We start from the raw sequence: 50,061 nt of genomic DNA, 5'->3' as shown, positions 1-50,061 counted from the left end.
GGCGTCGATGATGAGTGCGGCGATCATGCCGTAGGCGATGTACTTCATCATCACCAGATCGGAGAACGCGAATGCTCCGGTGACGACGATGAGGATCAAGGCTGCGGCGGTGATGATGCGTCCGGTGTGCGAGGTGCCGATCCGGATGGCTTCGCTTGTGCTGGCACCCTTTTCGCGTGCCTCCACCATTCTGGAGAGTAGGAATACCTCGTAGTCCGTGGACAGTCCGAACACGATGGAGATGATCAGCACCAAGACCGGGGCCATGATGGGCCCCGGTGTGAAGTTCATCAGCCCCGCGCCGTTTCCGTCGATGAATATCCACGTCAGGATGCCCATGGTGGCACCGAGGCCGAGGACGGTCATGAGCACCGCCTTGATCGGCAGCACCAACGATCCGAACGTCAAGAACATCAGCAGCGTCACGATGAACACCACCAGCACGGCCATCAGTGGCAGTTTGTCGATGAGCGCACTGATGGAGTCCTGCTCGATGGCAGGGGTGCCGCCCACGAGAACCGTCGCCCCGTCCGGAACGTCGATGCTGCGGAGGTAGTCGATCGCCGGCTTCGAGTCGTTGCGATCGACCAGTCCGGCTTTGAACACGATGACGCCGTCTTTGCTGGCACCGACAGGTGTGAACTTCTCGACCAGGCCCGGAGCGTTGTCGGCTTGGTTCGTGATCTGGGCCAGGTTGGCACCCTGCGCGTTGCTGATCACCAGTTTGATGGGCTCGGTGCGCTGGCCTGGGAAGAGGGAATCGAACTCGCCCTGCGCGACGCGGGTGACGTTATCCGGAGGCAGGTAGGTCTCGTTGATGCCGCCGAATTTGATGTTGCCGACGGGCAGCGTCAGGAGCACCAGACCGAGCACGATGGGCACGGTGACCTTGACGGGGTTGCGCATCACCCAGCGGGTGAGTCGGCCCCACATGCCGTTCTCGATTTCCTCGCTCGACTTGGTCTTGCGCATGAACTTCAGGCCGAGCGCATCGACGCGCGGGCCGAGGATGGCGAGGATCGCGGGCAGAATCGTGATGGCGGTCAGTGCCGCGAGTGCGACGGTGGCGATGGAGCCGTAGGCCACCGACTTGAGGAAGCCCTGCGGGAACAGCAGCAGGCCGCCGAGGGACGCGACGATCATCGTTGCGGAGAACACGACCGTGCGACCGGCCGTCATGACGGTGCGGCGGACGGCCTGTCGCGTCGTATATCCGTCGCCGAGTTCTTCTCGGAACCTCGACACGATGAACAGCCCGTAGTCGATCGCGAGGCCGAGGCCGACGAGCGAGACCACGGGCGCGACGAACGAGTTGACCTCGGTGAAGTTGGTGAACACCTTCACGATGCCGTTGGCTCCGACGACCGTCAGGCCGCCGATGATCAGCGGCAGCGCGGCAGCGACGACGCCACCGAAGATGAAGAACAGCAGCACCGCGACGGCAGGGATGGCGAGCAATTCCATCCGGTGGATGTCGCCTGCCATCGTCGACTGCAGCGCGCCTGCCACGGCCTGTAGGCCGGTCACCTGCACATTGACGCCGTCGATGTAGAAGGCGTCCTTGACGGCCTGGAAGTTGTTCGTCAGTTCGGTGTCGTTGTCGCCTTTGATGGCGATGCTGGCAATTGCATGTTGCTTGTCGGACGTACCGAGAACAGGGAGGCTGGGCGCGACCGCCGTCTTGAAGTAGCTGGCGTTGACTTTGTCGATCTGATCGGGATGGTCGGCCGTGAGCGAATCGAGGTTGGCGATGATCTTGGACTGGAACGTCGGATCGTCGATGGTCGAGCCCTCGGGCGCGGTGTAGAGGACGATGACGTCACCCTGCTTGTCGCGGCCGAACGTCGTATCTGCCAGACGGGCAGCCTGAGCCGATTCCGACGTGGGATCGTCCCAGCCGCTCTGACTGAGATGGCTGTTGAGATCGAGACCGTAGGCAGCGAAGCCCAACAGTGCAGCCACCATGACACCGATGACGGTGTACCGCAGGCGGTAGACGATGTCTCCCCATCTGGCGAACACTTAAGAAACTCCTTGGCGCCCGACGAGCAGGGCGGACAGCGGTCGGAAGGGCTGCAGCCACGCGCCCTCGTCGGGGAGCGAATCGAGACTCACCCGAGGCAGTGGTTCACGGAAGACCCCCGGAATGTCCTCCAGATCGAGGAACTCCAGAATGTCGGACGTGACAGCCCAGCTTGCGTGCTCCCGAAAGCCCAGTACCTGCACGGGCACCCCGGTCGCTGCGATGGCCTCCAAGGGGCCCTTGAACGCTTGACCGTCGGCCGACGCGACCATGACCCCGGCGAGGCCGCCGTCACGGTTGCGGAAGTCGATATGGTCGAGCATGTCTTCGTCGACATCGCTGTCTTCGTCGACCTTGGGCTTGGCGAACACCGCGAACCCCACGTTACGCAATGCTTCGACCCAGGGCCGGACGACATCGGCGCTGCCGGGAGCGATGTTGGTGAATACCGTCGCCTCGGGCTCGAGGGTCATGGTGCTCGAGGCGGAGAGTTCGGCGGTGCGGCTGAGCAGCCATCGGCCCAGCGCATCGAACCGGGGGCGGTAGGCGGCCGTTGGTCTACCGCCCAGAATCGCGCCGAGGCCCATGTCCAGGTTGGGAGCATCCCAGACCAGCAGGACTCGCTTGGTGTGTCGCGAGTCACCGATCGCACCGAGCTCGGAGGGGTCGATCACGGTGTCGGGCATGTCGGTACTGACGCTCATGATGTCTTCTTTCCCCAGATCAATTCCGTCACCGAGCTACCGATCTGCTGCGCCTTGCCCTCGAACTTGGTCACCGGCCGCTCGTGCGTCATGGGTGATTCCCAATCGAGAACGGTCAAACCGGGCTCGGCGTTCCCGGCCTCGGCAATCCACTCAGCGTATTCGGAGTGATCGGTGGCCACGTGCAGAACGCCACCCGGTTTCAGCCGATCCGCGATCATCGCGAACGTCGGCCCCTGAAGCAGGCGACGTTTGTGGTGGCGAGCCTTGGGCCATGGATCGGGAAAGAAGACCCGAACGCCGGTCAACGACTCCGTGCCCAGCATGTTCTCCAGTACATCCATCGCGTCACCGCGCAACAGTCGGATGTTCTCGATGCCTTCTCGCTCTATCTGTTGCAGCGTCTGTGCCAGACCCGGGCGGTACACCTCGACCGCCATGAGGTTGACGTGCGGCTCGGCCGCAGCCATTGCGGTCGTGGCGGTGCCGGTGCCGGATCCGATCTCGAGGATCGCCGGGCCGCTGCGGCCGAACCAGGAGTCGATGTCGATCTGCTCGTCAGCGACGTCGCGGCCGATTCGCGGCCACAGGTTGTCCCAGGTGCTCTGCTGAGCCTCGGTCAGTGCTCCGCGCCGAGAGCGAAAGCTCGTCACTCGTGGGTACAGCCGAGAGCCCCGTTCGTGGGTCTGCACGGCGTCGTCCTCGGTGTCGACAGAGGTGTCCTGGGGCTCGTTCACCGGTCCATTGTCGCGCATCCACGGAGTGTGTGACAGGTGGGTCTCGAGTTGAAGTTGAGACTTGCGTTCCCGCCGCTGATCAGGGGCCGAACGCCGACGACGAATTACAACGATGCAATTCTCGCGAACCGGCTTCACCGCGTCCCGATGTGTCAGAATCGGTGCCGCAGCAGGGGGCTGTGCGCCGGGTACGGGTGGACGGCGGGTCGTTCTGGGGGGATCGATGACGAACGTCGCCGAGACGAGTTTGAACCGTCTACGTGACCGCACCGCAGCGGGCCCGAGCGAAACCGACGGATCGACGTCGGACGCAGCGGCCCGGGAGGCGATCGCTACCGCCGTGCACCGCCGACTCCGGCCACTCCTCGTCCGGGTCGCAGGTCGACCGGGAGTGGGGAAGTCCGCCGTCCGCGCCGTGCTCGAGTCGGCCGATCTGGACGCCGACGGGCTCGACGTCCGAGTGCACGAGAGCAACGAAGCGGGCAACGGTGTAACAACGCAGAGCACCGAGAGTGCAGACGTAGACAGATCGGTTGGCGATGTACTGGTGTACGTCTTCGCCGGCGCGGTCTCGCCGGACGACAGCGCCGCTCTGAAATCTCCGTCACGTGGCGCGCACAACGGAACTGTCGTGGTGTTGACCAAAGCCGACACCCTCGACGACCCGGCAGCGGCGGCCGCGGCCGCATCGGAACAGCTCGGTCTGACCGTCCTTCCGGTGATGGGGACGATGGCCGCGGGACTTCGCGGCTCGGGGCGCTCCGGTACGCCCCTCGTCATGGACGACGTACGGACCGTTGCCGCCGCCGATCTCGGGCCTGCCGATCTGCTGACGGTCGAACGGTTTCAGGCCGCCGATATCGCGCTGTCGGGCCGCCGCCGGGAAGATCTGGTCGACTGCATCGAACTGCGTGGCCTTGCCCTGCTCGTCAGTGCACTGCGCCGGCCGACTCCCGTACCTTCTGGTCGTTCCGCAGGCTCCACTCCCGTATCTTCCGACGACGATCTCGTGCAGATACTGGTCGAAGCGTCAGGTCTGGACGCCCTGGTCGAGGCGGTCTCGGCGGCCGTATCGACAGCTGCGGCCACCCGTGACGCGGATCTGCACCGAAGCTTGCGGCAGATCGCGGCTGGGCATCGGCACGTCCGCGGCGCCGTCGAGTCGTATCTGGCCTCGGACGAGGCGGTGGCCGCTGAGATGCGCTGCGCAGCTCTGCATCTGGGGGTTCCGATCGAGACCGGTTCGGAGTGGGAGACGGTGCAGCAAGCGGCCCTGTGGAAGCAGCGCGCAGCGACCGCGAAGGACTCGGACGTGCGTCGATCGGCACTGGCGCTGTGCCGAGGCCACGTCCGATTGCTGGGTCGATGATCGCGCTGTCGGAGGACATGAAAAGCGTTCTACGACGGTGGAATTCGGACGCGCTCGACGCCATCGGAGCGGCTCGGCACAGTCGGCCCAGCGGTGTCTTCCTCACGGGCACGGCTGGATCGGGCAAGTCGGAACTACGCGACGAGCTGACCGGGCTCACCGGTTTCGCATTCGCGGACTCGGTGGCCGAGGCCGCCGTCGTCGTGATCGTCGTCGACGCGTCGGCACCGGTCGGACGCATCGAGCTGGAGCAGTGGCGAGTGGCCCTCGAATCGACGCCGACGGTGTTCGTGGTGAACAAGATCGACGTGCATCGACACTGGCGGGATGTGGTGGCCGCCGACAGCGACCTCGTGGCCGAGTGCGTCCCGCGGGCGGTGGAGTGCTCGTTTCATCCGATCTCGGTTCGGTTGGCTCGGATGGGGCGGGACAGCGGCGACGCGGTGATGTCGGGCCAATCGGGTCTGGAGGAGGTAGCGGACCGACTCGGTGCACTGCTGGTGCAGGCTCCAACGCTCGGGGCACAGCGCAAATACGCAGCGGCAGTAATGCACAGCGCAGCCGAAGCACGGGCGTCGATCGTGGCCAAGGCGCGGACGGTGACCGGGGGAGGTGACGCTACCCCTCTCCGAGCGCGACGCGCAGCACTTCTGGCCGAGCGGCAGAGCCTCGGCGGCGATCGACGTGCACTGCTGCATAATCGAATTCAGCGAGTTCGGGTGGATTCCGTCCACGCCGCTGCCGAGGATCTACGGGGGCTCGGCATCGAGTTCAGGCAGACAATCGATACGGCCCGCCGCGCTGAACTCGAGCACTTACCCGCCCATATCGCCGAGTCCGCGCGCGATGCACAAGGGCGAGCCGACGCCGCGTTGACGGCCGGATTGCGAGCAGTGGAGACCGAGCTGGGTCTCGACAATCGGCCGGCGCAGCCGGAAGCGACGGGCGAGCCGATCGATGTCGTCGCTCCATCGCGGCGTCGCGGGATCGAGGACGCCATCATGATCGTGGTCGGTGCCTCCGCCGGGGTGGGGATCGGGCGGTTGGTTCTCTCCCCGATGGCACTGGTGCCGGCGTGGGCGGTGGCAAACACCGCGATCACCCTCGTGCTCGGCGGTGTGCTGGCCTGGTGGTTGACGCGTTCGCGGGCACTGGTGGCCGACAGGGCGCACTTGCGGGGCTGGACGCAGGAATGCCTGGCCGGAGTGAAGTCTGCAGTGGAGCAGCGGTTGCTCTCCCGCATTCTCGACGCGGAGTCGGTGCTTGCGATCGCCCTCGCGGCGGCGGACCGGGAGGCGGCGGCCCGTATCGACGTCGCGCTCGCGGAGGTGGACGCCGAACTCAGAGCGCTCGCCGACCGTCGATCGGCATTGCTGTCGGCGTGCGATCGCGACCTGTCTGCGCTCGAGCGCGGGATGGAGCGATTCCGCGGGCCCGACAGCGCCGTCGTATCCCGCGAATCCGCCCAGAAGGTGCAGGCGGCCACGGAACCGTTCGAGCAGCCGGTGCGTCGAAGTCGGTAGAGCGCGGTGTGAGTAGAGCTCAATCTGAGTAGACCGCAGTGTCGGTACAGCGAGGTGAGGCGTCGATGAACGTGGTGGATGGCTTCGGGCCCGGTGATCTTTCCCCGGGCGACATGGCGGATCACGATCTCGGCAGCGGGGTTGAGCAGGCGGTCTCGGCAGACCTGTTCGATCTCGATGGCGACGGTCACTACGAGACCACCGTGCGGACGACCGACGCCGGAATCACGGTGGCGACCGATGTCGACGGAGACGGTGTGACAGACACGTTCACCGCCTTCGGACGTGATGGGCAATACCGAACTTGGGAAATATTTCGAGAAGCGAACGGTATCGGCCGGAGCGAAATGACCGAATCCGGCGAGCTGTAGGACGATTGCCGCCTCCGATATCGCCGCTGGTAGAGGCCTTCTTGCGCCGATCTTTCCCTATCTGAATCGGTCCTGTGACTAATCGGACAACACCCTGTTTCTGGATTTACGTCGCTCGGCGTTAACCTGGTGAACAGGACATCCGGCGCTCGGCTCTAGGCTTGCCGTACCCAGTAAGATGGTGTATTGCAGCACGAACGGTCGAGCAGCGCCCCGCCGAGAGGGGAAAATCGAGATCTGCTCGCGCATGCTTGCCAACAGCAGTCGTGCGAGTTCGTCCCGGTTCCGGCTAACCCCAGGAGAGTTAGATGACCTCAGCGACCATTCCCGGTTTGAGCGGCACCGACAACGTGCCGACTCGACACAAAGAACTGCTTGCCTGGGTTGCTCAGGTAGCCGAACTGACCGAACCGGACGCAGTGGTGTTCGCTGACGGGTCCGACGCCGAATGGGAGCGCCTGACCGGCAAGCTGGTCGAGGCAGGCACCTTCACTCGTCTCAACGACGAGAAGAAGCCCAACTCGTTCCTCGGCAACTCCGATCCCTCGGATGTCGCCCGCGTGGAGTCGCGCACGTACATCTGCTCCAAAGAGGAAATCGACGCCGGTCCCACCAACAACTGGATAGATCCCGCCGAGATGAGGACGTTGATGTCCGATCTCTACCGCGGTTGCATGCGTGGACGGACCATGTACGTCGTTCCGTTCTGCATGGGCCCGCTCGATGCGGCCGACCCGAAGCTGGGCGTCGAGCTCACCGACTCCGAGTACGTCGTCGTCTCGATGCGCGTGATGACCCGCATGGGTCAGGCAGCGCTCGACAAGATCGGCGAGGACGGCTTCTACGTCAAGGCGCTGCACTCGCTCGGCGCACCGCTCGCCGAGGGCCAGGCCGACGTGCCGTGGCCGTGCAACGACACCAAATACATCACGCATTTCCCCGAGGACCGCGAGATCTGGAGCTTCGGTTCCGGTTACGGCGGCAACGCACTGCTGGGCAAGAAGTGCTACTCGCTGCGTATCGCCTCGGCGATGGCCCACGACGAGGGCTGGCTCGCCGAGCACATGCTGATCCTCAAGCTGATCTCGCCCGAGGACAAGGCGTACTACATCGCGGCGGCGTTCCCGTCCGCGTGCGGCAAGACCAACCTCGCGATGATTCAGCCGACCATCCCGGGCTGGCGTGCCGAGACCATCGGTGACGACATCGCGTGGATGCGTTTCGGTGAGGACGGTCGTCTCTACGCCGTCAACCCGGAGTTCGGTTTCTTCGGCGTCGCGCCCGGCACCAACTGGGATTCCAACCCGAACGCGATGAAGACCATCGATCAGGGCAACTCGGTGTTCACCAACGTCGGTATGACCGACGACGGTGACGTGTGGTGGGAAGGCCTCGAGGGCAAGCCCGATCACCTGATCGACTGGAAGGGCAACGACTGGACGCCCGAGTCCGGGACCGATGCAGCACATCCGAACTCGCGCTACTGCGTGCCGATGGCTCAGTGCCCGTCGATGGCACCCGAGTGGGACGACCCGCAGGGTGTGCCGATCTCGGCGATCCTGTTCGGTGGACGTCGCAAGACCACCGTCCCGCTGGTGACCGAGGCCCGCGACTGGCAGCACGGAGTGTTCATGGGAGCCACCGTCGGCTCCGAGCAGACCGCCGCTGCCGAGGGCACCGTCGGTACCGTTCGACGCGATCCGATGGCGATGCTGCCGTTCCTCGGCTACAACGTGGGCGACTACTTCCAGCACTGGATCGACCTCGGTAAGAACGCCGACGACTCGAAGCTGCCGAAGGTGTTCTACGTCAACTGGTTCCGTCGCGGCGAGGACAAGCGCTTCCTGTGGCCCGGATTCGGTGAGAACTCGCGCGTGCTCAAGTGGATCGTCGAGCGCATCGAGCACAAGGCCGCGGGCGTCGAGACCCCGATCGGTGTCGTCCCCACGGCCGAGGCTCTGGACATCGACGGCCTCGACACCACCGTCGACGACGTGGCCGAGGCACTCGCGGTGAACACCGAGGAGTGGAAGGCCGAGATCCCGCTGATCCAGGAGTGGTTCGACTTCGTCGGCGAGAAACTGCCCACCGGAATTCAGGACGAATTCGACGCCCTCAAGCAGCGTCTGGGCGCGTAGTATTCAGCACACGGAACGGGGCTCACCGAGGGGTGGGCCCCGTTCTGGCTGTGCGGGTACCTGTCAGCCGGTGAGGGCAGCCGCGCCGTACACGGTTCCGAGCCCACCCAAGGCTGCCGGTACCACCTGTAGGCCGTCGAGGAACTTCAGGCGAGCGTGCAGCCCTATCGACTCCCGAATCGGATCCCACAGCGGCGGGCCTGCCTGAGCGAACCCACCGCCGATCACCACCATGCGCACATCCACCAGGGCGACGGCCGACGCGATCGCCTGACCCAGTGCCACTCCAGCGCGCTGCAACGACGTGATCGCGACCGGCTCTCCGGAGGTGGCGGCTGCAGCGAGTTCGGTCCCGGTGCTGCCGGTCCAACCCTGCTCGCGCGCCCACCGCACCGCAGACGGCCCGCTCGAGACGGTTTCGACGCATCCGATGCCACCGCACGCGCAGGCCGTCGTCGATCCTGGAACGACGATGTGACCGATGTGGCCCGCATTGCCGCTGGCACCTCCGACGATCTGGCCGCCGAGCACCAATCCGCCGCCGATGCCGGTCGAGACGACCAGGCTCAACACGTCCGGCACCCCCACGGCGGCCCCGAACCGGTGTTCGCCCAGAGCGGCTGCGCTGCCGTCCATCGCCAGGCGGACGTCGACGTCGGGAAAGATCTCGGTGATGCGGCCCGCCAGCGCGAAGCCGTTCTTCCACTCCGCGATGTTGATCGGCGCGACCGATCCGGTGTCCAGACTCACCGGACCGGAGCAGGCGACACCGATGCGGTCGATGTGCTGTCCGGGAGCGATCTTCCGAAGCAACGACGCGCAGGCCGACCACACTCCGGACGCGGGCGTCGGCACCGTGACCGGCTTCTCCGGACGCCCGTCGCGGCCGACGAGTGCCGCTGTCATCTTGGAGCCGCCGATGTCGAGAGCCAGTGCCGTCATGGGTCCAGACTAGGCGGGAGTGGAGCCTGCGGAATGACCCTTCGAGGGTGGGAGTGGAGCCTGCGGAATGACCCTTCGCTAGGCGGGAGTGGGGCCTGCGGAATGACCCTTCTTTAGGCGGGAGTGGAGCCTGCGGAATGACCCTTCGAAGGGGGGTTCGGTGTCAGTACGAGGACGAGGTTGCTGCCGAAAAACTCTCGGAGCAGCGGAACACGCATCATCCACCATGCCCATCGCGGGTGGTATCGAGGGAATGCGGCCAGCAGTGTCGCGTTGGGAGTGCTTTTCGCCCAACGTAATCCGTCTGCAGCGCTGATGTCGAACAATGATTCGCCAAATCGGTTCTTCGGTTCGTGGCCGGTGGTGCGGGTGTAGCGCCGGGCGGCGTATTCGCCGCCGAGATAGTGCCAGGGCCTGGTCTCGTGGCCACCGAAAGGACCGAACCAGATCGTGTAAGACAGCACGGTCAACCCGCCGGGCTTGGTGACACGCAGCATTTCCTCGGCCATCGTCCACGGCTCACGTACGTGTTCGGCGACATTCGAGGAGAAACAGATGTCGACGCTGTCGCTGCGGAACGGCAGTGCCATTCCGGACCCTCGTACCGATCCGGGGATCTGCAGTCCGGCTGCGTGCATCTCCGACGCATCGGGTTCGACGGGAAGGTAGCGCTCGCAGGTCTCCCCGAAGACCTCGGCGAAGTATCCCGGGCCGCCGCCCACGTCGAGTACCGTTGCCGCGGACATGTCGGTGCCGGTCAGGCCTCGGTACAGGTCGCCGATCAGTTCCACGGAATCGCGGGCCAGGGCTCCGTAGAAGATGTCCGGTGCACTCTGCTCGTGGCCGAAGTCCTTCAACAGACTCACCGAGCGGCGCAGTGTCGCGCGGGAGGCGAACAGGCGTGTCACGGCGGAAGTCACGAAAACGAACCCTAGCGGTTAGTGTGGCAGCGGTGATCGACGGCGGTCGAGACGAGCATGGGGAAATTGGGTGAAGCAAGCTGTGCGCGAGGTTCTGTTGCTGTGCTGGCGCGATACCGGGCACCCGCAGGGCGGCGGCAGCGAGCGTTATCTCGAGCAGGTGGGCGCGGGTCTGGCTCGACGCGGCGTCCGCGTCACCCTCAGAACGGCGTCGTACCCCGGTGCTCCTGCCGAGGAGATCGTCGACGGGATTCGGATCAGTCGCGGTGGTGGGCGGCTGTCGGTGTACCCCCGAGCGCTTGCCGCGATCGCTGCCGGGCGGCTCGGATTCGGACCGCTCAAAGGCATTGCTCCCGATGCGGTGATCGATACCCAGAACGGAATCCCCTTCTTCTCACGCGTCGCGTTCGGCGTGCCGGTCACGCTGCTGGTGCACCATTGCCACCGTGAGCAGTGGCCTGTCGCAGGCCCCCTGATGGCCAAGCTGGGCTGGTGGTTGGAATCGACGGTGTCCCCGCGAGTGCACCGCCGCAACCAGTATCTGACGGTGTCGTTGCCGTCCGCAGACGAACTGATCGCCCTCGGCGTGGACCGCGAGCGCATCGCTGTGGTGCGAAACGGTGCAGACGAGATCCCGTTGTCGGTGCGAGAGGGCGACGAGAGCACCCGCACCGCGCATCCTTCGCTCAGCGTGCTGTCCAGGCTGGTTCCGCACAAGCAGATCGAGGACGCACTCGATATCGTGGCGGCGCTACGCGGACGGATTCCCGATATCCACCTCGACGTCATCGGCGGCGGCTGGTGGGAGCAGAACCTGCGCGACTACGTGAGCGAGCTGGGCATCGAGCACTACGTCACCTTTCACGGGCACGTCGAGGAGGCGCGCAAACACGAGCTGCTCGGTCGGAGCTGGGTGCACGTCCTGCCCTCACGCAAGGAGGGCTGGGGCCTCGCGGTGGTCGAAGCGGCCCAGCACGGGGTGCCGACAGTGGGCTACCGAAGCTCCAAGGGCCTGACCGATTCGATCATCGACGGGGTCACCGGCGTCCTGGTGGGCGGACAGTCCGTAGAAGACAGAGACGTCGCCGGCCTGACAATGGCGGTGTCGGAACTGCTGCTCGATGCCGAAGCACGAACTCGGCTGGGAGAGAAGGCGCGAGTGCGCGCAGGAGAGTTCTCCTGGGAGCAGTGCGCCCAGGGTGTGTACTCCGTGCTCGACGCCACGACGCGGGGCAGTTGGTCGTCAGGGCTGGTCGGATCGGCCGGCGTTGTGCCGCAATCCGATTCGGCGCAGGACTCCTACCGCTAGACCGCCGAGAAGCAGCAGTGCCCAGGCCAGGTGGGCCACCACGACGGCTGCGGTGGGACGGTGCTGGGCGATCAGCGGATCCGGCACCCGGTAGAGCGTGAGCTGTGCGTCGGAATAGGCAATATCGAGTGGTTTCAGTGTCTGCTCGGATTCGCCGAGTTCGCCGGGGGTCGTGTTCTCCACCAGCACCCAGCCGACGCCCAGTTCAGCGAGTGCGTCGGCAGATTCGCCTGCAAGCAAAGCGTTCTGGACGTCGGTGGCGCGTGCCCCCTCGCCGCGTACCGTGCCGCCTGCCACGATGAGTTCGCCGGTCTGCAGCACGTCCAGTGGCAGCATGCGCGGGGCTGGATCGAGGACCGGAGCATCGCCGCTGTACGGGAAGCGGCGAAACATACCGGCAGGAAGTACCGCGACATCACCTGTGCTGCCGTCCAATTCGGCCGCTACGGCGCGCCACGAGGGTGGATACGTCACGGGTCTGACGGAATTGCCGACGCCCCAGGCGAGGTCCGGTAGCGCAATCAACAGAGCCAGCACCGTGACCGTCCCCGGTAGCCATGCGGTGCGAAATCGGGTGCACTGGGCCGCGCTGGGCGCGGCCGGCTGCACCCGATTTCGCCGTCGGCCCCGACACATCTGCCCGATTCCGGCTGCAGCGGCGAGAACGTAGAAGGGCATGGCCAACGCGACCCACTTCTGGGAATCGCGGAGCAAACCGGCTCCGGGCACGATGTCACCCATCGCTCGGGCCACGGCCAGCCCCGGTCCCGTCGCCGCGAGCGCCGGGATCACCACGGCGCAGAGCGCAACAACGCCGAGCCCCACGATCACCGGATTTCGTCGACGCCTGATCAGCGGCCATACGCCGAACGCGACCGGCGTCAGCAGCAGAATCGTACCAACGAGAGCGAAAATTCCTGTCCGAGAGCCGGGTACGGCCTCGGAGTTCCAGATGCCGCCGAGGCCGGCCAGGCTGCCGAGGGTACCCAGCCCCGGCTCCGCTCGTGCTGCAAAAGCCGCCCAGCCGGCCGGATCCGTCTGGTCGACGCCACCGCCCGACACTGCCGTCGCCACCAGCCACGGCGACGACGCCACCGCCGCGATGCCGAGGGTGACGACCACGCGCAGGCCGCGTCCGGAACCCCCGGGGGCGGCGAGCACGACGAGCGCGATGAGTGCGGCCAGCAGTGCTCCGGTGGGGGTGAGGCCGGCGGCGGCGAGACAGACTGAGAGCGCCCACCACGAACGACCTTGCCTGACCGCGAGTGCGGCGACCACGGTCCACGGTAGGGCGGCGTATCCGACGAGCAGGCTCCAATGTCCCTGTAGCAGTCGCTCGGCCACATACGGGTTCCACACGGCGATGGTCGACGCGACGAGCAGTGCAGGTAGCGAGACTGCCGGAAGCACCGTTCGTACCATGACGGCCGCGCCCCACCCGGCCAGCCACAACGCCAGCAGCAGGATGGTCTTGACCACCAGGCCCCCGTCGAACACCGTCGTCAGGGCCGCTATCACCGCATCCTGCGGGACTGCGCGGGCGGCAGCATCTGCAATGCCCCAGGCGGAGTCGGTGAAGTAGGAACGGGGTGTGCTGACGGCGTCGCGCAGCAGCAGGTAGCCGGGGCCCAGCAACGGGCCGAGAACGACCGCGGAGAGCAGCAGGCTGTAGGCGGGCGGCGTCCACCTCGACCTCGACCACGCCATGATCGGCACCCTATACCGTGGGCGCATGTCTTTCCGCGCCTCGTCCGAGGCAGACCATTCCGCCGGTGCCTCGGTCGCCGGGATGGGGATGGTGACGGCCGGTTCGATGTTCGCGAACGTCGCGGCCTATGTGCTGCAGGTGCTCGCGAGCCGGATGCTCGGCGTCGAGGGCTACGGCGAGTTCGCGAGTCTGCTTGCTGCACAGTTGGTTCTGGCAGTGCCCGCGTTGGCTTTGCAGTCGGTGGTGGCGCGTGAGGTGGTACGGGGCCGCAGTTCTCGGGAGCTGCGGACCGTGGGGTACCGCTGCGCGGCGGTGGTGGGCGTGTTGGCGCTGGCCCTGGCACCTGCCCTGTCCGCCTCGATGGATGTCTCGATGGCGTCGACGGTATCGGCGGTCATCGCTGCCCCGGTGCTGGTGCTGCTGGCCGCCGAACAGGGGTTGCTTCAGGGGCGCGGGCGATTCGGGGCCCTCAGTGTCGTACTGGCCGCCGCCGGCTTCGGCAAAGTGGCTCCGGCCGTGCTGGTGTTGGGGCTCGGTGGTGGTCCCGGTTCGGTGCTGTTGGCCACGGCCGCGGGCATCGGGGTGGTGGCGCTGGGCGCGCGATGGACCGCCGGGGTGCCGGTGCACGCGGTATCGGAAACGAAGGTCACCGTGCTGGCCGTCTTACAGGCCTCGCAGGTGCAACTGGTGCTGATCGCGATGTCGGCGCTGGATCTGGTGCTCGCTCGTGCCGTCCTGAGCACCAACGAGGCCGGCCTGTATGCCGTCGGTGCCGTTGCGTCCAAGGCGGCATTCTGGCTGCCGCAGGCCGTCGGCGTTGTGCTGTATCCGCGGATGGCGGACCCGGTGCATTCCGCCTCCGCGGTCCGATCGGCGCTGGCCGTCGTCGCAGGCCTCGGCACGGTGTTGGTGATCGGCGGCGCGGTGGCGTCGCCGCTGCTGCCGTTGGTGGTCGGCGATACGTACTCCGGTGTGCAGGGCTATGTCTGGCTGTTCGTGTTGCAGGGTGCGTGCCTGGCGGTTCTGCAGAGTGCGCTGCTCTGGGCCATCGCGGGCGAGCGCACCCACCTCGCTCTCGTGGCCTGGTTCGCCCTCGGCGTCGAAGTGGTGCTGCTGCTGTTCGTCGCGTCGACGCTGGCACAGTTCGTCACCGTTGCCGCCGTCACCGCGGCGGTGACGATGGTGGTGGTGGTCGGCTTGGTGTTGTGGGGAGGAAGCGTCAGTCGGCAGAGGGACGGATCTCACTGAGGATCTCGAAATCGACCTCGCCTGCCAATGCCAGGTAGATCGGTTGAGACACATGGCCGTTCGACAAAGACAGACGTCCGCGGGCACCGGTGAACGTCACCGAATCGGAGATGGATTCGATCACGCTCACGTCCGCGGTACCCGCCCTGTTCAGCAGTGCGCCCAGAAGTTTGATGCCCTCGTAGCACGATTGGCCCAGGGCTCCGACGATGGGCGCGTCCACTCCGAACGCGCGGGCGAATCGAGCCGAGAATCCCAAACTGTCCTCGGTGGCCAGTGTCTCGAAGTATCCGGATGCGACGTACAAGCCATGAGTGTTGTCGCCGCCGGCCGCAATCAACATGTTCTCGTCCATCAGCGGACTGAGCCGAACGCACCGAACATCGAGACCTGCAGCTGCAAATTGTTGATGGAAATGTACGGCGTCATCGCCGAGTAGCAGCACCACGGCACCATCGGCCCCGGATCGCTCGAGTGCGGCGACGGAACCGGTGAAGTTCGTGCTTCCGACCGGCCGAAAGTCCGCATGCACCACGGCCGCGCCCAGTTCACGTAGGCGTGCGGCTGCGATAGCGGCGCTCTTGCGGGGCCAGACGTAGTCGTTGCCGACGATCGCCCAGCGCCTTCGTCCGAACTCGTGGACCAGGAAATCCAGGGCCGGGACGAGTTGGTTGGTTGGCGTTTCTCCGGTGATGAACAGGCCGGGGAAGCGATCTCCGCCCTCGTACAGTGAGGTGTAGACGTACGGAATTCGGTTCACGGTCACGGGAATGACAGCTCGTCGAACCGCCGATGTGTGCATCCCTGCGACGGCGTCCAGGGCACCTGCGTCCACCAGAGTCGAGACCTCGCCGGCCACGGCGGCAGGGTCTCGGCCACCATCGATTGCGATCAGTTCGACGGAGCGGCCGAGTACGCCATCGGCCGCATTGAGCTCGTCTCTGGCCAGCTGCGCGGACAGCTCACTCGACGGTCCGACCAGTCCGAACGGTCCGGACATCGGAAAGATCAGGCCGACCCGGAACGGGCCGACCCGATCGCTGTTCATCGTGCTGTCCATCCGATCCGGCTCGATTCAGTGTTCGCTTCGCTCTAGAATCGCTGAGGAGACTGTAGCGCCGACGGCGCACGACGAGCAGAGGGGCGCGATCGCGTGAAGCACGACGAGGCCGGCTCTGCTGCTCGTTTGCTCACGGTGGTCGAGCGGGCCGTCTCGGATCGGCTGCGCAGCGCGCTCGTCTCCTGGGAGCTCGATCTCGAAGAGTGGCGGGTGCTGTCGTTGTTGTCGGACGGCGAGGGGCACACGATGGCAGAAACGGCGGAGTTCGCCCTGCTGTCGCCACCGACGCTGACCAAGGCCGTCAATCGGCTGGTCTCCAATAATCTCGTGCATCGCCGAAACGGCACGGTGGATCGTCGCCAGGTGCTCATCAGGCTGACTGCGCGCGGCAGAGCCATGCACGACGAGGCGGCTCCGGTGATGGAGACCATCGCCGCGTCGGTGTTTGCGTCGGCGTCGGAGCGCGAGCTGTTGGAAACGCTGCTGCGCGCCCTCGAGACCAACGCGAAAGCGTCTTCGGTCACTCACTGATAGGCCTGATAGCCCCGCGTAGGGCATGTGCTGTGCCGTCTTCTTGCTGGTCGGGAACTCTCGTGATCTCTTTTTAACATATTTCACCTTGCAATAGTGTCCAGGGAAAGTATTGTTCCGTGGCAGCGCAATCAGCGCTCTACCCGCGATCCGAAGTGGACACCCGTTCATGAACATGAAGAAGTATTTCGAGGGGCCTGCGACCAGCCTCGACGATCAGATCGAAAGTTACGCAACCTCCCGCGTCCCCGATAACCAACGCTGGCGTCGTCCGGCGATTCTGCTGGTGCTCACCGGCAACGTCACCGCGATGTTCTGGTTCGCCCTCGGCGGCCAGATCGGCTTCCTGGTGGGATGGCCGATGTTTCTGATCCCCGTCGCGTACATGGTGATCGGCGCGACGATCGTCGGCAGCCTGATCATGCGCATCGCCAGCCAGGAGGGTCTGTCGTTGCCCCTGCTCACCCGTGGAATGGGCTTCGGAACCAAGGGTTCGGCAGTCGCATCACTGGTGTACGCCGTGAACTATGTCTTCTACTTCATCTTCGAGGGCAGCATCGTCTCGCACGGTCTGAGCGAAATGGCCGGGATCGACATCAATTCAGCATGGGCGACAGTGGTATTCGCCCTCGTGGCCCTGGTCGCGCTGTTCTTCTCCTGGCGCGGGATGCACTCGATGAATATTCTGCAGCGCTTCGGCATGCCTATCTTTCTGATCCTGTTCGCCATCGGCATGTACATGCTGGCCAGCGGGTACGTTCTCGTGGGCCCCGGTCAATGGGAGGCCACGGGCGGACTGACCGCAACCGCGATGTGGCAGGCTCTCAGTCTCGCGAACGGGCAGGTGGTGTTTCAGGCACTCATCGCCACCGACTACGGACGGTTCGTCAAGAAGAGCGTCAGCTATGTCGGGACGGCCGGGCTGATGCTCGCCGAATTGTTGATGATCGTCGTCGTGATGATTCTCGGTGTCTTCCTCGGCTTCACCATGCTCCGTCACTTCACCGGAAGCACTGCAACACCAGAACTTTCGGCGACCGACCCCGGGCTCTACTTTGCCGTGGTGATGGGTTTGCTCGGCGTGATCTTCGCCGTCGTCACCCAGGTGCGCATCAACGTGATGAATCTGTACTCGGGATCCCTTGCACTGTCCAACGCCTGGGACGTGCTCTCGCCCCGCAAGGTCGGACGCCAGTGGTGGATGGTGGCGCTGCTCGTCGTCGGTGTGCTCTGCTATCCGGTCAACATCCTGCAGTACACCGACAAGTTCCTTGCCGTCACCGGCATCATGACCAACACCTGGATCTTCATCCTGCTCGCGGACTACTTCGTCTGCAGGCGGATGCTCGGCCTCGCACCGCGCAACAACATCGAATTTCGCGAAGGGCGCGTACGTAACTGGAACCCCTGCGGCATTGCCGCCATGGCAGTGGGTGTGGCCGTGGGTGGCCTCGGTGTGTTCGGTCTCTACCCGTCGTACTACGCCTCGTTCATTGCGATGATCCTCGGACCGATCGTCTACGTCCCCCTCACCATGGCCACCCGAGGCAAGTACTACCAACCGCCGGTCTCGGCCGGAGCTTTTGAAACCGAAAGGACTGCAGCGCTATGACATTCACCGCAGCAGCCATCCAGTTCGAGCCCACGTTGTTCGCCAAGGATGCCAATATCGAGTCCCTGGCAGAGCTCGTCGAGAAGGCGGCATCGGACGGGGCGGAATTGATCACGACACCCGAGATGGCCACCACCGGTTACTGTTTCCATGACGGCGAGGAAGCGGCCACCGTCGTCGAACAGATTCCAGGGCCGACCACCGGCGTGTTCGAGGAGATCGCAGCCCGCCGCGACTGCTACATCGTGCTGGGGATGCCGGAGGTCGATCCGGACAGTGGATTGTTCTACAACAGTGCAGTTCTCATCGGACCAGAAGGAATCCTCGGAACCCATCGCAAGACGCATCCGTACATCGCCGAACCCAAGTGGGCCGCACCGGGCAATCTGGGGCATCAGGTTTTCGAGACCAGACTCGGCCGCATCGCGATGTTGATCTGTATGGATCTGCATTTCCTCGAGACGGCCAGGGTGGTCGCGCTGCAGGGCGCAGATGTCATCTGCCACATCAGTAATTGGCTCGCCGAACGGACTCCCGCCCCCTACTGGATCAGCCGGGCGTTCGAGAACAACTGCCACGTCATCGAAAGCAACCGATGGGGTCTCGAACGCACCGTTCAGTTCAGTGGCGGCACCTGCATCATCGAGCCCGACGGTACCGTCGCCCAGCGCATCGACGTCGGAAACGGCATCGTCTCGGCGCAGATCGATATCCGACGCGGCGGTCGGGGCCTACCGGAGCGCCGGCCGGAGCTGTATCGCGAACTCCAGATCAATTCGTACGCGTGGAACCCACTGGACTTCTTCACCTTGTACGGGCACGCTCCGCTACCGACCGGGGCGACATCCACGGTCAGCGTCGTCCAGTGCACGCCAGGAACATCGGTCGAGGGCAACCTTGCCGACATCGAGTCCTGGGTCGAAAGGCTCTCCGGCTCCACTGATCTCGTGGTCTTTCCCGAGTTGTCGATCAGCGGGTCGGTCTCCGAGCATCGGCCTCCGCGTGAGATTGCCGAGACCCTGGACGGGCCCTCGATCACACGGATCGCCGAACTGGCTGTTCGTCGGGACGTCTCGATCGTCGTCGGACTTGCCGAGCGCGACGCCGAGACGGGGCGGGTGTACAACTCGGCGGTTCTCATCGGTTCCGACGGAGCGTGCACGGCCTACCGACAAATTCACTTGTCCGCCGAACACAGACCGCTGTTCGACGCGGGAGACTCGTGGACGGTCGTCGATCTGCCGACAGGACGCGTCGGAATACTGGTCGGAAACGACGCGCTGCTACCGGAATCCGGTCGAATTCTGGCGCTGCGTGGGTGCGATCTGATCGTGTGTCCATCCGCACTGGCCGGGACGTTCGTCGGATCGCATCCCGGGACCGAGATTCCCCATGCGGCCGAGGTCCCCACCGGCGTCGACGCCCTGCACTGGCACCACATGCGGGTGCGTGCGGGCGAGAACAACGTCTACTTCGCGTTCGCCAACAGCATCGATCCGAGTCGCGGAATTCATGGGCACAGTGGGGTATTCGGGCCGGATACCTTCGCATTTCCCCGAACCGAGGCCATCGTCGACGGCAGCGAATCCGGCCACGCGACGTGCGTTGTGGATACCACCCATCTCGGTGGCCCGTACCCCACGACAGTGGTGCGACGCAAGGATCTCGTTCTGATGCGGCAGCCGCATCAATACGGGACGCTGTCGACTGCCTGACACACGCCAGTGGCGTGGTCGAGTGCCCGTGAGGGCACCTGACCACGCCACTGTGCGTAGCGCACTCGCTCGTGCGCGGCGGACCTACTCCTTGGAGAGATTCGTCCTCGGGATTTCTTCGGTGCGATCGGTCGTCCAATCGCGGCCCGGAGCGGGTGCTGCTCCACCGGCAGGGTTCGGACGCGGGGCGTTGTCCGCCCGGGCGGGCTGACGGCGGTCACCGTTTCCGCCGCGCAGCAGCAAGAACGCTCCGGCGATCAAGGCGATGACACCGAGGACAGCTGCGACGATCGGAATCGTCCGGCCGAAGAGTGAGATCTTGTCCTGACCGTCCTTGGCCTGCTGGATCTGGTACTCGACGGTGTTCTCGTCGAACGTGATCGGTGCTTTGAGAACATCGACCTCGGGCGTGCCTGCTTCACGCGCGTAGTACTGGTGCAGCTGCTCCTCGCCCTTGACGATCACACCGGTCTCGGGTTCGACCCACACAGTGCGGGTGTTCTCGTACCAGCGGGTCATCGTCACCGGTTCGGTGCCGCCCTCGACGCCCCAGGTGTCGGCGGGCAGCGTCACCTTGTTGGTCGGCAGGTTCACCACGGTCGACAGATCGACCGGACCGACGGTTTGCTGGTACTTGTACACCGGGGTGCCGTTGATCTCGGTGGCTTCGACGAAGTCGATGTCCTTGGACGCTCGCGCGTTGATGTCGAAGTACGGGTAGCTCTTCTGCTCGGCGTTGAACGGGAACTTGTACTGCAGGCCGGTGTGGGCAACTTCCTCTGCGGGCTTGTCGCCGGAAACCTGGATCGTGCCGATCGGGTTGTCGACGGGCATCGAGGTCTTGCGGTCGACGGTGACGCGGTCGACGTTGGCCGTCAGCAGCCCGGTGTCGGCCTGCTTGTCGCTGCGGCGGAGAGTCTGGCCGGCCTGCAGCGTCATGATGTCGGCGTTGGAGGGGTCTTCGACGGTGACGAAACGCTGCGAGACGAGCGGAACGTTCTCGTCCACCACGGCCCGGCCCGCGGCCAGAGAGCTCGAATTGAGCACACTGCCCTCTCCGGTCGAGACGGTGGTGACCTCGAGATCCAGGGGCGTCTTCTCGAGCGCCGAGACCGTGTATGTGGGAATGAGGATGGCGGCGACCACCAGAAATGCACCCAAGCCGATGAGTACGAGGGCTACTATCCGGCTCGGCCCTGAGCGCTCCGCCATGCTGACTCTCCTTAGTTGACCGCTTCATTGGAAGACACCGCAGGCGGGATGAAGCTCAGCCCCCCGCACGATGCCCGTTTTCTATCGACACGTCGCAGGTGACAGTAACAGTCGACAGTGGTGCCGGTCTCGTCTGCGCCGGTTCGACACGGCACACTTGACGGCACCATGAGCACTCGAGTCGACTCGGCATCCGTCGTACCGCTACGCGGGTTCATCCCGGCACTGGAGGGGATGCGTGCGCTGGCCGCGATCGGCATCGTCGTCACCCACGTCGCCTTTCAGACCGGGGCTGCCACGTCGCCGCTGATGGGCCGGGTATGGGGCAGGTTCGATCTCACGGTGGCGATCTTCTTCGCGCTCTCCGGATTTCTGCTGTGGCGTCCGCACGCCGCGCAGGCCAGGGGGCTTGAACAGGCCCAGAGCGCCCGCCGCTACTTCTGGTCGCGGGCTGTGCGCATCCTGCCCGCGTACTGGGTCGTCGTCGTGCTGGTGTTGCTGTTCCTTCCGCACGCGGGTGGGGACTACCGAGTGTGGTTGGCCAATCTGTCTCTGACGCAAGTGTTCGTGCCCCTGACGTTGACCGAGGGCATGACGCAGATGTGGTCGCTGTCGGTGGAAGTGGCTTTCTATCTGCTCCTGCCCGTGTTCGCATGGCTGATGGTGCGCCTTCGAGGGGCGTCGGCCCGGTATCGGATCTGGGTACTGCTCGGCGCAGCTGTCGTGACGCTGTCGTGGGCGTTCGTGCCGGTCACGACCGCAGACGCGATCCATCACGACAACTGGCTGCCCGGGTATTTCCCATGGTTCGCGGCCGGGATGGTGTTGGCGGAAGTGTCCGTCGGACCGCAGATATGGGTGCATCGCTGGGCACGGCGCAGATGGGTGATGCCCTCGTGTGCCGTCGCGGCCTTCGTGCTGTCGGCTACCCCGTTGGCCGGCCCACAAGGATTGGTGCGGCCCGAGCCGTGGCAGTTCGAGTTCAAGATCGTGGTGGGGGCGGTCCTCGCGTTCGCGATGCTCTCGCCTCTGGTGCTCGCAGATTCCGGCCGACGCCACCGAGTACTCGAGCATCCGGTGATGCTCACGCTCGGCCGGTGGTCGTACGGAATCTTCATCTGGCACCTGGCCGTTCTAGCGGTGGTGTTCCCGGTGTTCGGAATAGTGCCGTTCTCGGGAGGGATGTGGTTCGTGTTGGCGGTGACCCTGGCATTGTCGATACCGGTGGCCGCGGCCAGCTACGCGTTGGTCGAAGAACCTGCTCGACGACGCCTGGTGCCCCGCAAGAGTGATGTCACGGCTTCCGCATCGCGCTGATCGCCAACGCGACAACTCCGATCAGAGACGCCAGCTGCACCCAGTAGGACCCGCCGACGTATCCATCGGGAGACCGCCACGGTCCCAATGACAGGAGTGCCGCACCCAGCAGGGCGAATCCGCCTGCCACACAGACCGAGACACGGGCCGAGAGTGCTCGCCCGTAGCGGCGGTCCAGGAACACGGCACCGGCACCGAGCACGGCAACTGTGACCACCCCGGTTGTCCCGGCCAACACGATTGCTGCCGCAAGCAGGGCCACGAACGCAGCGCCGACGCTGCTCCACGGGCGCGGCGACGGGTCCGAATTCGGCACACTGTGAGGCCGCCGGATCGCGGCGAACAGCAGCGGGATCAACAGCAACAGGCCACCGAAAATGCCGAGTCGGTACCAATGGTCGGTGGTGAAATCCAACGAGACGGTGCCTGATGCCCCTGCCGGAACCAGCCAGGCCTGTTGCCACCCGTCGACGACTACGGGGGTCAGCTCCGTACCGCCGGAAGTGGTTGCGCGCCAGCCGCTGTTGTTGCTCTCCGGGATCACCAGCAGACGATCCGCGGATGCGGAGGCGAGCGTCACCTCGCGGTGATCGGCGCTCCAGGCGGTCGTCCGCGCAGGCTGCGGGCTGGAGCTGGTCGGCCACTCGGCCGGAATGGGCATGGTGCGCAAACGAATACCGTCGACGAAGAACGACGCTCCTGGTTCGACCACCACGTCCTGGCGGCCCTGGGGCAGCGAGACCGGGTTTACGAAGTTCTCGAGCGCCGGAGTAGCGGCGTCGCAGACCGAGGCTTTCAGGGGTTCGCCGGATCGGAATTGGTCTGCCGTGGCAGTCACCGAGGTACGTACCGTCTGCCCGGCAATGGAGATCAGCGGACCGTTGAAGCAATCGACGGTGATCTCACGATTACCGTCGTACGGCGCACCGATCGCTTCGCCGTCGGACAGCGGTGTGACTTCCGCGAACCCGGGCGGTTGAGATTGCACGAATCCCAACGAGTTCCGATCCAACACTCCGTCCCAGTCCACGATGGACAGCACGATTTTGTCGGTCACGTGTGGCGGCAGTTCGAGTGTCGTCGAACCGTCTGCCTCGACGTCGCGTACCACCGGTCCGTTGCCGAGGTTGACCGCGACGCGGGTGGGATGGGCCGGGAGTGCACCCAGACTGGGGCTGAGCCGCAGCCCGTCCACCAGTGTGGGAGAAGGCAAGTCGATGGTGAGCGTGGGGTAGGTCCCGGCCCGGTCGGTGATCGACTTCTCCGGCGCGGTCCAGGACGTGCGCGGATCACCATCGGTGGCCGCGAAGGCGGAACCGCGCAGATCCGCGACGTCCGATGCCCCGGTGGCCAGCGGCCTACCCGGTTGCGCCAGCAGGGCCTCGAGTTCGGGGGACTGTCGCGTCCGTACCGTCAGCTCGGGGATGACTGCTGTGCCCATCGGCACCTGGATCGTGCGCGAGAAGCGGCCCAGTTCCTCGGGTGCCTTGGACAGGCCACTGCTACAACGGATCCGATCCTCGGTGTCGAGGCATCCGGAGCGTCCGGGGAGCTCCTGGCCGAGTTCCCAGGCCTCGACGCTCGCCCCGGCCGGGGTATCGGGCAACACCGCGCGGTGCACGATCGACACCGGCTTCGGATTGTCTCGATCGGAATAGTCGTCCACCGAGACTTCGCTGATGCCGAACTGGCTTCCGCGGGTCCCGTCGACCGTCGACTTCGCGGTGATCCGCAGCCACGGTGTGTCCCCACCGGGCAGCGATACCGTCATCGGGTCACCCGGTTTGTCCACTCGCGCAGCCGTGGACCCGTTCGGTGTGGTGATCTCCACCCATTTCACCGGGTCTCCGATCGTCCCCGGGCTGGTGCGCATGTGCAACAGGCCGCCGCGTACCGGGGTATCGAAGTCCAGTTGAAGCCATTGCCCCACAGCGCGTTCGATGCCGTTGCTGATCCAGCTGGTCGCCAGATCCCCATCCACGGCCGCAGCGACGCCGCTGCCAGGGGAGCTGCCACCGATCTGCGTCGCGTCCGATGCCGAACTCGACGCCGTCAGAGTGGCACCCTCCCACTCGCCGTCCACGGTCTTCGCCCCGTACACCGGGTAATCGGGAACCTCGTTGAGTGATCGCCGAGGTTCGTCCGCAGCCCGCAGCGCAGAATTGTGATTGTCGACCTGGCCGAAGTCCGTCTCGCGGTTCATCGGCGTGTCCGTCACGGTCACCGCATCGACAGGTAGTCCGGCGGCAGCTGCGTCCGATGCCAGCAATGTGGGTCCTGCGGGTACTGGTGTGCGAATCCCGCTGTTGCGCAGTTCGTTCGAGCGCAAAATGGACTCGGGTCCACCCTGGACCACTGGAACTCGATCGAGATCGACGGTGTACGGGCCGGATGCGGGTACATTTGCCGAGCCACGCACCGAGTAGATCTCGACCGCAGGGTAGGGCGGTCTCAGATCACCGTCGAGCACGACGCCATCGACTCGACCGGGGGCGACGTCCTCACCGAATTCGGCCACCTTGGTCAACCCCGGCGAACCGTCGAGCACCTGGTGCACCGAGGCCGGACGGGTGGATCGGGAATCCTCGGGATCCAGGTCGTTACGCACGACGACGTAGCTGATGCCCTGCCCTATCAGGGTGTCGGCCAGCCCGGGCGAGGGCTGACCGTCGGCGAAGAGTCGTTGTACGGAGTCCAGAGCCCGAATGGCTCCGGGCGGAGTGAGCGGAACGGCGTCGCGGACCGCCCAGGGGGTGGTCGCGAGGGCCTGCAGTGGTTCGTCGCGAGTCAGTCCCCAGGTCTGTAGCGCGAAGGGGGCTCCGGGTACGACCAAGGCCCGCTGCGCGTCGGAGCCGTCCGGACTCGAGCCCGACGCATGGTCGGTGAGCCAGTCCGCGGCGTCGTGCCAGTACTGCGGAACTGCCTCGTACGCCCCGCGGGGAGCGAGCTTGCCCGTCCAGGCCAGCGAGGTGGACAGCGCCAGTGCCACCAGGACCAAGGCGGTGACGGCCAACATCGGGTGCTTCTCGGGGTGCGCGGCGGCCGACCGCCACTGCGGACGCGGCACGGACCCCGGTAGTGGGACGCGGCCCACCAGATGAGCCAGGCCGAGCACCAACGGAATGCGAATGACCGGCTCCAGCTTGTGCACGTTGCGTAGCGGAGCGCCCCCGGAATCGAGGAACAGCCGGACGCTGCCGGCGAACGGGCCGTCCAGGTCGCCGACGAATCCGGCTCCGAGACCGACCAAGCCGACGAAGAGCATCACCGTCAATCGGCCACGGGCAGGCATGGACCGCATCGCCAATCCCGCGATACCCGCTGCGGCGATCAATCCGGTCGCGATGACGGCGGCAGGCTGGGTCACCAGCACGGCACCGGCCACGCGTTCGGGAGAGACGAACGGTGTCCAGCTGCCGGTACCGCGCAGCACCTCCGTCAGCGATGTCCATTGGGTGGTGGTGCCCGAGGACTCGATGTAGTCGAGAAACGGTGGCGAGACCTTGCCGAGCAACAGCAGCGGGACGATCCACCACAGTGTCGCGAGCACCAGGAAGCCCGCCCACCAGGCACCGAAGACGAACCAACGTCGATTCGGACGATGCATCAGCATCCAGATCACCGCGACCAACACCGCTGCGGCGGTCGCGACGGCATTCACCGCGCCCATCAACGCCGCGGCAAGTGCTGATTGTGCGGCGGCGCGCTGCACCGTGAGTGTGGCGGGCACCGAGCCCGGATCTCGGGGTGGTTCGGCGCGATCCACTCTCAGATAGCGCACGATCGGGATCAGTACCCACGGCGCGAGCATCATCGGCAGCGTCTCGGAGGAGATCGATGCCAGGGTGGTGATCACGCGCGGAGACAGTACGAACGCGACGGCAGCTATCAGACGAGAGCTGCGGCTACCGATGCCGAGCGCTTCGGCGAGCCGGACGATGCCCCAGAAGCCTGCGATGAGCAGGAGCGCCCACCAGATGCGTTGGGTGATCCACGGTGGGATGGACAGCAGGTCGGCACCTGCGAAGAACGCTCCGTGTGGGAAGAAGTAACCGTAGGCCTGGTTCTGCACCTGGCCCAGCGGTGCGGCACTGTTCCACTGATGCGAGGCGCGTTCGAGAAATCCGAGAGGGTTCTGCGCCAGGTCGTACTTGGTGTCGGCGACGGTGAAGCCGGGGACCTGCAGGAACGTGAGGAGAAACGCCAGAGCCGAGACGCCGAGAAGCCATTTACGGCCGAGCGGCTCGGCCGAGATCATCGAACCACGAGAGCGACCAGCGTCAGCGGCTGCCGTACTCAACCTGGTTCAGCAAGGAGGAGTCGGCGTTTCCGGTGCGATCGATATCCGGACGAGAGTTGTCGGCTGCGGCGGCGGTGACTCCGAACACGACGCCCGCACCCAGCACGGCACCGACGACGGCGGCAATGACACCCGGGACAGCGAACTTCATCTCGGTTCTCCAGTCAGTCGGCTCAGGTCAGAGATGGGTGAGGTGGACCCCCACGCGGGCATCACGGTATCACTGACAGGAGTGAAGCCTGCGGAATGACCCGATTGACCTCGAGTGAAGCCTGCGGAGGACGGGTGCGTTACTGGCCGGGCGGGACGATCAGGACCGGGCGGTGGCTGTGTCGTAGCACGTGCTCGGCCACGGAGCTCTGCAACAGTGCGCGCAGACCGGTGGCCCCTCGGGTGCCGGTGACGATGATGTCGACATTCATCTCGTCGGCTTTTTCCACGATGGCGCTCCAGATGGCGGTGGTGCATTCGGTGCACTGTCCCTCCACCTCGAGGCCGGCGGCTTCGGCCAGTGCGACGCCTTCGCTGTTGGTGACTTTCGCGTCGGTGAGTGCGACGTCCTCGGCTTCGTCGTCGGGGACCCATTCGGGCTGCATGACTCCTGAGAGACCGGACATTCGCGCGGCCTGACGGACCATGGGCTCCCAGGCGGTGACGACGATTGCGCGCGAGGTGGTGAGAAACCGTCCCGCGTAGTCGATTGCTCGTTTGGCGTTGTCGGAGCCGTCGTAGGCAATGAGTATGAGATCTGCGGTCATGGTTCGAAACCCTCCTCATGTCGCGTTGGTCCAGATTACCGCTCCGGTTGGGATCGATGTGGCTTCCAGTCGCTCGGAGTGCACAACAAAACCACATCGATCCGAAACCCCGGGGCGATGGCAGCCCTTCCGTTCTCGGCTACCGTCTTGTTCCATGCGACTTCGGTTTTCGGTTCGGTCCGCTGCGGTGATGACAGTCGGTGTGGGTTTGTTGGTTTCGTGCTCCACCGAGTCCGCTCAGGTTGCGTCGACGCAGTCGGTGACAGCCGACCCGACGACGACGGTGGCCGGGAGCACCGAGATGCAGCCGGCTCCTCCGGTCGACGCGTGCGTTGCGTTCGTGGACGGGTTGTCGGAGCGGCAGCGTTTGGCTCAGTTGCTCACCGTCGGAGTCACCGGAACGCAGGACGCGGTCCAGATCATGTCGACCGAGCAGGTCGGCGGAATTTTCATCGGGAGTTGGACCGACGAGTCGATGCTGAGAAATCGGGAGGTACCTCAGGTGCTCGACGCGTCCGCGGTGGCTCCGATGGTCACGATCGACGAGGAGGGCGGGCGGGTCTCGCGGGTGGCGGATCTGTTGGGAGAGGCGCCGTCGGCGCGGGTGTTGGCTCGGACGATGTCGGTGGACGAGGTATATCAGGAGGCCCTCACCCGCGGCCGAGGGTTGAAGGATCTGGGTGTCACCGTGGATTTCGCCCCGGTGGTCGACGTGAGCGCGCAGCCCGACGATTCGGTCATCGGCGACCGGTCGTTCTCCGATGACCCGCAGGTTGTCATCGAGTACGCGGGGGCTTATGCGCGGGGCCTGGAGGATGCAGGAATCAAGCCGGTGATCAAACATTTTCCGGGGCATGGTTCGGGTTCGGGCGATTCGCACACCGGTGCGGTGAGCACGCCCCCGCTCGACGAGTTGAAGACCAAGGATCTGTTGCCGTTCGCTGCTCTGGACGACACCGGTGTTGGCGTCATGGTCGGGCATCTCGATGTTCCCGGGCTGACCGATCCCGGTGTTCCTGCGAGCATCAGCCCGGCGGCGATGGCGTTGTTGCGCGATGGCGTCGGCTTCGGGGCGCAGCCTTTCGACGGTCCGATCTTCACCGACGATCTCAGCGGCATGGCGGCCATCACTGCCCGGCTCGGGATCGTCGACGCGGTGGAGGCAGCGTTGGTTGCGGGTGCCGATGTGGCGCTGTGGCTGACAACCGATCAGGTGCCGGCGGTGTTGGACAATCTCGAGGACGCGGTGGCCAGTGGGCGTCTGTCGGCGGCCGAGGTGGACCAGGCCGCAGCGACGGTGGCCCGGTTCAAAGGGGCGTGCGGCACCTGATTGGGTGTACCGGACCTTACTGTGGAGTAACGTCTAGTGCTTCGTACGTATTGGAGGGTCCATGGCTGGCGGCACCAAGAGATTGCCCCGCGCCGTCCGCGAGCAGCAGATGCTGGACGCGGCGGTAGATGTTTTCTCCGACAACGGTTTTCACGAGACGTCGATGGATTCGATTGCCAAGAAGGCCGCCATCTCCAAGCCGATGCTGTATTTGTACTACGGGTCGAAGGAAGAGCTGTTCGCCGCCTGCATCCACCGCGAGGGTCTCAAGTTCGTCGAAGCGTTGACCCCTGCGGCCGATCCCACTCTCACTCCGCGTGAGCAGCTGCGCAGGGCGTTGATCGGTTTTCTGGGATTCGTGGGCGAGAACCGCAAGTCGTGGATGGTGCTCTACCGTCAGGCGATCGGACAGCAGGCCTTTGCCTCCCAGGTGCAGAGCAGCCGGGATCGTCTGATCGAGTTGACGGCGGGTTTGCTGGCGATGAGTACCAGGGATCCGGAGCAGTCTCAGAACTTCGGTTTGATGGCCGTCGCGCTGGTCGGTGCCGGTGAGGCTGTGGCCGACAGGGTGGCAGGCGGCGAGATCGAGGTGGATGCGGCCGCCGACCTGCTCGAGAACCTGGCGTGGCGCGGCCTGGCAGGCAAGAAGGCTGCCACTACCTAGTTGTGCCCAACTCGAAGTCATGGACGAGATTCGCGAGGAATCCGTCCATGACTTCGAGTTCGGCGGGCAGAGCTGAAATCAGCGCAGGGTGCCCGTCAGATGCGGGTAGCCCTTCTTCGGGTTCTTCAGCGACAGGTCCCACCCGGTACCGACGGCATCGGCGTAGGCGTTCACGGTCGCGGGCAGAACGATCGGCTTGCCGAAGCGGATGCGGTAGTTCACCGCTTCCGGGATTCGACCCTCGACGGTCTGCAGAACTGCCGCAGCGCTCCACATTCCGTGCGCGATGGTCTTCGGGAAGCCGAATGCCTTTGCGCCGAGCGAGGATACGTGGATGGGATTGCGGTCTCCGGAGATGGCCGCGTACCGGCTGATGATGCGCTGGTCGACGCGCAGTGTGCGCGTCGGGGGCGGCGGAACCTCGTCGGCGGGCGGTGCCTCGCGAGGACCACCGGACAGTGAGGTCTTCTGCAGGCTCAGGAAGCTCGAGGTCTGCTTCCAGACCAGCTCCCGGCCCACATTGACCTCACTGATCACGTCGACGAGCAATCCCTTGCGGTGCTCACGCAGGTTCTCCGCGTGTACGCGCACGTCCAGCGGCTCGGAGGCGGAGATGCCGCGGAATTGTTCGATGACGTTCTCGGCGTGCACCGAGCCCATGGCGGCGAACGGAAAGCCCTTCGACACCATCAACTTCATCACCGTAGGGAAGACGAGGGTGAACGGATAGGTGATCGGAAGGCGATCGCCGAACCGTAGTCCTGTCGTGCGGCAGTAGCCGGCCAGGTTGTCCGGGTCCACCCGGAGGCCTTTGAGTTCGTAGACCGTGCTGGGAACCGAGGACGACTTGGATCCGAAGAACGGCAGCGCACCCAACGCGGCCGCGGTGTAGAGATCGGACGTCTTCGGCTGCGCGGTCAGCGTGACGGTGCTCATGCGCCGATCAGGCTCTGGCCGCACACGCGCACCACCTGTCCGGTGACGGCGTTGGATGCCGGAGATGCGAAGTAGGAGACCAACTCTGCGACGTCCACGGTCTCGCCGCCCTGTAGCAGTGAGCTCATCCGTCGTCCGGCCTCGCGGGTGGCGAACGGAATCGCAGCGGTCATCGCGGTCTCGATGAAGCCGGGGGCGACGGCGTTGATGGTGATGTTCTTCTTCGCGAGCACGGGTGCGGAGGCGTGTACGAGGCCGATGACGCCTGCCTTGGACGTGCCGTAGTTGGTCTGGCCGCGGTTGCCTGCGATGCCGGCAATGGACGACACGTCGACGACGCGGCCACCGTCCTTGAGGGCACCGGATGCAATGAGCTCGTCGGTGATGCGCTGCGGGGCAGCGAGATTGACGCCGATGACCGAGTTCCAGCGGCCGTCGTCCATGTTGGCGAGCGTCTTGTCGCGGGTGATGCCTGCGTTGTGCACGATGATGTCGGCTCCGCCGTGACGTTCGAGCAGGTGCTTGCTCAGTACCTCTCCGGCGTCGGGCGAGGTGACGTCGAGTGCGAGCGAGGTGCCACCGACCTTGTTGGCCGTCTGCGAAAGAGCTTCTCCGGCAGCGGGAATGTCGGCTGCGATCACGGTTGCTCCGTCGCGGGCGAGAACCTCGGCGATGGTGGCACCGATGCCGCGGGCTGCTCCGGTGACGACGGCCACCTTGCCTGCGAGCGGCTTGTCCCAGGATGCGGGTGCTGTCGAGTCGGCGTCACCGACGACGATGACCTGGCCGTCGACGAAGGCGGACTTCGCCGAGAGCAGGAAGCGCAAAGTCGACTCGAGTCCGGAGAGGCCGGTGGAGGCATTGGGGGAGATGTAGACCAGCTGGGCGGTGGAGCCGCGTTTGATCTCCTTGCCGACGCTGCGGGTGAATCCTTCGAGGGCGCGCTGCGCGACGTGCTCGTCGACGCTCGAGGTCTCCTCGGGGGTGGTGCCGATGACGACGACGCGTGCCGACGGGGCCAGGTTGCGAATGACCGGCTGGAAGAACTGGAAGAGCTGCTCCAACTCGGCGACGTTGCCGATTCCGGTGGCGTCGAACACCAGCCCGCCGTGCTTGTCGTCGTGCGGCTGCGACTGCGGGTAATCCGAGAGCAGTTCACGCAGGGGTTCGACGAGACGACCGCTGCCACCGATCAGTACCGGTCCGGCCAGCGGCGGTTCGCCTGCTTTGTGGCGACGCAGCTTCTCGGGCTGCGGCAGGCCGGCCTGCTTGGCGATGAAGGCTCCCGGCGCGGACGCGAGGAACGTTGAGTAGAGATCTGGGGCTCCCTTGGAGGCTGCCACTGTCGTACCTTTCATTCAGCGCTGCTCGCTCGAGGAGCAAGGCGCACGACCGGGTGTCGACAACCAACTTACTCGCCAGTAAGATGAAACTCCACCAGGGCCATTCCCCACGATGCTGGGGACGATGTTTGGAGACGTCAGTGACAAGCAAGCAGCTACGACCGGTCGCAATCGTCGGTGGCAACCGCATTCCGTTCGCGCGTTCGGACAAGAAGTACGCGCTGGCGTCCAACCAGGACATGCTGACCGCCACCATCGACGGACTCGTCTCGCGATTCGGACTGCAGGGCGAGCGCCTCGGTCTCGTCGCCGCCGGTGCCGTGCTCAAGCATTCGCGTGATTTCAACCTCACTCGCGAGGTCGTTCTCGGCAGTGCGTTGAGCCCGTACACCCCGGCCTTCGACATCCAGCAGGCCTGCGGCACCGGCCTGCAGTCGATCATCGCCGTCGGCGACGCCATCGCATCGGGCCGTATCGATGCCGGTATCGGTGGCGGTGTCGACACCACCTCCGACGCCCCGATCGGCGTCAACGACGAACTGCGTGAATTCCTGCTCTCCCTGAATCGGGCCAAGAGCACCACCGACCGCATCAAGCTGCTCGGCAACGTCCGGCCCGGAATGCTCGGCATCGAGATCCCGCGCAACGGCGAGCCGCGTACCGGCCTGTCGATGGGTGACCACGCCGCCATCACCGCCAAGGAATTCGGCGTCCGCCGCGAGGACCAGGACGAACTGGCCGCAGCGAGCCACAAGAACATGGCGGCCGCATACGATCGCGGTTTCTTCGACGATCTGGTGACGCCGTTCCTCGGTCTGACCCGCGACGACAACCTGCGTCCGGGATCGACCGTCGAGAAGTTGGCCACCCTCAAGCCGGTGTTCGGAACCAAGCTGGGCGACGCGACCATGACGGCCGGTAACTCGACGCCGCTCACCGACGGTGCGTCGGCCGCGCTGCTGTCCAGCGACGAGTGGGCTGCCGAGCGCAACCTTCCGGTGTTGGCGCACCTGGTCGACTCCGAGACCGCTGCGGTCGATTACGTCCACGGCAACGGCTCGTTCAAGGACGGCCTGCTGATGGCCCCGACCTACGCGATTCCGCGTCTGCTCGCCCGCAACGGCCTGACCTTGCAGGACTTCGACTACTACGAGATTCACGAGGCGTTCGCTTCGGTGGTGCTCGCGACTCTGCAGGCCTTCGAGAGCGACGAGTACTGCAAGGAACGTCTTGGTCTGGACTCGGCGCTCGGTTCCATCGATCGCAGCAAGCTCAACGTCAACGGATCTTCGCTCGCTGCGGGTCACCCGTTCGCGGCGACGGGCGGACGCATCGTGGCCTCGCTGGCGAAGATGCTGGCGGAGAAGGGTTCGGGCCGCGGCCTGATCTCGATCTGCGCTGCCGGTGGCCAGGGCGTCACAGCCATCATCGAGCGCTGATCACTGCAGCGTCGGCTGCTCACGATCCGGGGGACACAGGGTCGGCGGATCCGGTAGACGAGGGGTTTTCGGATCTGCTGACCACTACGTGAAGAAGGGCACGCAGGGTTCGCTCTGCGTGCCCTTCTCGCGTCCGATCAGCCGGGAATGCCGCTGTCCGGCGGGGTCGACTCTCCGCCGGTGTACTCCACCACTGCCGAGTCACCGATATCCGTCTGCAGCACCGGAGTCAGGTACTCGGGCACTCCTCCGCGGATTTGGAAGACACTGGCACCGGAGATTCCGAGGTGACTCGAATCCGAGTACCGGAACGGAGCCAGCTGCGGGCCTTCGAAGTCCATGCCGCCGTCCTGGATGGCCGCGACGATTCCCTCGCGGGTGGGGTTCTCACCGGCCGCCTCCAGGGCTTGCACGAACGCATATGCCTGACTGAGCCCGTAGACGCGGTAGTTCGTCAACGGCTCACCGTTTCCGTTCTCCGCCCACACCTTCTGCCACAGTTGGGTCCACGGATTCTCCGGCGAGTCGACGCCAGGGATGTACTCCAGCGAGATCATCCCTTCGAGGGACTGCGCGCCATCGGTGACCGCACCCTGGGAGAACCGTCCGAGCAGAGAGCCCACGAGATCGACATCGGAACCGATCGAGCTGTAGAACCACTCGGGGTCGTAGTTGAGCCGCATGGCAGTCAGCTGGCTCAGCGCGGTGTACGAGGGCACGTTGAAGCCGAGGACCAGATCGGCTCCGGCACCCTGCAGAGCCGCGATCTGAGGTGCGACGTCGGTGTTGCCCGAGGTGTAGCGCACCACCTCGACTATCTGATCGTCGAGGTACTGGCGCACGGCCTCCTCGCTGTCTCGGCCGAGATCGTCGTCCTGGAGGAACAGGCCGACCTTGGCGTCGGGCCGGTTCTTCGTCACCCAGTCACCGATGATCTTGCCCTCGACCTGGTAGTCGGGTTGCCAGCCGAAGGTATTGGGGTACTTCTCGGGATCGTTGCCCCACATGATCGCTCCGGAGGAGACGAACAGGTCCGGCACACCTTCTTCGTTCAGGAAGTCGATGACGGCACTGTGGGTCGCCGTGCCGAGTCCACCGACGACTGCGAACACCTCGTCCTGCAGCACGAGTTCGTTGACGACCTGGGTAGTGGTGGTGGGATCGTACGAGTCGTCTCGAACCACGTATTCGATCTGTCTGCCGTTGATGCCGCCCGCGGCGTTCACATAGTCGAAGTACGCCTGCGCACCCGTGGGAATTTCGCTGTAGCCGGGTGCCGCGACCCCGGTCAACGGAAAGTGGGCACCGATCTTGACCGAGGTGTCGGTGATACCGACCGTCGAGCCCTCCGAGGTGTCCGTCGCCTCGTCCCTACCGCCCGCCCCGCAGGCTGCGGCCAACGAGACCACGGCGATGAGCGCGGTCGTTCTGACCGCCACCGATCCGATCTTTTTCATTTCTTCTCTTTTCTGGTTGAACGCAACTTTCGAAACATGCCCACCAAACCCAGTGGGGCGAAAAGGATGACCAGGACGGTGAAGATTCCTGTCACCAGTGGTGCGAGTTCGGCCGATTGCAGACTGCTCAGCCCCAGATCGAGCCCGAGGTTGGTCACTACCGGTGGGATGTAGGTCAGCAGCAAGGCCCCGATCAACGCTCCGGACAGGGTGCCGAGACCGCCGATGACGACCGCCGAGAGCAAGGTCAAGGACAGCGTCAGCGTGAATCCACTCGGGGCTGCGATCCGCGCGGACATCGCCAGCACGGCACCGCCCGCGCCCGCACATGCAGCGCTGACGACGAACGCCAGAATGCGGGCACGCCCCAGGTCGATACCGGCAAGTTCGGCGGCGACCTCGTCGTCGCGGACTGCGCGCCAGCGACGTCCGATCCGGCTGGACGAGATGTTCGCCAACAGGAAGAACACGATGACGAGCAGAATCCAGCTGGCGTATGCAACGAATTTCGTTCCACTGAGCTCGTTTCCGGTGACGAAGTACATCACGTCGTCGATCAGTTGTGGCACTGTCGGTGCCGGAACGACCAATCCCTGCTCGCCGCCGAGATAGTCCGAGAAGTACAGTGCCAGGCCGGGTACGGCGACGGCGAGCGCCAACGTCGCACCGGCCAGGTACGGCCCGTGCAGCCGGGCGGCGGCCACTCCGACCACAACACCGACCACGGCCGAGATCACCGTGGCGGCAAGCAGCACCAGGGGCACCGACCATCCCGAATCGTTGGCGCGGAGCATCAACGCCGCGGTGTACGCGCCGACGGCCATGAACGCGCCGTGTCCGAGCGAGAGTTGGCCACTCAACCCGGTCAGCACGGTCAAACCGCCGGCCGCGATGGCCAGGTACGCGACCGAGGTGAGCTGACTCTGGCGGAAGGTGCTCAGCGATTCGAGGGCAAGCACGATGACGACGAGTCCGATTACCGCACAGAGGAAATGGCGTCGTACCGGGGTTGCGGCGAGACGCGTGAGGGTTGCGTTCATCTCACACCCTCCTTGCTGCAGCGTTGGCGAACAATCCACTCGGTCGGACCAGAAGGACGACGATCAGGATCACCAGGGCCGCGCTCGATACGAGATCCTGACCGAGATAGCCACTGACGAAGCTCAGTCCGATGCCCATGAGCAGCCCGCCGACCACCGCGCCCGCCGGACTGTCCAGGCCGCCGAGGACGGCTGCGACGAAACCGAATACGACGATCGAGTCCATGTATCCCGGATGTACCAGTGACCCGCCTGCGATGAGCAGCCCTGCCAGTGATCCGACCACTGCAGCCAGAGCCCAGCCAAGGGTGAGCATTCGGCTCACGCGTACGCCGAGAAGTTTTGCGACCTCCTGCTCGAATGCGCTCGCACGCATCTTCAACCCCAGGTCGGTGAAACGGAACAGCAGGATCAGCAGTGCCAGCACCACCAGGACGGCGATGATCTTGAAGATGTCGTAGCCGGTGATTGCCACGTTGACATCGCCGATCCGTTGGCCGGTCAGGCCGAACGGTGCTGGAAAGGAACGGAATTGGTTGCCGAAGATGATTGCTGCCAGGGCGTGCAGGATGATGAACAATCCGAGCGTCAGAATCACCGGGTTGATATGCGAGGAACTGTCGACGAACCGGATGACGAGCCGTTCGACGAGCGCCCCGAGGAGTAGACCGCTCAGTAGTGCTACTCCGAATCCGATCCAATACGAGTAACCCGCGTCGATGACGACGAGTGCGACGTAGGTGGTGATCATGGCCATGGGGGCCTGGGCGAAGTTGACGATGCGGGTCGATCGCCAGATGAGAACGAGAGCGAGCGCGAATGCGGCATAGATCATGCCGGTCGTCACGCCGTTGATGAGGATGGTCAGCAGTTGTTGCACTGTGGCAGAAGTCCTTTCCGCTTGCTCTAGAACCCGAGGTAGGCGTGTCGGAGGGCGTCGTCCCCGGCGAGGGTGTCGGCGGGGCCTTCCATCGCGACCTTGCCCAGATCCAGGACCACGGCGTGTTCGGCGATCGACAGAGCGCTCCTCGCGTTCTGTTCGACGAGGACGACGGTCATGGATTCGGAATCGACCAGTGCGCGGAGAGTCTCGAAGATCTGCGCGGAGACCTTCGGGGCGAGTCCGAGTGATGGTTCGTCGAGAAGCAGTACCGATGGTGTCGCCATCAGGGCTCGGCCGATCACCAGCATCTGCCGCTCCCCGCCGGACAGGGTGTGCGCCGAGGACGCTTTCCGCCCGGTCAGTGGCGGGAACATGTCATAGATCCGGTCCAACGTGACTGCGTCGTGGCTTCGGTTGCGTCCCAGCGCGCCGAGTCGAAGATTCTCGTCGACGGTCAGTTCGGCTATCACTCCTCGGCCCTCGGGAACGTGCGCCAATCCTTTGCGGGACATACGGTCCGGCGCTATCCCGACCACATCGACGCCTGCGAGTTCGATGCGCCCGGACGTGGGTCGAAGCAGGCCCGAGATGGTGCGGAGCAGTGTCGTCTTCCCTGCTCCGTTCGCTCCGAGTACGGCGGTGATTGCTCCGGCCGTCACGGTCATCGACACCGAATCGAGTGCGGTGACCGGTCCGTAGCGAACGGTGAGGTCGACGATCTTCAGGTGAGCCGCGTCAGTCTTCATGTGCCACTTCGTTTCCGAGGTATGCAGCCAGAACGGCAGGGTCCTCGCGGATTTGCTCGGGTGTACCCTGAGCGATGACTTTGCCGAAGTCCAGTACGTAGATCCGGTCGCACACGCTCATCACGAGGTCCATGTGATGTTCGACGAGCATGACCGACGTCGCGGGTCTGTCTGGTTCGGAATGGCCCGGTAGTGCTGCAAGAGAGCGGATTTCCTCACCGAGTTCGCTCATTTCGTCGCTGGACAGACCCGAGGCGGGTTCGTCGAGCAGGAGCAGTGTCGGCTCGCTCACGAGAGCGCGTGCGAGTGCCACGCGTTTGCGGACCGCGTACGGCAGGCTCGGTGGTAGTCGGTGGGCGTAGTCGTCGATCCGCAGTCGTCGCAGTGTGGCCATCGCTGTCGACCGCACCGCTGCGTCGTCGGAGGCGCTCGACGGCAGGCCGAGGAGGCCGGCGAGAACTCCGGTGCGAGCTGTTCGGTCGGCACCGATCATGACGTTGTCGAGGACGGTCATTCGATCGAACAATCCGAGCCCCTGCAGTGTTCTGCTCATGCCGAGCCGGGGAAGGTCGTGGGGTCGCAGGCGGGTCAGGGGTTCGCCATTACGGCCGAGGGTTCCCGATTGCGGGCGAACGAGTCCGCACGCGACATTGAACAGGGTCGTCTTACCCGCGCCGTTGGGGCCGATGACGCCCAGGACTTCGCCCGGGCGCACTTCGAGACTGACTCCGGAGAGCGCGACGATTCCGCCGAAGGACACGTCTACATCGGTCATGGTGAGGACTGGGTCCATCGTGTCGAGAGAGTTCAAGTGATGCACCTCACAATCTGTTGCGATCACTATGGTGCGTTGGGCACATCGGGCGATATGGGCGCTGCGCACAGAATCTTTGGGTCGCAGGGCACCAGTACCGGTCAAATCGCCCTGTGATGTGGGCTGTGTGCGCAAAACTACGAGGGTGGGTGCTTCCGCTGATCAACGAACCTCGACGCGTTCGGCTGCCCGTGGCGCGGTGACGGACTCGGACCAGGAGAAGATTCGGAGTGCGTGGGCCGCGTTGACGCCCCGCGCCGACGCCATCGCAGACTCGATCACGTTGGCGCTGATCGAGCAGGAACCGGCGTACCTGGCCAGCCCTACTCCGGATATCGCGGGCGAGATCAGGCGAAGTACCCGCGAGCACATCGGTCAGGGCCTCCGCACGCTGTCGGGTTTGCCTGCTGCCAGCGACAACACCCGCGAAGTGTGGCGTCGTACCGGGAGGGAGCGAGCTCGCCAGGGTATTCCGATGGAGTTGGTGCTCAAGGCGTACACCCTCGGCAGTCGCACGCTCTGGGAGGAGTTGATGCTCGAGCGCGAGCAATGCCGGTCCAGAATCGACGAACATCTGCTTCTGGTGGCCGGTCAGCAGCTATGGCGTGCGCTCGACAGTCAGTACGAGACTCTCGTCGAGGCGTACCGCCAGGAGAGTGCTCGGATGCAGCAGCGAGACATCGCCAATGTGTTGGAAATCCTCGACGGGCTGCGCTCGGGTCGGGGCGGCGATCCGGCGTTCGTCATCGAGGCCCGTGCCACTCTCGGTCTGTCCGCGTCGCAGCAGATCGCCTGCGTGGTCGGACCGCTCGACGATCAGGGAGCGCCGCCGCTACCAGCGCCCGAGGACGCTCTGGATCAGATCGGTGCGGTGTCGCATTGGAACACCCGGGACGGACACCAGTTCGCACTCGTCGCGCTCGGCACGGGTTCGTGGAATTCGGTGGTGGAATCGCTCGCGGCTCAGGCCGTCGGGCCGGTCGGTGTCGCGCATTCCCCGGAGGGAGTGTCGTCCTTCGCGGCGGCATATCGTCTCGCGGCATTGACCGCCGAGACGGTCAGCGAGGCCAGCGGGGTGGCACTGGCGACGGATCGACTACCCCGAGTGATCATGGCCGCCGATGATCAATCCTCGGAATTGCTCGTGCGGCATGCGTTGGGCAACCTGTGGACGCATCCGGAACCACATCGAGGAACGCTGCTCGACACGTTGGCTCACATGCTCGCGTCCGACGGCTCGCCCACCAACGCCGCCAAGGCGCTGTACTGCCACCGCAACACCGTCATCTATCGCGTTCGCCGAATCGAGGAGTTGACCGGTCATGATCTGACCGATCCGCGAGATCGGCTGCTGCTCACTCTCGCGCTGGTCAGGACTGGTCATTGGGTCCGGGCCGTCGGAGAAGGCGACAGTTCGACATCGACCGGTTCATTCATCCGAATGAACTGACGAAACATTTTCGAGCTCGGTGTAACGGTCGGTCGAGGAATGCATATAGTCCCGGTGGCTCCGTACTGCTGCCTGACCCCCGACCCGGCAGCAGTGCGGGGCCTTTCTCGTTGGTCGCATTCGACTGTCTCGAGGTGAGCGCCGGTGTTCGGTTTGCGTAAGCTCGTGCCCGGGGTACGCCGGCCAGAAGCGAATCTGACATCGAACGGTGGTCCTGGAAGGGTCGAACGTGAGCGAGCGCAACAGTAGGTCGGGTGATGCGCCCATCGAGGGCGAATCGCAGCCCGACGTACCGCCGTACGATGCGCCCACCGAGGTCTTCGGGGCTGTCCGCGGCGAGGCCGACGGAACCGATCATGCGTCCGAGAACGAGGCGGATGGCACCCACTCCGAGCAGGAGCTCGATGCCTCGGTTGCCGATGCCGATGCTTCTGATGTCTCTGATGCCGATGGTGCCTTGGTTACCGACGAAGCCGACGCTGCTGTGTCCGACGCCGGCGAACCTGAGGCCGTCGATCCCGAGGCCGCCGAGCCCGACGTTGCTGAGTCCGAGTCCGAGTCTGAGGCCGAGGACGAGGACGTTGTCGCTTCGGCGGACGATGTAGAGACGAGTCCGCCGGTCGCGCACTCGGACCAGATGCCCGTCGCGGACGAATCTCCGACCATCGCACAGCCGATCGTTCCGGCGCAGCCGGAAACGCCTGCTCACAGCTCCGGTGGAACCGGGTTCGTCCCGCCGTGGAGGAAGATCGCCGTCGGTGCCGGTGCGGTGGTTGCCGTTCTGACGTTGCTGTACGCAGCAGACTGGTTGGCCTCCAGCGACCGGGTACCGCGTGGTGTGACCGTCGCCGGTATCGACGTCGGAGGCAAGAGTCACTCCGATGCCGAGGCCCTGTTGCGTTCCGAGTTGGGCCAGCGAGTCGAGCAACCCGTGCAGGTCGACGTCGGCGATCGGATGGTCGAAGTGGTCCCGTCCGCTGCCGGTCTCGATGTGGACTGGAATGCCACATTGGACCGCGCGGGGTCGCAGCCGATCAATCCGATCACCCGGTTGACGTCGTTGTTCGGCAGCCGCGAAATCGGCGTGGTGTCGACGACGGACGAGCAGGCCTTGACTGCTGCCGTGGATCGATTGCGGGACGAGACCGATCGAGAAGCCGTCGAAGGTGACGTGGTGTTCGAGGGCAGTACTCCGGTAGCCATCGCACCATTGGACGGTCGGGTGCTGGACGCCGACCAGACGCGTCGCAACCTGCAGACCGAATGGGCCTCGGGTGCAACGGAAGTCGCCTATGCGTCGACGCCCGTGTCGGTGACGCAAGACGCGGTCGACCGAGCCATGGCCGAGGTTGCGGTACCTGCCACATCAGCACCGGTCATCGTCGAGGGTCGGGAGAACGTCGACGCGATCCTGCCACCGGATCGAGTCGGCGAGGTTCTGCGCTTCGATCCGGACGGGCAGGGTGGCCTGACTCCGATCTACGACACCGATGCGGCCACCGGAATCCTCGCACCGCAACTGGTCAGCACCGAGATGCCGCCGAAGGACGCGTCGTTCACCTTCTCCGGCGGCGCGCCCACAGTCGTGCCAGGGGTGATGGGCGAACTGGTGGAGTGGCGCAAAACTCTCGAGCAGTTGCCCGCTCTGCTGGCCGCCAACGGAGATCGCACCACCGACGCGATCTACGAACCCGCCCCGCCCGCACTCACCACCGAGGGAGCTCAGAATCTGGGCGTGCGGGAGGTCATCGCCGAGTACACCACCGGTGGGTTCGAGTACGCCTCGGGCGTCAACATCGGACTGACCGCGCAGATCGTCAACGGCGCTCTCGTGAAGCCGAAAGAGACGTTCTCGCTCAATGGATACACCGGTCCGCGAGGCACAGCACAGGGCTTCGTCGAGTCGGGGATCATCGACAACGGGAGACCGGATCGCGCCGTCGGCGGTGGCATCAGCCAGTTCGCGACGACGCTGTACAACGCCGCCTACTTCGCCGGGATGGAAGACACCGACCACACCGAGCACAGCTACTACATCAGTCGCTACCCCGAGGCCCGCGAAGCGACCGTCTTCGAAGGTGCCATCGACCTGAAGTTCACCAACCCCGACGACACCGGCGTGGTCATCGAGTCGTTCGCGGATGCGTCCAGCGTGACTGTTCGGCTGTGGGGAACGAAGACGGTCGACGTCGACTCCATCACCGGGCCGCGAACCAGATTCACCTCTCCGAACACCATCACTCTCCCCGCCGGTCCGGGCTGCATCGCATCCGGTGGGGGCCAGGGCTTCACCGCCAGCGATACCAAGGTGATCACCGATGCCGCGTCGGGCAGGGAATTGTCGCGGAACACCAGAACGGTGAAGTACGACCCGATTCCCATCGTGAAATGCGTGGAGCCCGAACGCCCGGATCCTTCTCCGGAACCGGAACCGGAACGGCGCACCGACCCGAGACCTGCACCGGAACCCGAGGAGGGATCGGACGGTTGATGTCTGGGCATATCGGCTCCGATGGTGGCATCACCGCCGGATCGGGTGTTTGCTGGTGGTAGATGTGCGCTCGAAATGAATGTGTCCGTGCGGGGGTTGCACAGCGCAGGTGCGAAAACTGCATCACGATCGAAAGGGAGTGTCGTCCATGACCCTCACACGTACCGTTCTCGATCAGCAGACTCTGCGCGAGGCTTACGCTCAGTTCCCCAGCGGCGTCGTTGCGATTGCTGCGGAGATCGACGGGGCTCTGGTAGGTCTGGCGGCCAGTAGCTTCGTGTCGGTGTCGATCGATCCGCCACTGGTGGCGGTCTGCATACAGAACACCTCGACAACCTGGCCCAAACTGGAAGCGGCACCCAGTATCGGAGTCAGCGTTCTCGGCGAGGCCCACAACGATGCCGTCCGCACCCTGGCGGCAAAAACCGGTGACCGTTTCGCCGGCCTCGATCTCACCGTTACCGAAGGGGGAGCCGCCTTCATCGTGGGCGCCACCGCGTGGCTGGACACCACCATCGAGCAGCACATCCCCGCGGGGGACCACGCCATCGTTCTGCTTCGTATCCATTCCCTGGAAGTGCAGAGTGAAGTGAACCCAATCGTGTTCCACGGCAGCAAATTTCGCAAGCTCCAGCAGTAGCAGTTCGCCCGGGCCGCCATCACCGCGCCGCCCCATCTCCCGCCGCCACCCAGCTCGCGCCGCCCCGCCTCGCCCACCTCACGCCCGTCCCACCTCGCGCCGGCCCCACCTCACCCCGGCCAACCTCACCCCCGCCCCACCTCACCCCCGCCGGCAACCTCACCCCCGCCTCCCCCGCCCCGCCTCGCGCAAACGCGCGCGCACTTGCCAAAAGCGCGCGGATTGGTGCCCGCACGAGGGGCGATTCTGCGCGCGTCTCGCAAACGCGCGCGCTTTTGCGGTGAGGCTGACTCCCCCGAAACTGGTACATCCGTACCCGTATTCATCCACAGGCTCGAAACCGTCCACAGGCGACCGCATCTGCGTCGGAATCGCGGTGCGCATAGCCGAGACTCGGAGCATGAAGGATGACCGAATGGTGCGACGCTCGGAAGCATTGGCAGCCGGGAACGCCGACCACGAGCTACGCGCGCTGTATCAACGCGGAGGCTGGGATCGATTCGTGAACGGTGTCTACGTGCCGTCGTCGAGGCTGGTCGAGCTCTCGGGGCAGGAGCGACATCGATTGCTGATCGACGCCATGCTGCCGATGATGGCTGACGGCAGCGTCATCAGTCATCGTTCGGCCGCGTTGCTGCACGGATTACCATTGCCCGCAACAGGATTCGACAAAGTCCACGTCACCCGGCACGGCCGTGGTGGAGGTCGAAAGAACGCATCGGTGATGGTGCACCGCGCGGCATGGGTGCCGACGGTGAAGGTCGACGGTATAGCCGTGACGTCGTTGGCTCGGACGGTGGTCGATCTTGCCCGAACCGAATCGCTTCTGACGGCGGTCATTGCCGGTGATGTGGCACTGAAGCGTTGTGATCCACAGGAACTTGACGCGGAAGTGCAGCGCGCCCGCGGGTGGAAGGGGATTGCTCGGGCCAGACGAGCTGTGGATCTGATGGACGGGCGCAGTGACAATGCCGGTGAATCACAGAGTCGGGTCATTTTGTGCGAAGCCGGATTCGATGCCGAACCCCAAGTTGAGATCCTGGACGTCGATGGACGATTCGTTGCCCGCGTCGACTGGCTCGTCAACGGAGTGCTCGCCGCCGAGTTCGATGGCAAGGCAAAGTACACCGAGTATCTCCGGCCGGACGAGAGCCCAGGCGACGTGGTGTTTCGGGAGAAGCTACGAGAGGACGCCGTGCGCGAACTGGGTTATCCGGTGGTGCGCTGGACCTGGGCCGATCTGGCCCGTCCGGCGGAGTTGACGGCGCGAATCCGTCGAGCGGTGGAGCGGGCCGCCTGCCTGCCTGCACCGCTGGGGAGCGTGCGAAGTACCTCGTGTCCGCCACAGCCGCGCGCGGATTTGTCAGGCGCGCGCGAAATAGTGTGAGTATCGGTGAGAATATGCGCGCACCTGGCAAACGCGCGCGCATTTGCGCCCCAGCACGGGCGACCCAGCCCCCCGAAACACGACAACGGCCGCACCTGCGATCAGGTGCGGCCGTTGCTGGTCAGGGAATCAGAATGCTGCTTCGTCCAGTTCCATGATGTCGTTGTCGATGTTGGTCAGGATCGCGCGGGTGGCGGTGAGCTGCGGGAGGATGTTCTTGGCGAAGAACGAGGCCACTGCGACCTTGCCCTCGTAGAATGCCTTGTCCTTGCCTTCTGCACCGTTGTCGAGCGCGGTGATCGCGATCTCGGACTGGCGCAACAACATCCAGCCGATGAGCAGATCTCCGAAGCCCATCAGGAAGCGCACCGATGCCAAGCCGACCTTGTACAGCTCGGTGGGCTGATCCTGAGCGCCCATGAGGTGCTGGGTCATCGAGGTGACGATGGCCTGTACGTCCTCGAGTGCGGTGGCGAGCAGTGCCCGCTCGGCCTTGAGGCGACCGTTTCCTGCTTCGCTGTCGATGAACGACTTGATCTGTCCGGCAACGTGGGCCAGGGCTACGCCGCGGTCGCGGGCGATCTTGCGGAAGAAGAAGTCCTGCGCCTGGATGGCGGTGGTGCCTTCGTAGAGCGAGTCGATCTTGGCGTCGCGGATGTACTGCTCGACGGGGTAGTCCTGCAGGAAGCCGGAGCCACCGAAGGTCTGGAGGGACTCGGCGAGTACCTGGTAGGCGATTTCCGAACCGACGCCCTTGACGATGGGCAGCAGGAGATCGTTGACGCGGTAGGCGATGTCTGCGTCGGCGTCCGAGACCTGCTTTGCGGTGATCGGGTCCTGGTGTGCGGCCGTGTACAGGTAGACCGCGCGGAGGCCTTCCGAGTACGCCTTCTGCATCATCAGACTGCGGCGCACGTCGGGGTGGTGGGTGATGGTGACGCGCGGTGCGGTCTTGTCCGTCATCTGCGTCAGGTCTGCGCCCTGGACGCGTTCCTTGGCGTACTCGAGTGCGTTGAGGTAACCGGTGGACAGGGTGCCGATTGCTTTGGTGCCGACCATCATTCGAGCGTGCTCGATGACGTCGAACATCTGCGCGATGCCCTTGTGGACCTCGCCGACGAGCCAACCCTTGGCGGGGACGCCGTGTCCACCGAAGGTGAGTTCACAGGTGGTGGAGGCCTTGAGGCCCATCTTGTGCTCGACGCCGGTCACGAATGCGCCGTTGCGCTCGCCCAGTTCGCCCTTCTCGAAGTCGAAGAGGATGGACGGTACGAAGAACAGGCTCAGACCCTTGGTGCCGGGGCCTGCGCCTTCGGGACGGGCGAGGACGAGGTGAAATATGTTCTCGAACAGGTCGTCCGAGACGGCCGAGGTGATGAAGCGCTTGACGCCTTCGATGTGCCAGGAGCCGTCGTCCTGCTTGATGGCTTTGGTGCGTCCTGCGCCGACGTCGGATCCGGCGTCGGGCTCGGTGAGGACCATCGTTGCGCCCCATTCGCGCTCGACGATGACCTTCGCCCATTCCTTCTGCTCATCGGTTCCGTTGTGGTACAGGATGTTTGCGAATCCGGGGCCTGCGGAGTACATGAACGCTGCCGGCTGTGAGCCGAGGAGCATCTCGTTCATTCCCCAGAGCAGGTTGCGGGGCACTGCGGTGCCGCCCACTTCCTCGTCGAGGCCGACGCGCCACCAGCCACCGTCGTAGAGAGCCCTGAACGACTTCTTGAAGGACTCGGGCAGCTTCACGCTGTGAGTCTCGGGATCGAAAACCGGCGGGTTGCGGTCTGCGTCGGCGAAGGACTCCGCCAGCGGGCCCTCGGCGAGGCGCACGATTTCGCGCAGCATGTCGCGGGCTACTTCGCCGTCCATGTCGCCGTAGTTGTCGCCCGCGAGTGTCTCGTCGAGGCCGAACAGTTCGAAGAGGTTGAACTCGAGATCCCGAAGGTTGCTCTTGTAATGGCCCATTGCTCGTTCGCTCTCCCAGTCGGTGGTGCGGTCTCGTGAGTACCGCCCAAGTTAGCTACTCGTCGGTAACTTGGGCGATATTACCCCCGATCCGCCTCGCTGCCAAGGCCAGGCCTACTCGCCAGTAGTAGCGCGTCGATGGCTGTGCCCTCGCTCACGTTTCGGTACCGATTCTCGGCGGTCAGGACGGTCAAGCGAGAGCCGATGTCCGACGCCAAATCCTCTGGGCTGTAGAGGATCTCGGCTTCCTGTGGACCGCCGACGCCTGCCTCGATGTTGTCCGTATGGTGCCCGAGAATCATGAGGATTCCTTCAGGTTTCAGCGCCGATACCGCGGCCGAAACTGCCCTGCGGCGCTCCTGCGGGGGAAGGTGGAGGTAGAACATGAGGACCAGGTCATAGTTCGGCTCGGTTGACAGGTTTGTCACATCGGCATGAATCCAGGTCAACCGCTCACGCACGGATGCGGGTGCCCTCGCGGCGACCCGACTGGCCGAGGTCAGTGCCACCGAGGAGAAATCGACGGCATCGACGATCCAGCCACGCGTCGCCAGCCAGATGGCGTTTCGGCCCTGTCCGGACGCGAGATCCAGTGCGCGACCACGATGCAATGTCGTCGCTGTCTCTACCAGCGTGGCGTTGGGGGCCTCGCCGTACACGAGTTCTCGGCCTTGGTATTTACGATCCCAGTCTGCAGCATCCACTGGGAAAGCCTAATCAGAGCGTCGCGTGCAGCAACAAGACGTTGTAGTTCTGGTAGACCGTTGCCAGGAAGTACAGATCGCGTCCGGTCGAGAACGGGTGGATATACGGGGCGTAGATCGAGCTGACCTCGCGGGTGTCGACCAGAACCTCGGGTGGGCTCCAGGGGCCGACCGGCGACGGTGAGCGGCGCAGCACGATCGAGTTGGCGTTGTCGGTGGTCATCATCAGGTATTGGCCGAGAGTGGCGTTGTAGGCGACCGAGAGTTCGCCGACCCCGTCGACGATGGGCGCGGCCGCAGCGGGATCGCCCTTCTTCCAGTCCTGGCCGGTCCAGTACTCGTATTCGCCGAGCCGGGTGATGTCCTGTTCCTTGACTCGCGCGATGTAGCCGAGGTTGAACCGGCCGGGCGGTGTGCCGTACTGGTAGACGTAGCCGCCGTCCTTCAGATAGGCGCTCTGCTGGAAATTGTGATCGCCGCCGACGTTGGGTCGCTGGGTATCGGGCAGCGGCGTCCAGTTCTCTCCGTTGTCGTTCGAGACCGCAAGTCCGGAGAAGTTGGTTTCCCAGGTCCCGGGCGGGCCCCAGTTCTTCACCGACATCAGGTTCAGGTACTGGCTGTCGCCGACGGCTACGCCTGCCGTCGGGATCCGACTGATCTCGACGAAGGGAATCTTGGGGCTGGTGACGACCTCTTTGGTCTGGCCGAGTGGATCGAGCACGACGCTGTCGAAGTTCATGCCGTCGGCGAGGTTGTGGTCGTTGCTGCGCACGATGGCATTGCTGCGCCAGGACCACAGGCTGCCCTGCAGCAGGTTCGGAATGCCGAGCCCGGCCGTGTCACCGAAGGCGGTCAACACCTCGCCGTGGCCGTTGTCCCACATGATGCCGAGGTCGGTGCCGAGCATGTTCACGTTCTGAGTGTTGTTGGGGCTCGACATGCCGGTCACCTGCGCGACGGCCTGAGCCGGGCCGTGCAGCTGCGGCAGTCCGAAGGTGCCGTTCAGGCCGGCAATGGGGTTGACCGCATTGGGGTTTGCGAGAGCATTGGGGCCTGTGACCAGCAGTGATGCTGCAAGAGTCAGGCTGGCAACGGTCAATACTTTGGAACCCACGCGATTCAAGACGTTCTCCCGATTTCGAATCCACACCCCAGCGATGGGCGATACCATACCAGCGGTTTGTTCTAGCGTGGATAAATTGAGTGAACCGCTGTTTTTGCCGAATCGGGCGAATGCACCTCGGTGTCGTAACCTGGAGTGCGTGACCGATACATCCGATTCCCGCCTGGCGAGGGATCTGTCCGTCAGTGCAATGCGGCTGACTCGGCGGCTGCGGTTGCATGATTCCAACGACAGGTTGCCCGTCGCGCAGTTGTCGATCTTGACGACATTGCTGCGCGAAGGGCCGATGACGACGGGGGAGCTGGCTGTACGGGAGCGGATCAAGCCACCATCGGTGTCGAGGTCCTCGCACGCGCTGGAGGAGGCGGGACTGATCTATCGGGTGGCTCACCCGACGGACGGCAGGCAGGTGGTACTGCAGCTGACCGATTCCGGCACGGCAGTAGCGCGAGACGAGGTCGCTGCCCGAGAAGTGGCGCTTGCCGAACAGTTGGAGGGGTTGACACCGCAGCAGCGCGAGGCGCTGGCCGCGGCGGCGAGGATCCTGACCGAGATCGTCGAGAACGCCGACTGAACCGGTCAGTTCTCGTGGTGAACCTCGTGATCGAGTGAGGCGATGTCCCAGTCCTGCGTGGATCCCAATTCCTCGGAATCTCCCCGGCGCGCGACGCGACCGAACACCGTGGCGACAACTGTCGCACACGCCATCCATGCGGTGACGCCGATCCACAACCCGGTCATGTCCCCTTTTCTAGCACCTGTATCTGTGAAATCGCCGTGAAACGGTGGTTTCGCTCTATTTCAATTCGATAAGGGTCGTGTGCGGTCCGGCAATTCGGACAGATCGAAGCCGGTTGTTCCACAACACTTGTGGAGGTTTCTTGGTGCGTAAGTGAAAGAAAGAACCGACCTCCCCGAACGGACCATCGGCCCCGGTTATTTTCGAATATTTTCGACGGCAATGCGAAAGCGGCTGGCCGGGTCGCACAGCTGCGATACGGCGGCGAGGTCCGATTCGTGATCGACGTCTTGCAGAACTGCGAGCATCGTCAGCGACGCTCCGGCGGCGGCGAGGGCGGCGTGGGTGTCGACGCCTGTCGACGGTGCCGACATCGGCACACCGAGCAGTGCCTGAGCCATGGACGGGTCGCGCAGGCCCAGCGCCCACCAGCCGCCGTCCTCGGCCGCTCCGAGCACATCGCTCTCGGTCAGTGCTGCGGCCGCGTCGCCGAGCATCCGCGAGGTCACCTGCGGGGTATCCATTCCGATCTGCAGCACGGCACCGGTGGTTGCCGCATCGTTATGCGCGTGGGCGAGCCGTTCGCCCAGTCCGTCGCCGCGTTGTGAAATGACCGTGAACGACGCCAGAGCCTGGGTCAGTTCCTCGGCGCGGGCCGCGTCCGCGAGGGTGCCGGTGAGGGCTACGACGCGGCGATCGACCTCGGTGGCGGCGACGGCATCGAGGGTGTCCAGTAGTGACGCCGCCGCCAGATCGGCTGCAGCGGCGTCTCCGATCGTTGCCGCGAGGCGAGTTTTGGCCAGACCGGGTACCGGAGCTTTGGCGACGACGAGCGCGGTGACGATCACGAGAGCACCTTCCAGAAGTCGCGTACGGCGACGATGGTGCCCTTGACCGAGCCCGAAACCTTGGACGTGCCTGCCGTTCTCGGTCGGTACTGCACGTCGTGTTCGACGACGGTCCAACCGGCTTCGGCTGCCAGCACGAGCAGTTGCAGCGGATAGCCCGAGCGGCGGTCGGTGACGTCGAGATCGAGTAGGGCTTGGCGTCGTACCGCGCGGATGGCTCCGAGGTCGTGCACCGGCAACTTGTATTTGGTCCGAAGTCGCAGTGACAGTACGGCATTGCCGATCTTGGCGTGCAACGGTGAGCTTCCCTTTGCCGGACGGCGGCGACCGACCGCCAGATCGGCACCGTTCAGCGCGGCCACCAGTGTCGGCAGGTCTTGGGGATCCATCGAGCCGTCGCCGTCTAGAACGCAGACGATATCGGTCTGCGCGGCGAGGACGCCTGCGTGTACGGCGGCCCCGTAGCCAGGCACGGTCTCGAAGACCACTGTTGCTCCGTGGGCTGTGGCGACGTCGGCGGTGGCATCGGTCGAGTTGTTGTCCACCACGATCGCCCGATAGCCCT

General features: G+C 64.9%; 42 protein-coding genes (1 of these 42 only partly in view). 18 read left to right on the top strand and 24 right to left on the bottom strand.

Features of this window, described 5'->3' with window-relative positions; translation table 11 throughout:
• The 3 genes from ACOQFP_RS05260 to trmB all read right to left on the bottom strand — a co-directional run.
• Nucleotides 1-2,022 (bottom strand): MMPL family transporter (locus ACOQFP_RS05260; RefSeq protein WP_421583695.1); only part of this gene is annotated, 2,022 nt, incomplete at its 3' end.
• Nucleotides 2,023-2,727 carry an NYN domain-containing protein gene (locus ACOQFP_RS05255; RefSeq protein WP_421583694.1) on the bottom strand — a complete coding sequence of 235 codons (705 nt, stop codon included), beginning with the start codon at nt 2,725-2,727 and terminating at the stop codon, nt 2,023-2,025.
• The gene (gene trmB / locus ACOQFP_RS05250; RefSeq protein ID WP_421583700.1) at nt 2,724-3,500 is read right to left on the bottom strand and encodes a tRNA (guanosine(46)-N7)-methyltransferase TrmB; all 777 of its coding nucleotides are present in this window, start codon (nt 3,498-3,500) and stop codon (nt 2,724-2,726) included. Before trmB ends, ACOQFP_RS05255 begins: the two co-directional genes overlap by 4 nt.
• A 187-nt stretch (nt 3,501-3,687) precedes the next feature.
• Here trmB and ACOQFP_RS05245 point away from each other — a divergent pair, with 187 nt between their 5' ends.
• The 4 genes from ACOQFP_RS05245 to ACOQFP_RS05230 all read left to right on the top strand — a co-directional run bounded on the left by ACOQFP_RS05245 (nt 3,688) and on the right by ACOQFP_RS05230 (nt 8,865).
• Nucleotides 3,688-4,833, top strand: a complete 1,146-nt coding sequence (locus ACOQFP_RS05245) for a hypothetical protein (protein ID WP_421583693.1) — start codon at nt 3,688-3,690, stop codon at nt 4,831-4,833.
• A 17-nt stretch (nt 4,834-4,850) separates the two neighbouring features.
• On the top strand, nt 4,851-6,356 hold the full coding sequence (locus ACOQFP_RS05240) for a hypothetical protein (protein WP_421583692.1): 1,506 nt from the start codon (nt 4,851-4,853) through the stop codon (nt 6,354-6,356).
• Between the two features lie 65 nt (nt 6,357-6,421).
• The gene (locus ACOQFP_RS05235) at nt 6,422-6,727 is read left to right on the top strand and encodes a DUF6802 family protein (RefSeq protein ID WP_421583691.1); all 306 of its coding nucleotides are present in this window, start codon (nt 6,422-6,424) and stop codon (nt 6,725-6,727) included.
• 308 nt (nt 6,728-7,035) lie between these two features.
• Complete coding sequence (locus ACOQFP_RS05230) at nt 7,036-8,865, top strand: phosphoenolpyruvate carboxykinase (GTP) (RefSeq protein ID WP_421583690.1); 1,830 nt, start codon at nt 7,036-7,038, stop codon at nt 8,863-8,865.
• A gap of 63 nt (nt 8,866-8,928) precedes the next feature.
• On the opposite strand, the gene ACOQFP_RS05225 is transcribed toward ACOQFP_RS05230, so the two are convergent.
• On the bottom strand, nt 8,929-9,807 hold the full coding sequence (locus ACOQFP_RS05225; protein WP_421583689.1) for an ROK family protein: 879 nt from the start codon (nt 9,805-9,807) through the stop codon (nt 8,929-8,931).
• Between the two features lie 113 nt (nt 9,808-9,920).
• Nucleotides 9,921-10,715, bottom strand: coding sequence for a class I SAM-dependent methyltransferase (locus tag ACOQFP_RS05220; RefSeq protein WP_421583699.1), 795 nt, complete (start codon nt 10,713-10,715; stop codon nt 9,921-9,923).
• A 94-nt stretch (nt 10,716-10,809) separates the two neighbouring features.
• Here ACOQFP_RS05220 and ACOQFP_RS05215 point away from each other — a divergent pair, with 94 nt between their 5' ends.
• The gene (locus tag ACOQFP_RS05215; protein ID WP_421583698.1) at nt 10,810-12,036 is read left to right on the top strand and encodes a glycosyltransferase family 4 protein; all 1,227 of its coding nucleotides are present in this window, start codon (nt 10,810-10,812) and stop codon (nt 12,034-12,036) included.
• On the opposite strand, the gene ACOQFP_RS05210 is transcribed toward ACOQFP_RS05215, so the two are convergent.
• Nucleotides 11,971-13,743, bottom strand: a complete 1,773-nt coding sequence (locus ACOQFP_RS05210) for a hypothetical protein (RefSeq protein WP_421583688.1) — start codon at nt 13,741-13,743, stop codon at nt 11,971-11,973. The two genes, ACOQFP_RS05215 and ACOQFP_RS05210, sit on opposite strands and share 66 nt — an antisense overlap.
• 25 nt (nt 13,744-13,768) lie before the next feature.
• On the opposite strand from ACOQFP_RS05210, the gene ACOQFP_RS05205 reads away from it, so the two are divergent.
• Entirely contained in the window at nt 13,769-14,992 is a 1,224-nt protein-coding gene (locus ACOQFP_RS05205; protein ID WP_421583687.1) for a polysaccharide biosynthesis protein, read from the top strand.
• On the opposite strand, the gene ACOQFP_RS05200 is transcribed toward ACOQFP_RS05205, so the two are convergent.
• The gene (locus ACOQFP_RS05200; RefSeq protein ID WP_206489686.1) at nt 14,964-16,040 is read right to left on the bottom strand and encodes a substrate-binding domain-containing protein; all 1,077 of its coding nucleotides are present in this window, start codon (nt 16,038-16,040) and stop codon (nt 14,964-14,966) included. The two genes, ACOQFP_RS05205 and ACOQFP_RS05200, sit on opposite strands and share 29 nt — an antisense overlap.
• A gap of 105 nt (nt 16,041-16,145) precedes the next feature.
• Here ACOQFP_RS05200 and ACOQFP_RS05195 point away from each other — a divergent pair, with 105 nt between their 5' ends.
• The 3 genes from ACOQFP_RS05195 to ACOQFP_RS05185 all read left to right on the top strand — a co-directional run bounded on the left by ACOQFP_RS05195 (nt 16,146) and on the right by ACOQFP_RS05185 (nt 19,910).
• Entirely contained in the window at nt 16,146-16,583 is a 438-nt protein-coding gene (locus tag ACOQFP_RS05195) for a MarR family winged helix-turn-helix transcriptional regulator (protein ID WP_206489685.1), read from the top strand.
• Between the two features lie 169 nt (nt 16,584-16,752).
• Complete coding sequence (locus ACOQFP_RS05190) at nt 16,753-18,195, top strand: purine-cytosine permease family protein (protein ID WP_421583686.1); 1,443 nt, start codon at nt 16,753-16,755, stop codon at nt 18,193-18,195.
• Nucleotides 18,192-19,910 carry a nitrilase-related carbon-nitrogen hydrolase gene (locus tag ACOQFP_RS05185; RefSeq protein WP_421583685.1) on the top strand — a complete coding sequence of 573 codons (1,719 nt, stop codon included), beginning with the start codon at nt 18,192-18,194 and terminating at the stop codon, nt 19,908-19,910. The genes ACOQFP_RS05190 and ACOQFP_RS05185 overlap by 4 nt, the downstream gene beginning before the upstream one ends.
• An 84-nt stretch (nt 19,911-19,994) precedes the next feature.
• On the opposite strand, the gene ACOQFP_RS05180 is transcribed toward ACOQFP_RS05185, so the two are convergent.
• Nucleotides 19,995-21,122, bottom strand: a complete 1,128-nt coding sequence (locus ACOQFP_RS05180; protein WP_421583684.1) for a DUF3068 domain-containing protein — start codon at nt 21,120-21,122, stop codon at nt 19,995-19,997.
• Between the two features lie 168 nt (nt 21,123-21,290).
• Between ACOQFP_RS05180 and ACOQFP_RS05175 the strand changes: the two genes are divergently transcribed.
• Complete coding sequence (locus ACOQFP_RS05175) at nt 21,291-22,439, top strand: acyltransferase family protein (RefSeq protein WP_421583683.1); 1,149 nt, start codon at nt 21,291-21,293, stop codon at nt 22,437-22,439.
• On the opposite strand, the gene ACOQFP_RS05170 is transcribed toward ACOQFP_RS05175, so the two are convergent.
• From ACOQFP_RS05170 to ACOQFP_RS05160, 3 genes are all read right to left on the bottom strand, one after another.
• Complete coding sequence (locus tag ACOQFP_RS05170) at nt 22,417-26,697, bottom strand: alpha-(1->3)-arabinofuranosyltransferase (protein WP_421583682.1); 4,281 nt, start codon at nt 26,695-26,697, stop codon at nt 22,417-22,419. The two genes, ACOQFP_RS05175 and ACOQFP_RS05170, sit on opposite strands and share 23 nt — an antisense overlap.
• A 22-nt stretch (nt 26,698-26,719) precedes the next feature.
• Nucleotides 26,720-26,890 (bottom strand): DUF2613 domain-containing protein, encoded by a 171-nt coding sequence (locus ACOQFP_RS05165; RefSeq protein ID WP_080730504.1) that lies wholly within the window; start codon nt 26,888-26,890, stop codon nt 26,720-26,722.
• Nucleotides 26,891-27,029: 139 nt separating this feature from the next.
• Nucleotides 27,030-27,497 carry a universal stress protein gene (locus ACOQFP_RS05160; protein WP_206489679.1) on the bottom strand — a complete coding sequence of 156 codons (468 nt, stop codon included), beginning with the start codon at nt 27,495-27,497 and terminating at the stop codon, nt 27,030-27,032.
• 154 nt (nt 27,498-27,651) lie between these two features.
• On the opposite strand from ACOQFP_RS05160, the gene ACOQFP_RS05155 reads away from it, so the two are divergent.
• A complete protein-coding gene (locus tag ACOQFP_RS05155; RefSeq protein WP_421583681.1) occupies nt 27,652-28,827 on the top strand; it encodes a glycoside hydrolase family 3 N-terminal domain-containing protein in 1,176 nt (391 codons plus the stop codon).
• Between the two features lie 61 nt (nt 28,828-28,888).
• Complete coding sequence (locus ACOQFP_RS05150) at nt 28,889-29,491, top strand: TetR/AcrR family transcriptional regulator (RefSeq protein ID WP_206489678.1); 603 nt, start codon at nt 28,889-28,891, stop codon at nt 29,489-29,491.
• A 78-nt stretch (nt 29,492-29,569) separates the two neighbouring features.
• Here ACOQFP_RS05150 and ACOQFP_RS05145 read toward each other — a convergent pair whose 3' ends face one another.
• The gene (locus ACOQFP_RS05145; protein WP_421583680.1) at nt 29,570-30,427 is read right to left on the bottom strand and encodes a MaoC/PaaZ C-terminal domain-containing protein; all 858 of its coding nucleotides are present in this window, start codon (nt 30,425-30,427) and stop codon (nt 29,570-29,572) included.
• Nucleotides 30,424-31,770 carry a 3-oxoacyl-ACP reductase gene (locus tag ACOQFP_RS05140; RefSeq protein ID WP_206489676.1) on the bottom strand — a complete coding sequence of 449 codons (1,347 nt, stop codon included), beginning with the start codon at nt 31,768-31,770 and terminating at the stop codon, nt 30,424-30,426. The genes ACOQFP_RS05145 and ACOQFP_RS05140 overlap by 4 nt, the downstream gene beginning before the upstream one ends.
• A gap of 140 nt (nt 31,771-31,910) precedes the next feature.
• Between ACOQFP_RS05140 and ACOQFP_RS05135 the strand changes: the two genes are divergently transcribed.
• Complete coding sequence (locus ACOQFP_RS05135) at nt 31,911-33,209, top strand: acetyl-CoA C-acetyltransferase (RefSeq protein ID WP_206489675.1); 1,299 nt, start codon at nt 31,911-31,913, stop codon at nt 33,207-33,209.
• Nucleotides 33,210-33,346: 137 nt separating this feature from the next.
• Here the strand turns inward: ACOQFP_RS05135 and ACOQFP_RS05130 are convergent, their stop codons facing one another.
• From ACOQFP_RS05130 to ACOQFP_RS05110, 5 genes are read right to left on the bottom strand one after another with little or no spacing between them, the layout of a single operon-like run.
• Complete coding sequence (locus tag ACOQFP_RS05130) at nt 33,347-34,666, bottom strand: ABC transporter substrate-binding protein (protein WP_421583679.1); 1,320 nt, start codon at nt 34,664-34,666, stop codon at nt 33,347-33,349.
• Nucleotides 34,663-35,706, bottom strand: coding sequence for a branched-chain amino acid ABC transporter permease (locus tag ACOQFP_RS05125; protein ID WP_341244689.1), 1,044 nt, complete (start codon nt 35,704-35,706; stop codon nt 34,663-34,665). Before ACOQFP_RS05125 ends, ACOQFP_RS05130 begins: the two co-directional genes overlap by 4 nt.
• A 1-nt stretch (nt 35,707) precedes the next feature.
• Nucleotides 35,708-36,586 (bottom strand): branched-chain amino acid ABC transporter permease, encoded by an 879-nt coding sequence (locus ACOQFP_RS05120; protein WP_206489672.1) that lies wholly within the window; start codon nt 36,584-36,586, stop codon nt 35,708-35,710.
• Between the two features lie 26 nt (nt 36,587-36,612).
• Complete coding sequence (locus ACOQFP_RS05115) at nt 36,613-37,335, bottom strand: ABC transporter ATP-binding protein (protein WP_206489671.1); 723 nt, start codon at nt 37,333-37,335, stop codon at nt 36,613-36,615.
• Entirely contained in the window at nt 37,325-38,110 is a 786-nt protein-coding gene (locus ACOQFP_RS05110) for an ABC transporter ATP-binding protein (protein ID WP_341244690.1), read from the bottom strand. Before ACOQFP_RS05110 ends, ACOQFP_RS05115 begins: the two co-directional genes overlap by 11 nt.
• Before the next feature lie 184 nt (nt 38,111-38,294).
• Between ACOQFP_RS05110 and ACOQFP_RS05105 the strand changes: the two genes are divergently transcribed.
• From ACOQFP_RS05105 to ACOQFP_RS05090, 4 genes are all read left to right on the top strand, one after another.
• Complete coding sequence (locus tag ACOQFP_RS05105) at nt 38,295-39,599, top strand: helix-turn-helix domain-containing protein (protein ID WP_307830785.1); 1,305 nt, start codon at nt 38,295-38,297, stop codon at nt 39,597-39,599.
• A gap of 229 nt (nt 39,600-39,828) precedes the next feature.
• Complete coding sequence (locus tag ACOQFP_RS05100; RefSeq protein ID WP_421583678.1) at nt 39,829-42,090, top strand: VanW family protein; 2,262 nt, start codon at nt 39,829-39,831, stop codon at nt 42,088-42,090.
• Nucleotides 42,091-42,238: 148 nt separating this feature from the next.
• Nucleotides 42,239-42,730 carry a flavin reductase family protein gene (locus ACOQFP_RS05095; protein WP_421583677.1) on the top strand — a complete coding sequence of 164 codons (492 nt, stop codon included), beginning with the start codon at nt 42,239-42,241 and terminating at the stop codon, nt 42,728-42,730.
• Nucleotides 42,731-43,130: 400 nt separating this feature from the next.
• Nucleotides 43,131-44,117: a type IV toxin-antitoxin system AbiEi family antitoxin domain-containing protein gene (locus ACOQFP_RS05090; protein ID WP_421583676.1), complete on the top strand. Its 987-nt coding sequence runs from the start codon at nt 43,131-43,133 to the stop codon at nt 44,115-44,117.
• Between the two features lie 129 nt (nt 44,118-44,246).
• On the opposite strand, the gene ACOQFP_RS05085 is transcribed toward ACOQFP_RS05090, so the two are convergent.
• The 3 genes from ACOQFP_RS05085 to ACOQFP_RS05075 form a co-directional block, all read right to left on the bottom strand.
• Nucleotides 44,247-46,082, bottom strand: a complete 1,836-nt coding sequence (locus tag ACOQFP_RS05085; protein ID WP_206489533.1) for an acyl-CoA dehydrogenase — start codon at nt 46,080-46,082, stop codon at nt 44,247-44,249.
• 80 nt (nt 46,083-46,162) lie between these two features.
• Entirely contained in the window at nt 46,163-46,786 is a 624-nt protein-coding gene (locus ACOQFP_RS05080) for a class I SAM-dependent methyltransferase (RefSeq protein WP_206489534.1), read from the bottom strand.
• A gap of 13 nt (nt 46,787-46,799) precedes the next feature.
• Nucleotides 46,800-47,957 carry a DUF4185 domain-containing protein gene (locus ACOQFP_RS05075; protein ID WP_206489535.1) on the bottom strand — a complete coding sequence of 386 codons (1,158 nt, stop codon included), beginning with the start codon at nt 47,955-47,957 and terminating at the stop codon, nt 46,800-46,802.
• A 91-nt stretch (nt 47,958-48,048) separates the two neighbouring features.
• Between ACOQFP_RS05075 and ACOQFP_RS05070 the strand changes: the two genes are divergently transcribed.
• A complete protein-coding gene (locus tag ACOQFP_RS05070; RefSeq protein ID WP_206489536.1) occupies nt 48,049-48,483 on the top strand; it encodes a MarR family winged helix-turn-helix transcriptional regulator in 435 nt (144 codons plus the stop codon).
• 5 nt (nt 48,484-48,488) lie between these two features.
• On the opposite strand, the gene ACOQFP_RS05065 is transcribed toward ACOQFP_RS05070, so the two are convergent.
• The 3 genes from ACOQFP_RS05065 to ACOQFP_RS05055 all read right to left on the bottom strand — a co-directional run.
• Nucleotides 48,489-48,650 (bottom strand): hypothetical protein, encoded by a 162-nt coding sequence (locus tag ACOQFP_RS05065; protein WP_206489537.1) that lies wholly within the window; start codon nt 48,648-48,650, stop codon nt 48,489-48,491.
• 195 nt (nt 48,651-48,845) lie between these two features.
• Nucleotides 48,846-49,496, bottom strand: coding sequence for a TIGR04282 family arsenosugar biosynthesis glycosyltransferase (locus tag ACOQFP_RS05060; protein WP_206489538.1), 651 nt, complete (start codon nt 49,494-49,496; stop codon nt 48,846-48,848).
• A protein-coding gene (locus ACOQFP_RS05055) for a glycosyltransferase family 2 protein (protein ID WP_421583675.1) crosses the window boundary here: on the bottom strand, nt 49,493-50,061 show its 3' portion. It continues 85 nt past the right edge of the window; the window shows 569 of its 654 coding nt (coding positions 86-654); the start codon falls outside the window, past its right edge; the stop codon is at nt 49,493-49,495. The genes ACOQFP_RS05060 and ACOQFP_RS05055 overlap by 4 nt, the downstream gene beginning before the upstream one ends.

The sequence above is a fragment of the Rhodococcus sp. MALMAid1271 genome, assembly GCF_049195265.1.
GTDB lineage: Bacteria > Actinomycetota > Actinomycetes > Mycobacteriales > Mycobacteriaceae > Rhodococcoides.
The sequence above is the reverse complement of the archived record's forward strand: the minus strand, read 5'-3'. Positions and strand labels throughout refer to the sequence as shown.

Coding starts and splice junctions, on each gene's coding strand:
- ACOQFP_RS05095 (WP_421583677.1), top strand. CDS start 42,239: ATGACCCTCACACGTACCGTTCTCGATCAGCAGACTCTGCGCGAGGCT.
- ACOQFP_RS05230 (WP_421583690.1), top strand. CDS start 7,036: ATGACCTCAGCGACCATTCCCGGTTTGAGCGGCACCGACAACGTGCCG.
- ACOQFP_RS05085 (WP_206489533.1), bottom strand. CDS start 46,082: ATGGGCCATTACAAGAGCAACCTTCGGGATCTCGAGTTCAACCTCTTC.
- ACOQFP_RS05090 (WP_421583676.1), top strand. CDS start 43,131: ATGAAGGATGACCGAATGGTGCGACGCTCGGAAGCATTGGCAGCCGGG.
- ACOQFP_RS05180 (WP_421583684.1), bottom strand. CDS start 21,122: ATGGCGGAGCGCTCAGGGCCGAGCCGGATAGTAGCCCTCGTACTCATC.
- ACOQFP_RS05170 (WP_421583682.1), bottom strand. CDS start 26,697: ATGATCTCGGCCGAGCCGCTCGGCCGTAAATGGCTTCTCGGCGTCTCG.
- ACOQFP_RS05110 (WP_341244690.1), bottom strand. CDS start 38,110: ATGACCGATGTAGACGTGTCCTTCGGCGGAATCGTCGCGCTCTCCGGA.
- ACOQFP_RS05235 (WP_421583691.1), top strand. CDS start 6,422: ATGAACGTGGTGGATGGCTTCGGGCCCGGTGATCTTTCCCCGGGCGAC.
- ACOQFP_RS05145 (WP_421583680.1), bottom strand. CDS start 30,427: ATGAGCACCGTCACGCTGACCGCGCAGCCGAAGACGTCCGATCTCTAC.
- ACOQFP_RS05245 (WP_421583693.1), top strand. CDS start 3,688: ATGACGAACGTCGCCGAGACGAGTTTGAACCGTCTACGTGACCGCACC.
- ACOQFP_RS05240 (WP_421583692.1), top strand. CDS start 4,851: ATGAAAAGCGTTCTACGACGGTGGAATTCGGACGCGCTCGACGCCATC.
- ACOQFP_RS05190 (WP_421583686.1), top strand. CDS start 16,753: ATGAACATGAAGAAGTATTTCGAGGGGCCTGCGACCAGCCTCGACGAT.
- ACOQFP_RS05255 (WP_421583694.1), bottom strand. CDS start 2,727: ATGAGCGTCAGTACCGACATGCCCGACACCGTGATCGACCCCTCCGAG.
- ACOQFP_RS05185 (WP_421583685.1), top strand. CDS start 18,192: ATGACATTCACCGCAGCAGCCATCCAGTTCGAGCCCACGTTGTTCGCC.
- ACOQFP_RS05225 (WP_421583689.1), bottom strand. CDS start 9,807: ATGACGGCACTGGCTCTCGACATCGGCGGCTCCAAGATGACAGCGGCA.
- ACOQFP_RS05165 (WP_080730504.1), bottom strand. CDS start 26,890: ATGAAGTTCGCTGTCCCGGGTGTCATTGCCGCCGTCGTCGGTGCCGTG.
- ACOQFP_RS05150 (WP_206489678.1), top strand. CDS start 28,889: ATGGCTGGCGGCACCAAGAGATTGCCCCGCGCCGTCCGCGAGCAGCAG.
- ACOQFP_RS05175 (WP_421583683.1), top strand. CDS start 21,291: ATGAGCACTCGAGTCGACTCGGCATCCGTCGTACCGCTACGCGGGTTC.
- ACOQFP_RS05200 (WP_206489686.1), bottom strand. CDS start 16,040: ATGAACAGCGATCGGGTCGGCCCGTTCCGGGTCGGCCTGATCTTTCCG.
- ACOQFP_RS05130 (WP_421583679.1), bottom strand. CDS start 34,666: ATGAAAAAGATCGGATCGGTGGCGGTCAGAACGACCGCGCTCATCGCC.
- ACOQFP_RS05160 (WP_206489679.1), bottom strand. CDS start 27,497: ATGACCGCAGATCTCATACTCATTGCCTACGACGGCTCCGACAACGCC.
- ACOQFP_RS05210 (WP_421583688.1), bottom strand. CDS start 13,743: ATGGCGTGGTCGAGGTCGAGGTGGACGCCGCCCGCCTACAGCCTGCTG.
- ACOQFP_RS05155 (WP_421583681.1), top strand. CDS start 27,652: ATGCGACTTCGGTTTTCGGTTCGGTCCGCTGCGGTGATGACAGTCGGT.
- ACOQFP_RS05115 (WP_206489671.1), bottom strand. CDS start 37,335: ATGAAGACTGACGCGGCTCACCTGAAGATCGTCGACCTCACCGTTCGC.
- ACOQFP_RS05205 (WP_421583687.1), top strand. CDS start 13,769: ATGTCTTTCCGCGCCTCGTCCGAGGCAGACCATTCCGCCGGTGCCTCG.
- ACOQFP_RS05075 (WP_206489535.1), bottom strand. CDS start 47,957: ATGGTATCGCCCATCGCTGGGGTGTGGATTCGAAATCGGGAGAACGTC.
- ACOQFP_RS05125 (WP_341244689.1), bottom strand. CDS start 35,706: ATGAACGCAACCCTCACGCGTCTCGCCGCAACCCCGGTACGACGCCAT.
- ACOQFP_RS05065 (WP_206489537.1), bottom strand. CDS start 48,650: ATGACCGGGTTGTGGATCGGCGTCACCGCATGGATGGCGTGTGCGACA.